Genomic DNA, 55,693 nt, shown 5'->3' on the forward strand with positions numbered 1-55,693 from the left:
CACGGTCGGCTGCTGTGACTCCGCGGGTCGGCGTTGCTGCGTCTGCCGCGGTGGCTCCGCAGGTCGCCGTGGCTGGGCCCACCGCTGTGGGCCCGCAGGCCGCTGTGCCTCCGAACGGTGCGGTGGCCGCCGCCGCTGTGGCTCCGCAGGGCGCTGCGCCCCCGCCCGCTGCGGTCGCTCCGCCCGCCACCGCGGCGAAGCAGGGCGCGGCCCCGGCCGGCGAGCACCGGGCTCCCGGTTGCGGCGAAGGCTCCGCTGACGGCGGGCTGAGCCCCGCCACGCCGCCGCGCGGGTCCGCCGCGCACGAACTTCTGCCCGCCCTGCCGACCACCGCCCATGGCGGGGCCGGCTGCCCGGCGGCCGAAGACGCCGTCCTGGACCTCGCGCCGGAGCGCGCCCCGCCTGCGCTCGCGGCACCCGGCCCGATAGACCTCTCCGTCCTGCGCGTATAGGTCGCGGCATCGCCCCGTCCTGCCCGCAACCCTGCGCCACCCGGAGAGAGAACACCGCCATGCCCGCGTCCCGCACCCCCGCCCCCAGCGGCACCCGTCCAGCCCGCTCCCTCAAGCCGTTCGGGTACGGCGCCGCCGTCGCCGCCGCCGCGGTGCTGCTCGGTTTCGTCTCGTACACGGCCACCAAGCCCGACGACTCCACGACCGGCGGGCGCTCCGTCGCCGACGTCTCCGCCGAGCCCGACGCCGGCGTCTACCCGGAGCTGGAGAAGCTCGCCCGGCGCGACGCCGCCGACCCGCTGGCGCTGGGCCGCGCCGACGCGCCCGTGGTGATGGTCGAGTACGCCGACTTCAAGTGCGGCTACTGCGGCAAGTTCGCCCGCGACACCGAGCCGGAACTGATCCGGAAGTACGTGGAGAAGGGCGTCCTGCGCATCGAATGGCGCAACTTCCCGATCTTCGGCGAGGAGTCGGAGGCCGCCGCCCGGGCCGCCTGGGCCGCCGGGCGGCAGGGCCGCTTCTGGCAGTTCCACAAGGCCGCGTACGCCGACGGCGCCAAGGAGAAGGGCTTCGGCGAGCAGCAGCTCAGGGAACTCGCCGCCGTGGCCGGAGTGAAGGACCTGGCGCGTTTCACCCGCGACGCGGACAGCGAGGAGGCGCGTCAGGCCGTGGCGAGGGACCAGGAGGAGGGGTACGGGCTGGGCGCCACGTCCACGCCGTCGTTCGTGGTCAACGGCCGTCCGATCGCGGGCGCCCAGCCGGCGGGGACCTTCGTCGACGCGATCGAGGCGGCGCGCAAGGCCGTGACCACGGAGCCGGCGGGACCGGAGTCGGCGCCGACGGCCCTGGCTCCCGGCGCGACGGCTCCGGGCACCCCGGCTCCCGGCACGACAGCTCCCGGCACGACAGCTCCCGGAACCCCGGTGCCGGGGACGGCGGGCGGCGAGTGAGCGACATCGGATACCTGGCCGCCTTCCTGGGCGGCCTGCTCGCCCTGCTCAGCCCCTGCAGCGCCCTGCTGCTGCCGGCCTTCTTCGCGTACTCGATCGACACCACGTCCCGGCTCGTCGCGCGTACCTGCGTCTTCTACGCGGGCCTGGCGACGACGCTGGTTCCGCTGGGTGCCGCGGGTTCGTTCGCCGGACGCCTCTTCTACGGCCACCGCGACCTCCTGGTGGCGGTGGGCGGCTGGCTGATCATCGCGCTCGGGGTGGCCCAGCTGGCGGGCCTCGGTTTCGCCTCCCGGCGCCTCGCCGAGGCCGGCGGGCGGATCCGCCCCACGACCGCGCTCTCGGTCTACGCCCTCGGCGCTGTCTACGGGCTCGCGGGTTTCTGCGCGGGCCCGATCCTCGGCAGCGTCCTCACGGTGGCGGCCCTGAGCGGGAGCCCCGCGTACGGAGGGCTCCTCCTCGCCGTCTACGCCCTGGGCATGGCGGTGCCGCTGTTCGTCCTGGCCCTGCTATGGGAACGCTACGACCTGTCCCGCCGCCGATGGCTGCGGGGGCGCACACTGCGCGTCGCCGGCCGTTTCGAGCTGCACTCCACCTCGGCCCTGTCCGGGCTCTTCTTCATCGTCCTCGGCGCCGTCTTCCTCGTCTTCGACGGCACGACGGCCCTCCCGGGACTGCTGTCGGTCGACGACTCCTTCGCCGTGGAGCAGTGGGCCTCCTCCGCGGGGCGCGCGGTTCCCGACTGGGTACTGCTCGCCCTGGTCGTGGCGGCCGCGGCGATCGTCCTCGCGGTACGCGGGCTGCGGGGGCGGGACCGGGCCTGACGGCGTCCCGCCCCGTCGGCGCACCGGTTGGCGTAACCGACACGAAAACACCCCCGTCGAAGATCTTCGACGGGGGTGTTCGCCCTGTGGGCTGCGGTGGCTGGGGCCGGGGTCGAACCGGCGACCTTCCGCTTTTCAGGCGGACGCTCGTACCAACTGAGCTACCCAGCCGTGCGACTCGAGGAGTCGCAGCGGTCCTGACGGGATTTGAACCCGCGGCCTCCACCTTGACAGGGTGGCGAGCACTCCAAACTGCTCCACAGGACCAGAGGTGATGCATTGCGCGAGAGCAAGTCTCGCACACGGTGATGCGTGCCCCCAACGGGATTCGAACCCGTGCTACCGCCTTGAAAGGGCGGCGTCCTGGGCCACTAGACGATGAGGGCTAAGGGCCCGCCTGGGCGCTTCGCAGCGCGTCGGGGACGTGAGAAGCATATGGGATGCGGGGACCTATCGCCAAAACGGTTTACGGGGCGGGGGGCGGCAGGCCCGTCGGGGGCGGAGTCCGGGGCGCGTCCGGACCCTGCGGCGGAGGCGCCTTGGCCAGGTGACGGCTGACCTCGGCCGTCGTGAGGCCCAGCCCGCCGAGGGTGATCTCGTCCCAGGCCTGGAGGGTCCGCGTGTCCCGGTCGAGGTAGAGCACGGAGGCGCGGACCTTCTCGGGCTCCTCGCGCTCGACCGCCCGCAGACCGCCGCCGCCCGTGGAGCCCTCGATCTTGAGACGGGTGCCGAGCGGGAGGATCTCGGTGTCCCGGCGGTGGACGTGGCCCGCCAGGGCCAGCGGCACCTCGCCGTCGGTCTCGCGCGCGGCGACGGGGTTGTGGGCGACCGCGATGTCGACCGGGGTGCCGGCCGCGCGCTGGTCGCGCAGGGCCGAGGCGAGCCGGATGCCGGCCATGCGCTCGGCGGGATCGCCCGCGGGGACCGTCGAGCGGTCCGGGGTGAACTGGGGATCGCCGGTGCCCGCCACCCGCAGGCCGCCCACGGTCACCGCGCGGCCCTCGTCGAGGACGTGGACGTTCTTCAGGCGCTGGAGATAGCTCTGGGTCACGGGCGAGTCGTGGTTGCCGCGGACCCAGACGTAGGGCGCGCCGAGGTCCGGAATCGGGTCGAGGAAGGTGTTCTCCGCCGCCGTGCCGTGGTCCATGGTGTCGCCGGAGTCGATGATCACGTCGATGTCGTACTGCTCCACGAGTGAGCCGATGATGTGCCACGAGGCCGGGTTGAGGTGGATGTCGGAGACGTGCAGCACGCGCATGGTGCTCGGGTCCTGCTGGTAGACCGGCAGCGTGGAGGTCGCCTCGTACAGCTTGGTGACGTTGGTGACGAGGCGTGCCAACTCCTTCTGGTAGACGTCGAATTCGGTGACGATCGAGCGCGCGTTGCCGACGACCGAGGGTGCGCTGCTCAGCAGGCCGGAGAACCTGGGCTCCAGTACCGACTTCGGGTTCCAGGTGGCCCATGCGCTCACCCCGGAGGCGGCCAGCAGCACGAGGGCCAGGCCGCCGGCCGCGAGGGCCCGGCGCGGGCGGCGGTAGACGACGAGGCCGAGGGCCGTGGCGCCGGAGACCACGGCGACGCAGGAGCGCAGGGCGAGCTCGCGTGTGCCGTCCGTGACGTCCTGGCCGATCTCCTCCTGGAGTCCGGCGAGACGCTCGGGGTGCTCGACGAGTGCCTGGGAGCGGACGGGGTCGAGCCGGTCGATGTCGACGTCGAGCCGGATCGGCGCGGTGTGCGAGTCGAGGTCGAGGGCGCCGAGCGGGGAGACGTTGATCTTCGTGCCGCCGGAGAGGGACGGGCTGAGCGCCATGTCCGTGTCCACGGGGCCCACCGGGGTGCGGACGGCCCCCACGACCAGCAGCCCCAGCCACGCCCCCAGCAGGACGACGGCCACGAGTCCGAAGGCGCGGCCGTACGGGTGAGGGCTGTGGACCAGGGTGCTGACGGGGTTCGTGTGGTGGGACCGGTAGTGGCGCTTGAGGCGGACGAGGCCGGCATGGAGAAGTTCGTGGACGCGGGCCATTGGACGCGTATGCCCGCGTCCGCGCCGGGCTATGCCCACCGGCGGGGGCGCGTGTGCGTGACAATGGCCGGGTGCTGGAGATGACGCGCGAGGAGTTCGAGGAACTGGTCGCCGAGGCGCTGGACAGGATCCCGCCCGAGCTGACACGTCTGATGGACAACGTCGCCGTGTTCGTCGAGGACGAACCCGACCCGTCCGACCCCGAGCTGCTCGGGCTCTACGAGGGGACTCCGCTGACGGACCGCGGGGAGTGGTACGCGGGCGTGCTGCCGGACCGGATCACGATCTACCGCGGGCCGACGCTCCGGATGTGCGAGTCGCGCGAGGACGTGGTCGAGGAGACCGAGATCACGGTCGTCCACGAGATCGCGCACCACTTCGGGATCGACGACGAGCGGCTGCACGCGCTGGGTTACGGATGAGGCCGGCAGCCGTGCCGGCGACGGGACCGGGGCGCGCAGCCGTGCCGGCTACGGCACCGGGGCCGGGGTGCCGATGAGCGAGCACCCGTATCCCCCTTCGCACGGCCTCCGTTCGGAGGCGATCGACCCGGACGTCGACCTCCATGCGCCGGCCCAGCGCATCGAGACCGAGGGGCCCCGGAAGTGGAAGGTCCTCGCGGTGGTCGCGGCCGGCGGGGCGATCGGGGCGTCGACGCGGTACGGGGTGTCCCAGCTGTGGCCCTCCGTCTGGGCGACGTTCGCCGTCAACGCGTTCGGCTGCCTGCTCATCGGGGTGCTGATGGTGCTGGTGAGCGAGCGCGGTGTGGTCACACGTCCGCTCGTGCGGCCGTTCCTCGGCGTCGGGGTGCTGGGCGGTTTCACCACCTTCTCGGCGTACGTCCTCGACTTCGCCCGGCTGTTGGAACGCCACCGGGCGGGCGCGCTGCTGTACGCCGCCGCGACGCTCGCCGCGGCCATGGGGGCGGTGTGGCTGGGGGCGTCGGCGGCGCGCCGGCTGGTGGACCGGCGGAGGTCGGCTCCGTGAACTGGGTGCTGGTCGTGGTGGGCGCGACGGTGGGCGCTCCGCTGCGCTATCTGATGGACCGTGAGATCCAGCTGCGCCACGACTCGGTCTTCCCGTGGGGCACGTTCGCGGTGAACGCCTCGGGCAGCTTCGTCCTCGGCCTGCTGGCCGGCGCCTCGATCGCGTCGGGCAGCTACGAGCTGCTCGGCACGGGGCTGTGCGGCGCCTTGACGACGTACTCCACCTTCTCGTACGAGACGCTGCGGCTGGCCGAGCGGGGCTGGCTGCTCCTGGCGCTGGCGAATGTGGCCGGGTCGGTGCTGGTGGGGCTGGGGGCGGTGATCCTCGGGGCCGATCTGGCGGGGGGCTTGGCGCGTTAGGCCCGATCCGGCGGCGGCGCCCGGCGGTCGCGCAGGGGCGTGTCCCCTGCGGGGCTCGGGGAGTTGGGCAGGGAAACCGCGTCCTGTGCCCCGGAGGTGCCACCGTGCGCCAGCTGTCCGCCCCCGGCCGTTGTGCCGTCTGGTTCGCCACCGCACTGGCCGTCGCGGCCTCCGCCGGCTGTGTGAGCGTGAGCGACGACGCCGACGATCCGGCGCCGGTGAAGACACCGCAGCGGCGCGGTGCCGCCGCCGAACCGGACGGCGGCGGGGGCGCGCCGGGCGGTTCCGGCGGTCGGAGCCGGACGGGCATGGGTGGTACGGGGCCCTCCGGTGGCGGGTCCGGGAGTGCGGGTGCGGACGAGTCGGTGAGCCCGGGAGCCTCCGCGGCGCCGCCGGCCTCGCCCTCCAGGGGTACGGGTGAGGCGAAGCCGCCGTCCCCCCAGCGGCCGACCCCGCCGCCCGGCCAGCCGACGCCGCCCGCCGAGCCGACACCTTCGGCCGAGCCGACGCCGCCCACCGAGCCGACGCCGTCGAGCCCCGATCCCGGCCCCTCCGGAGAGCCGACCGACCCGCCGACGGAGTCACCGGCCGCGGAGACCCAGCTGGGCGGGATGAGGGAGGCCGTCGACACGCAAGGGGAGGGGTTCGGCACGGAACCGGAGGCATCACCACAGATGGCACCCGTGTGACGGTGGCCGAGGCGCGGCGGGGAGGCGGTCGGAGTTCCCGGTCGCGAGGCGCCGGCAAGGTGCTCGTGCGCCGGCCGCGTACCCGGTCGTGGGACGTCGGGCCGGCGCCCGTTGACGCTCGGCGGACAGCACGGGATGTCCGGTCGGAGCAGGTGCGGGGGTGGGGCTCCTCGAGAGCGTCCCGAGAGCATCCCGGGAGTGTGACGAGCGACGCACCGAAGCGGTTTGCCTTGAGCCGGGGAGGGTGCGTATGGTGGTAGATCGTTTGATCCCATTTGCCCGGCGCCACCACCGAAGCGCGCCGCGTGTGGCGCGTACTCTCCCTTGCCGTGGCTGACCGCATCGAGGCGGTCGAATTGCGAAACACGGAGTTTGGGCGCGTGCCGAGACTCCGGAAGGTTTCGCATTTCGCATGTCCATTTCCAGTTCTGACCGTGCCGTCCTGCCCGAGAACGACGAGATCGTCGAGGCCGGGAACACCGGGAACACCGACGGCACTCTCGTCACCGACGAGGCCGCGGACACCACCGAGACGTCCGACGCGCCCGAGGTGACCTTCGGCGACCTCGGCCTCCCCGAGGGCGTTGTCCGCAAGCTCGCCCAGAACGGCGTCACCGTCCCGTTCCCGATCCAGGCCGCGACCATCCCGGACGCCCTGGCCGGCAAGGACATCCTCGGCCGCGGCCGCACCGGCTCCGGAAAGACCCTCTCCTTCGGTCTGCCGCTGCTCGCCACCCTGGCCGGCGGCCACACCGAGAAGAAGAAGCCCCGCGGCGTCATCCTCACCCCGACCCGTGAACTCGCCATGCAGGTCGCCGACGCGCTCCAGCCGTACGGCGACGTCCTCGGCCTGAAGATGAAGGTCGTCTGCGGCGGTACGTCCATGGGCAACCAGATCTACGCCCTGGAGCGGGGCGTCGACATCCTCGTCGCGACCCCGGGCCGGCTGCGGGACATCATCAACCGCGGCGCCTGCTCCCTGGAGTCCGTCCGGATCGCGGTCCTCGACGAGGCCGACCAGATGGCCGACCTGGGCTTCCTTCCCGAGGTCACCGAACTGCTCGACCAGATCCCCGAGGGCGGCCAGCGCCTGCTGTTCTCAGCGACGCTGGAGAACGAGATCGACAGCCTCGTCAAGCGCTACCTGGTCGACCCGGTGACGCACGAGGTCGACCCGTCCGCCGGTGCCGTCACGACCATGACCCACCACGTCCTGGTCGTGAAGCCCAAGGACAAGGCGCCGGTCACGGCCGCCATCGCCGCCCGAAAGGGTCGCACCATCATCTTCGTCCGCACCCAGCTGGGCGCGGACCGCGTCGCCGAGCAGCTGCGGGACGCCGGAGTGCGGGCGGACGCGCTGCACGGCGGTATGACGCAGGGCGCCCGCACGCGCACGCTCGCCGACTTCAAGGACGGCTACGTGAACGTGCTGGTCGCGACCGACGTCGCCGCCCGCGGTATCCACGTCGACGGCATCGACCTGGTCCTGAACGTGGACCCGGCCGGTGACCACAAGGACTACCTGCACCGCTCGGGCCGCACCGCCCGCGCCGGCCAGTCCGGCACCGTCGTCTCGCTGGCGCTCCCGCACCAGCGCCGCCAGATCTTCCGGCTGATGGAGGACGCGGGCGTGGACGCCTCGCGCCACATCGTCGGCGGTGCCGGCGTGTTCGACCCCGAGGTCGCCGAGATCACCGGCGCCCGTTCGCTGACCGAGGTCCAGGCGGACTCCGCGAGCAACGCCGCGAAGCAGGCCGAGCGCGAGGTCGACCAGCTCACCAAGCAGCTGGAGCGTCTGCAGCGCCGTGCCGTCGAGCTGCGCGAGGAGGCCGACCGCCTCGTCGCCCGCGCGGCGCGGGAGCGGGGCGAGGACCCGGAGGCCGCGGTCGCCGAGGCCGCGCAGGCGGCGGAGGCGGACGTCCAGGCAGTCGCCGAGGTGTCCGTACCGGAGCAGCCGGTGCGTGAGGCTCGCGAGGAGCGTCCGGTCCGCGAGCTCCGTGAGCGCCGTGACGACCGTCGTGACGAGCGGGGCAACTTCGAGCGCCGTGACCGCCGGGACAACGACCGTGGTGACCGCGGTTTCGAGCGTCGTGACGACCGTGGTGGCTTCCGTCGTGACGACCGCCGGGACAACGACCGCGGTGGCCGTTCCTTCGAGCGCCGTGACAACGACCGTCCGTTCAACCGCGACCGTCGCGACAACGACCGCGGTGGCTTCCGGCGGGACAACGACCGCGGTGGCTTCCGGCGGGACAACGACCGCGGTGGCCGTTCCTTCGAGCGCCGTGACAACGACCGTCCGTTCAACCGTGACCGCCGGGACAACGACCGTGGTGACCGCGGTTTCGAGCGTCGTGACGACCGTGGTGGCTTCCGTCGTGACGACCGTCGCGACGACCGCGGTGGCCGTTCCTTCGAGCGCCGCGACCACCGCGCCGGCAGCGACCGTCCGTTCAACCGCGACCGCCGCGACGACCGCCCCTCGGGCGGCGGCTTCCGCTCCGGCGGCCACGACCGCCCGTACGGCCGCCGTGACGACCACCGCGGCGGTTCGAGCTCCGGCTCCTTCGGAGGCGGCCGCCGTGACGACAAGCCGCGCTGGAAGCGCAACGGCTGACGCTGGGGCCAAGCCCTGACGAACGGGCCCGTACCGCACTTCGGTGCCGTACGGGCCCGTTCGCCTTGGACGGGTTCGAATCCCCTTTTCAGCGCCGGTGGGCCGGCGTTGGGGCCGACGCACTCGCACGGGGGCCGGCTGGGTGTCCCTCCCTCGCTCCCTCCCTCTCGCTGGTCGGCGTCGGCCGTCGCGGGGCCGTTCGGCCGGCGCGACGACGTGCTGGTGCGGCCGGGCTCCGAACTGCGGCCGTACCGCCCGGTTGGAGGCAAGGCGTCGACCCCGACGGCCGCGTACACGTCGTTGGGGTCGGTGAGGGCCCGGCCGGTCCAACGTGCTGACGTCGCCCGGTGATCCGAGAGGTGACGGGGCGTCCCGACCTGGTGGCGCGCCCGTGACCCACGGGCGGACGCGGTTCTTCCCCTTCGGCCGCATCGACGGCGGCCGGCCGGGGAACCGGTGTCCCGCCCGGCGCACACCGGCGTGGGGCGTACCGCACACCTGCTCGACCTGTCGTCCGAGCGGCGCGCACACGCCCGGCAGGACCACGTTTTCCACCCGTGACGTCAGCCTGCGGGGGATACCCGATCGGATGGCGGGCGTCGTACGGCTATGCTCGGGGATGACTCGCCGAGGGCCGTTAGCTCAATTGGCAGAGCAGCGGACTTTTAATCCGTTGGTTGTGGGTTCGAGTCCCACACGGCCTACCGACCGCAGGCGGGGGTTAACCCCTCCGACCTGCTACTTAGCGCCTCGACTGGTTTCAACTGGTCGGGGCGCTTCGTCGTTCGCGCGCCCATGCGGGAGCGATGCGGGAGCGGCGGTGCTGGAACTCCCGTTCGCCGCCACCGCCGGACGCGCTCTCGGGACGAGCCGAGCGGCTGCCTCTGCGGCGGCCTTGTCGACCTCGGGCAGCAGGCTCGTATATGTGTCCGAAGTCAGCGTGATGGTGGAGTGCCGCAGCGTCTCCTTGATGGTGTGGAGGTCGCCACCGCCGGCGTGGGTGAGAGTCGCCGTCCCGTGGCGCAGGTCCCGGAGGTTGATGGGCGGCAGGCCAATCTCCTCGTAGAGGCGCCGGAACTCCTTCGAGACGGTGTCCGGATGCAGCCAGGATCCGTCCTCCTTGGTGAAGACCTTCCCCGTGTTCTGCCAGCTTTTCCCCCACTTGAGGCGCTCTTTGTTCTGCCGGACCCTGTGTGCCCGCAGAACAGCCACGGTGTCGTTGTCCAGGCCGATGGCGTTCGCGCTGGAGTCCGTCTTTGGCTCCGACTCGTACGGCGTCCATCCGTCCTGCACGATCTCGCTCGCGACAGTCAGGAGCCCGGCGTCCAGGTTCACGTGTGTCCAGTCCTGGCCCACGCCTTCGCCGCGCCGCAGCCCGCGGAACGCGATCAGGTGGAAGAACGCGTAGAGCCGGTGCTCCGACGCGTGGTCCAGGAAGGCCCCGAGCTGTTCCGGCATCCACACCATGACCGGGCTGGGCTTCTCGCCCGTCTCCTGCCACCGCTCCACCCGCTCAGCCGTCCACAGCAGCGGCTTCGGGCGCTTGCCCGACTCAAGCTCCACGTGCGCGGCCGGGTTGAAGGTGACGAGCTGCCGGGCTATCGCCGCGTTCAGTGCTGCCCGCAGGGTCCGCCGGATGCTCTGGCGGGTCGCCGGCCCCGTGGGTTTCCGGAAGGGCTTCATCTCGGCGAGCTTCTCCTTCTCCACCGCCAGCTTCGCCCGCTCGGCGGCGACCGGGCGCCCGGCCTTGCTCGGTTTGCACCGAGCGATCTGATCGCGGCGCTTCTGGTTCTCGGCCGCGATCACCTCGTTCTCGTCGCCGATGGCGTCGAACATCTCGATGAGGTGCCCCACGTTGAGCCGATCCAGCCGCAGGTGCCCGATGCGCGGCTTCAGGTGGACCTTGATGTGCGAGGCGTAGCCGTTAGTCGTGGTCTTCCGGGTCTTCTTTGCCGCAAGCCAGGTGTCGAGCCACTCGCCGACCGTGATCCGGATCGTGAGGGACTGCGTAGTGTGCAGTCGGCGCCGCGTCTCTTCGAGGTCCGGCAATGGCGCCTTGTCCTGCGCCACCTTGGCCAGCATCTCGACGATGCGCTCGCGGCCCTCTTCGTCGTCCGATTCGGCCAGGGCGAGCAGTGCCCGTACGTGGTCCAGGTCGGCCTGGGCCTCCCCCTTTGACTCATAGCCACCACGAGTGAACGAGCGCCGCTTGCCCTCGCTGGTGGGCGGGAGCTCCTGCCGCAGCCTGTAGGCCCCATGGCGTTTGTTCTTGAGCTTCGGACACCTACTCCCGAGCAGCTTCCCGCTCTCTTGGTCCCGGCAGTTGCACCGCCGGTGAGTCGACCCGTTCAATCTCAGTCCCCCTCAACAGATCCCCGAGACCCCTTCGCGACGGGCCCCAACTGGCCTTGCTTACGTGCCGCCCCGACCCACTTCGCGGCAGCGGAGTGGGACACGCCGAAGTGCTCGGCGACCGCGACGGTGGGCGGCTGGCCCTGCTTATGCGCCTCGCTGTAGACCTCCGCCACGTTGGCCAGGTGGTCCGGCGTGAGGCTGCGGCGCTGTCCAGGCGTCTGGTGTGTCGGCAGGAGATCGAACAGCGGGGCCAGCAGCCGCCGTGCCTCTTCCTTCTTCCGCTCGAACGCGGAAGCCGACTGGTCGGCCTGGGGGGCAAGGATCTCCCCGAGCCATTCGGTAGCCGAGCTGTTCACCAACTGCATGAACGCGGCGTGCTTCCATGTCGCGATTCCCGCCGCTTCTAGAACCGTTTCGAGTCCGAAGTCGGCTCCCGTGTCACCGGTCATGACGGACACGAGCTGTACGCCCGACTGGGGGGCGGCGCGGAAGCACAGCGCGACCGTGGCGCGGACCTTCTTCCCTACCGCGATACCAGTGAAGTGGCTCGGCATCTTCAGGTGCCCGAGATCGACGAGGGGCGGTTCCCCACGGAACTGGTCGTAGGGCCAGCCTGGGGCGGCTACGTAGTCCCATCCATCGGGCACTCCATCATTCTGCATGCCTGAATCCTGCCTGAAGGGCAAGGAAGTGGCAAGGATGATTGGCCCTCTCGTTCTCGTGCATGCGTTCAGGCTCTCCACCCTGCTTTCCCTATCCTTTCTTGTCTGTGCTCATCAAGGCTCATTTGGTCCCGCATCTTCCCCCCTGTTCCCTGCCTAACCTTGCCTAAGGGCAAGGTTGACCCTGACCTAACGGGCGGGAAAGTCCTGTGGAGTTGGGGCAAGGTATCGGCTAGGCTCGGTCCATGATCAGAACTGATGTCCTACGTCTCGCGCAGGTGCGGGCCGACGCTGCCTCAGGGGCAGCGATGCGCACGCGTGCCGCCGCTCGGCTGTCGCTGTCGGAGATCGCGGACCTGTGCGGGGTGGACCCGTCGACGGTGTGGCGCTGGGAGCGGGGGAAGCGGACCCCAAGGGGAGAAGCGGCGCTCGCCTATGCCCGCGTCCTCGACGACTTGACCCAGCAGCGAAACCGAGAGCAGGTGGCATGAGCGGCGCCCTCACTCGAGCAGAGCTGCTCGCCCTCCCCGCGACCATCGACCTTGAGACCGCCGGCCGCGCGTTCGGGCTCAAGCGCAGTACGACGTACGCCCTGGCCAAGCGGGGGGAGCTACCAGTGCGGACTCTGCGACTCGGCCGCGCGCTGCGGGTCGTCACCGCCGAGCTGCACGAGGCACTCGGCGTCCGTCCACAGGAAGAGGCCGGGCTCCGTGCGGATGTTGACGCATCCGCCGGAGCCCTCGAACTCTCCTCCGTCCAAGCCTGAACAGACGGCGGCACGGGGTGCGAACGACCAAGCCCGCCCCGTGCCGCCGCAAGGAGACCTCTACATGCAGGAGCCTATCCAGCTCCCTCGCGCTGCCGAATTCGGCTCACACTCGAACTCCTTCCGCCCTGCTGCACCGAACCCCCTGCGCGTCGCCCTGTGGGCCGCCGCGCAGGGCTGGCATGTTCATCCGCTCACGCCGGGAACCAAGATCCCCGTACGCGGATGCGACCGGTGCTCCCCGCGCAGCAAGCAGCGCCCCAACCCGCGGTACACCGAGCACGACGGGCACGGCTGCCCCTGCATCGCCTCCGGCCGTCCCTGTCACGGGGTGCTCGCCGCTACTGATGACCCTGGCCGGATCGCCGATTGGTGGCACCGCCTGCCTTTCGCCGGCGTGGGGGTCGCCGCTGGACCCTCCGGGCTGGTGATCCTCGATGTGGACAGCCATGGGGGACAGGTCCCCGCCGACCAGTCGGCCCTCCTCCCCGGTGTCGACCTGCCCCTCGACGTTGCCCCCGGCAGCATCACGGACGGCCGTGACACGCTCGCCCTGCTTGCCGAAGTACGGCGCGCGCCGCTGCCCGGTTGTGGCCAGCAGACGCTGACCGTCCTGACGCCGTCCGGCGGAGTGCACTACTGGTTCAAGGCGCCTAGCGGCACGACGTGGCGTCCGCTTGCCGGGGCACTGGGCTGGCAGCTCGACCTGCGCGCCGGGACCTCGTACGCCGTCGCGCCCGGCACGATCACCAGGAAGGGCACGTACAAGGCGCTGGGCGACTGCCGGAGCGTCGCGGAGCTGCCTGTCTGGTTGGCCCGCGATCTCGACCGCACAGGGCACCGAGTACGACTCGAGCGGCCACGGGTCGTACCGCCGTGGCGTGGCCGCTCGCTCGGGGGAGGCTACGTCGCAGCCGCGGTACACCGCGAACTGACCGCGGTGGCCCAGGCGCCCTCTGGAACCCGCAATGGCGCCCTGAACCGCGCGGCGTTCAGCCTCGGCACGCTGCTGACTCCCGCCTCTCTCGACCGGCAGCAGGTCGCTGACGCGCTGCTCGATGCAGCTCGGCACGCTGGCCTGCCGGATCGCGAAGCCGAAGCGGCGATCCGATCGGGTCTGACCGCTGGTGAACGCCAGCCACGCACTCTCAAGGGGGCCGCATGACCACGCCACTGCCGTATGACGCGGCATCTGTGGCTCGCTCGCTCGTCGCCATACCCGGGGGTCTGAGCGGCTCCGCGTCGGATGGGGCGCAGCAGCGTCAGCACAAGGGCCCGCCGCAGACCGAGGTGCTCCGCGCGATCGGGCAGAACGAGTTCCGGTACCTGCGCAGCAACGGTGACCCCTACGCCGTGCCCTGGGACGGGGCGCCGATCGCCGTACCGCTTCGGGCCAAGGCGCACAGCTCCACTGGCAGCGTCCGGCAGCTGCTCACCGTGCGTTATCTCCAGGCGCATGACCGCACCCCGTCGCAGACAGCTCTCAGCGACGCGGTGGCCGCTCTCGACGCTCTCGCCCTGTCGGCCCCTGAGACGAACCTGTGGCTCCGTGTCGCTCCGGATGCGCACGACCCGAACGTGACATGGCTCGACCTCGGCCGGCCCGACGGCCAGTCCGTTCGTGTTGCCCCGGACGGCTGGACACTCACCTACCCCGACCCGGAAGAAGGGCCGATCTGGCGACGTACCAAGTTGATTGGTGAACTCCCACTGCCCGAGCGCCCCCAGGATGGCTGGCTGGCGGGCATCGACACCCTCGCCCAGATCCTCCCGTTCACCGCGGGGACGCTGCCCCTGGCAGTGGCTTGGTGGCTCGCCGCCCTGCGCCCGTCCCTCCCACGCCCCATCGCCTACCTCACCGGAGAGCAGGGCACAGGCAAGACCACAGCGGGACGGATGCTTGTAGGTCTCCTCGACGGCGCGGCAATCCCGCTCCGCCAGGCACCGGAGAACCTCAAAGACCTCGGAGTCACCGCCTCGGCCGGATGGACCCTTCCCTTCGACAACCTTTCGGGAATCCCGAAGTGGATGTCGGATGCCCTATGCCGCGTCGTCACCGGCGGAGCGCAGGTCAGCCGTGCCCTCTACAGCGACGACGACGTCAGCATCCTGGTCAGCCAGCGCCCCGTCCTGCTCACGGGCATCGACACCGGTGCCATGTCCAACGACCTTGCCGAACGCTGCATGGCTCTTGAACTCCAGCGCATCACCAAGCGACGCTCCCTGGCGGAGCTCTGGGGCGCATACGAGCGGGCGAGTCCCCAAATCCTGGGCGCGCTCCTGGATCTGGCTGTCATGGTGTGGGCCGACCTTCCCCACGCTGCGGCTGCCCTGGTCGACCGACCGCGCATGGCCGACTTCTCCGAACTACTGCACGCGCTGGACCGCGTAACAGGCTGGACGGCCCTGGAGACCTTCCATGGCTCGCAGGACGAGCTCGTCGAGGCTGTGCTCGACGGGAACCCGGTCACGGCGGTGCTACGGGACTGGGCGAGCTCACCCGGCTTCCCCAATGGTGGGTGGACCGGCACTATGACCGAACTCAATGCGCTGCTGTCCGCGCGTTGCAGTCCAGGGGAGAGGTGGCCCCAGACGTCCGCTGTCCTCAGCGCCCGGCTCAAGCAGTCGGCGCCAGCCCTTCGCTCCCGGGGCATCAACGTGATCGCCCCGACGAGCAACAAGAACGGCAGGAAGTACACGATCACGTTCACCCCGTAGCCCGCTCCACCGACCACAGCCGCCTCGGCCCGCGCGCACTGCGGACCGGGGCCGCTGCGTACCCGGGGACGGTGGGGGACGCCCTCGGCAGCCGAGGGGACGCACTGGGGACGACCCCGAACGACCCCAGATCGCCCCGCTCATCGGTCAGGCACAGGCAAGAGCCGGTTTCGGGTACGAGGGGGACGCTGCTGCACCCTCTCTTCTCTGTCCCCCAGGTGAGGAGGAAAGAGAGGCAGAGAGGACACCGGAAGCATCGTCCCCCGCGTACCCCTGGCCGGTGCCGCGACCGGTCGCGCCTCGCGCGCGCGTGCGCGCGAACTAGTGCCGCGGCAGGCAACGTTCGCCCGTCGAGGAGCGGCGTCCGGTGCGGGCTCTCGGCGTGCCGGCCGGAAGCCCTCGTACTGGACGTACTCGGGATTTCGGCCGGTGCGGCGAGAGGGCGTGCCGGGCGTCGCGACGGGGCGAACGTTGCCTGATGCGGCACTAGTTGACGTTTCCTCTGGCCCATTCTGAGCCCGTTGCGGCCGGTCCAGAGACGTGCTCCGCTGGCTGCAGCCGATACGGCCCGAACAGGAAACGGCCCCCCGCTGTTGCCGCCGAGGTGGAGCTGCGCACCGGTGCGGCTCCGCTTGCCTTGCTCGAACGGATGCTGACCATCGGCTGGGAAGTTGATCTGCTCTGCCGGCCCCGCCGCTCATGGAGGCGGGATGGTGTCGCATTGCGGTTCGTGACAGGGTCGCGCTCATGCGGATTTTGGTGATGGGCGGCACCTGGTTCCTAGGTCGGGCAATCGTTGACGATGCCCTTCGACGCGGGTGGGTGGTAACGACGTTCAACCGGGGACGCTCCGGTGTGGTCGAGGGCGCCGACACGGTCCGGGGCGACCGGACCAACCCCGACGACTTGAAGCGGCTAGCCTCACAGGGACCGTGGGATGCCGTAATCGACACATCCAGTAGCGAGTTCCCACCCCGTGACGTGCTTCTCGCCGCCGACCTCCTGCGCCCGGCCGCCGCCCGGTGGGTGCACGTCTCCACGGTGTCCGTGTATCAGGGGTGGCCCCACCACCCGCTCACCGAGGACTCCCCGCTGTTGGAGTGCCCGCCGGACGCCGATGAGTCATTCGGGCACACCGGTGCCGACGGCAGCCCGACGAAGTATGGGTTCCAGAAGGCGGGTGGAGAGGCTGCCGTGCGCACCACTTTCGGAGACGACGTGGTGTTCCTGCGACCCGGCGTGATCCTGGGGCCTGGTGAGTACGTCGGCCGGCTCCCCTGGTGGCTCACCCGTGCCCAGCGTGGCGGCTCGATGGTCGTCCCGGCGCCGGCTACCCAGATGATCCAGCCTGTCGATGTTCGGGACGTCGCAGCCTTCGCCGTTGATCAGGCCGCTAACACCGGTGGCTCCAGCCGGGCGTTCAACATCGCCCACCCCGAGGGCATCAGCTGGGCTGACTTCATCACCACGTGCCTGGCCGTCACCGGTAGCACCGGCAACCCGGTATGGGCGGAAGCGGTGGCACTCGCCGCGCACGGGGTCAAGCAGTGGACAGAGCTTCCGCTGTGGCGCACCCACTCCGGGGTGTGGTCCGTCGATGCCTCCCGTGCCGTAGCTGCCGGGCTCCGCTGCCGTCCGCTCGCCGACACGATTGCCGACACCTGGGCGTGGATGCAGGCAGACGGCCGACCGGTCGAACACCCGAGGTGGGCCGAGCACGGAGTGGACCCGGACAAGGAAGCCCAGATCCTCGCCGCCCTCGGCTGCCAGTAGGCACGGGGCGAGTCAGGGCTCGATAGCAAGGAGCCCGATCCCTGTTCCCAGCTGCCTAGGCGCGGAGAGACGCCCGAACTCCTCGATCTGTTCGCCAAGCGTGATAGCCACCCGCGTCCCCCTGAACGCGGGGGCCGTCAGAGCCCGCCGCAAGCCGCCCGTGCGCTCCAGCAGCCCCGCCACACGCTGTTCCGCTGGGATCACCCAGACCGTCTCCAGCGTCGCCGCCGCCGCGTCCAGGTCGCCCCGAAGCACCTGCGCCGCGGCGAGGTCGGCCGCGGCCTTGCCCCGCACCGATACCAACTGCCGAGCCGGCGGCCGGGACGCAACCAGATCCAGCGCCCGCTGCGCCGCCGCCTCCGCCCCCGCTCCGTCGCCGACGAGCAGGGCGGTAGTGCCGTTCGACATCAGCAGCCGCTCCTCGTTGAAGGCGAACTCACCGCCGACGTCGTCGTGCAGGGCGTCCCGCTCGCCTCTGTCCTGACGCGTGGACGCGACGAGCGCCCGGCTGGCCCGCTCCCGATCCCTGAGGTGCCCGTGAGCACGGGCCTCGATGGACAACAGTCGCCGCTTGGCCGTGTCGCCCAGACCGGCGTAGGCCAGCGCGGTCCGCGCATGCCGCACGGCCTCCGAAGGACGGCCCGTGAAGTACGCGCAGATTGCCAAGGACCCGGTGGCGTAGGCCCGTAGCGGATCGAACCGCGCCATCTCCCCGTACAGGGCCGCCGAGCGGGCGAGGCGTGCCGAGTCGTCCAGGGCGCCGAGGTCGAACGCGGCGGTCGACAGCAGCGCGCACGCCTGCCCCGCCACGATCAGCAGATCCTGCTGCTGCACGGGCACCTTGGTGCGACCACGTTGGTGCTCCGCCTCCGATCGCAGGACCTTCGCCCGCCGGAACGCATCGAAGGCGCTTACGGCGCTGTACGAGCGGGCGAGGGACAGGGCGTCGTCACGGAGCTGGTCGATGGTCGTGTCGGATACGGACTGCGCGGCGGCAGCACCCGCCTCATCAGCGGCGTCACGTGCGGTCATGGCGATTTCACTTTCGAGGTTGTACGCAGTGGGAGTCACCGATGCCGACGTCGACAGCGCGGGCGGCGGCCCGAACAGTGCTGCGGCATCCACGTCGAAGAGCTGCTCCAGTACCCGGCGCGCGTCCGGCACCGGCATGGTTCTGATCCGGCCCGACGTCCACCGCCGGAACTGTGCCTCCGAGACCGACAAGCCCTGCACGCCTGCCTGTGAGGCCGCGCGCTCGAACGCCGTGACGAAGTCCCGGTAACACCAATGCCGTTGCTGGACTAACACGCGCAGCAGCGTGGCCGGATCGCCCATCGGTCGCTCCCTCAAGGTCAGGAGACGGGCCACATCGCCCCGCTCCACTTCGTGCCTACTGGCCAACACCCCTGCTGCGCAATGAAATCCGTGCAGATGACATCACGGTGCCACCTCCATGACATCCCGGTCGTCTGGCGAGCGCCAGATGACACCAGCCGCGTTGTGGTCGTGACACCCCTGTCAGGGGGACTCTTGCGCCACCTCGACGACCTCAGCGAAAGGGAGTGGACCGTGAGCAGCCCCCGGCTTCCCCGACGAACCCCCGGCGCGACCAGCACGCGCTACGAGGCCGTCGTGGCCCCCTACGTGGAGACGGCCGCCGGCACCCCGCCGGAGCGCCGCGGTCTCCCCCGGGCCGCCGAGGCGTTCCGTAACCGGCACGGCGACCCCTCCACGTGGAGCTCCGCCCAGTTCGACGCCTTCCTTGGCCTGGGCGGAGCCCAGTGAGCGCGACCGCGGAGGCGAACGTCTGGGTCACGGAGGACACCGGGCACCGGCTCCTCGGCCAGGGCGTCGCACATCCCGCCAGCGGACGTCGCGGAACTGTGGGCGCGGTCTTGATCTACATATCGAAGCTCACCGGCAGGCCGGTCAGGAAGGTGGCGCACATGCGTCCGATGGACCACTCGGGTCGGGAATGGACCGCCGACCCGGACACCCTCCAGCCCCTACGGCAGATTTCCCCGTCGGCACCGGACAGCGGCAAGCGCAGCTGAACAGGCTTCCCGCCCGTTGCCGACCAATCGGGCGACAGCGGGTGGGGAACGGCGTCCCAGGGCGCCACGCACCAAACCGGCGAGGTGCCTACGGCACCGGACCGGCGGCTAGCAGAGCGGATCAGAACGGCCCACCCCGGGCAGTCACCCTTCCATCAAGGAGATCAGCCATGCCGAAACCCAGGCGAGAGAAGCAGAACCACCTGATATACGCGGACGTCGTGGACTCCAAGTCCAAGGCGGGCGTGTGGATGGGGGAGCGTGCCTCCTTCCGCGAGAAGCAGGGCCGCATCCTCGAGGCGCTGAAGGACCGCACGGACTGGGTCAACCTGGAAGGCGCCGTCATGGTCATCAGCACCGAGCCGGCCGGTCTCACGGTCATCGCGCCGAACCCGACGCTTCCCGGAGTGATCGTCCTCGCCGACGGTGGTTCCCCTGCGGCCTCCGCCCGGCTCCAGGCCGACGCCGAGGAGCAGGTCCGCGCGGTCATGGCCGAGCTGGGCATCGCCGAAGAGGAAACGGCGGCCTGACCCAGTGGCCACTCCCCAGTTGCTGTGGGGGAAATACTTCCAGTACGACCGGGACGGGGAGGCTGTACTCCTCGACCCGGTCACGCTGGAGAGTGTGCTTCTCGACTCCGGCGAGGTCTCTGACCTCGCCGGGGTCCCCCCGACCGCGACGCACTTAGCCCTCGCCGGGCTCGGCTTCACCCAGGACGGCCCCGCGGCCGACCGCCGTGAAGCACTCCACCACCGCCTCCACACCCTGGGCATCGACCCGACCCCGCGCCGGATCAGCGGCCTCCGGGTGGTGCTCACCGACCGCTGCAACATGGCCTGCACGTACTGCTTCGTAGACACCAACAGCGGGAAGCCGGATATGACGGAGCAGGAGCTCGCTGCCGGCCTTGAGTTCCTGTTCGAGCAGAATGCGGGGCAGGAGGAGGTCTCGATCCAGTGGTTCGGCGGCGAGCCGACCATCCGCTTCGACCTCATGCAGTACGGCGACGAACTCGCCGACACCCTCGCGGCCCGCTACGGCGTGGCGCGGGTCCGACGCACGGTCGTCACGAACGGCGCTCGCCTGACGGACGAGGCCCTCGACCACTTCGTACGGCGCGAGTACGGGGTGGGCATCTCTATCGACGGGCCGCCGGGAATCAACTCGGCGAACCGGCTCCTCCTCGGCGGCCAGCCCGCAGACGATCGCATCCGCCGCAACGTCCGACGCCTGGTCGAAGCGAAGGGCCTGCACGTCGGCTGCAACCTCACCCCGACGGCATCGAACATCGGGCGTCTGGCCGAGAGCGTGCAGTGGATCATCGACGATCTCGGCCTCAAGTTCATCTATGTCAACACGCCCATCCCCACCGGGGGCGAGTGGCGGGTGAACGGGGCGGATCTGGCTCGGGAGCTCTACGAGGCCCGTCTGACTGCGTTGGGGAAGGGCGGGATGCTGTTCTCTGTCCTCGACCGGGCTTTCCAGGCCCTCGACACCCGTCGACCGATGCTCTTCGACCACATGCAGGGAGACCTCAGCCTCAACGCAGCCCTGCTGCCCGGCGACCGGGTCAGCGTGTGCGACATCAACTTCACCGAGCCTTCGTTCCTCCACACACTCGACGAGCTGCGGTCGGACCGAAGTCTCCTCACAAGGGCGACGAAGAAGGTCGCGCCGCTCCCTGAGTGCGGCGACTGCCCGGCGCTGGCCATCTGCGGCGGCCCGTCCCGCAACGAGCAGGCCCTCATCGGCGGCAGCACCCCCGACCCGCAGATGTGCGCCTTCTACACCAGCACCGTGGCCATCGCGGTCTGGGACAACACGGGGGTGCAATGAGCGCCTCTGCCCGTACGGCGCTGGTCTCGACGGCGGGGCACTGCGAGGTCGCGTGCGGTTTCTGCTTCCGGGCCGACAGAGCTCGCGGCTTCCTCACCACCGCGACGTACACGCGTGCCCTGTCGAGGCTGAAGGAGGCTGGGGTGGAGGGCGTGTGCCTGACAGGTGGTGAGCCCACCCACCACCCAGCTCTCCGGAAGCTCGTCCGCCTGGCCCTCCAGTTCGGCATGACGGTGTCCATGGTGACCTCGGCCCGCTCGGAGTCCGAGGTCTCCACCCTCGCGGAGGTCGGTCACCTTCTGACCAACGTGACCGTCTCCGCAGACTCGCAGGGCGCGATGACACTCGGCCGCACCACTCGGACCGCGGCCTCGGCCGTCGCGACGCTCGACGCCGTGGACACCCCCTCGAAAGTGCTGCACCTGACCTACTGGGACGTGGACGGCGAGGAAGCCGCCCAGGTCGCCGACCTCGTAGCGGGAACCGGGATCGACGTCCAGCTCAGCCCCGTCCTCCTCTCCGAGGGCGCCTTGCGTCGGGACAGCCGATCTATCCGGGACTCTCTGATGCAGAGGGCGCGCGATACGGCGGCGCTCGGTCAGCACTTCCGCCTGTCCAACGGATACCGGTCCTACCTGGACGACCTGCGACAGCTACAGCTGTCCGAGAAGGAGAGCCACCCCTGTCGGTCGGCCACCCTCTACGTGTCGGCTGACGGTGGGGTACGGCACTGCCCTTACGGCGCATCCGAGGTGAGTGTCCACGCCCCACGTACCGAGATCCGGGCCTTCCTCGACGGGCCGGCCACGGACCGTGTCGTACCCGATTGCGCCGCCATCTGCCGCCCTGCCTCCCGCGACTGCGCGACGGCCTGACCTTGGGGGTTCACGTGCAACCGTCGGTCTCCGTCACCGATCCCGACGACTTCGACACCCATTGGAGGAAGCCGCCCAACTTCCGCATGCAGGTCCCGTTCGACTACCTATTCCTGCCTGCGACCGACATCCTCGACCGCATTCGCCGCGACGACGAGGTGCGGTTCACGATCCTCGGAGACGACGACTGGAAGGTGCGCATGGACCGCACCGCCGCATTCCGGACGGCCCCGGTCGAGGAGATCGCCACGTGGCCATTCCGCCTGGTGCACTTCAACCTCGCCCGGTTCTACGACGAGCTGCTGAGCGGCTTTCAGGAAGAGGTCATGGTCCCCTGGCGCGTCTACCTGTCGGCGCAAGGATTCACCTGGCAGCGGTGCGCGCCCATCCTGTTCCTGTCCACCGAAGGAGCGGCCTCGACCTACCACAACGACAACTCGCACGGTCTGGTGTGGCAGATCCATGGGACCAAGACCTTCCACAGCTATCACAACCCCGACAACCACCTGTCACCCGAAGCCGCGGTCCTCGGTGAGACCACTGGAGAGGATCCTCCGTCGCACGACGAGGCGGACCGGCAGTCGGTGATGATGCGACCAGGCGACCAGCTGTGGAGCCACGCCCTTACACCGCATTGGGTCACTACCGAATCGCCGCTCGCGCTCAGCGTCACCCTCTCCCACGGTGGCCTAAGCCACCGTGGCCGGTACGCCGATCGCGAGTTGGCTCTGCGCGCCCACTGGGACAAGCACCCGGCTGAGGCGTGGACCCTCGACCTGGGCCACACCCGATACTGAGCTACCCCTGCTGCCCCACCGCCAGGTCGGCGGTGGGGCAGCAGCGCGTGTTGCACCTGGCTCAGGGGGTGAGGCGGTTCGGGCCCCGGAACAGGAACGCGGCCTCGCGGATCGAGTCCAAGCCGAGCATGACCATCAGGATCCGGCCCAGGCCGGCACCGAGGCCGCCGTGGGGCGGGCACCCGAACCGGAAGATGTTCATGTAGTCCTGCATCGGCTCGGTGTCCATGCTCTTCTCCTCGGCCTGCTTGAGCAGCACGTCGGAGCGGTGTTCACGCTGGGCGCCGGTGGTGATCTCCAGGCCCTTCCAGAGCAGGTCGAAGCTGAGTGTCAGGTCCGGCCGGTCCGCCGGACGCATGTGGTAGAAGGGCCGGATGCTGGCCGGGTAGTGCGTGATGAACACGAACTCGTGACCCGTGAGCTTCTTCATGTGAGCGGCGATAGCCCGCTCGCCTTCCGGGTCCAGGTCCTCCTTGAGCCCTTCCGGGTCCCAGCCTCCGGCCCGCAGGATCGCCTGCGCCTCGGCCATCCTGATCCTGGGGAACGGGGTCTCCGGAACGACGACCTCGACGCCGAAGATCTCCTGGATCGCGTCACCGTGTACCTCAGCGACCTTCGCCATGGCGTGGGCAAGCATTCGCTCCTCGAACGCCATAACGTCCTCGACGTCGTCGATCCACGACAGCTCCACGTCCACGCCGGTGAACTCGGTCGCGTGCCGGGAGGTGAACGACGGCTCGGCCCGGAAGACGGGACCGATCTCGAAGACCCGATCGATGCCGGCCGCCACAGCCATCTGCTTGTAGAACTGCGGCGACTGCGCGAGGTAGGCCGACCGGTCGAAGTACCCGAGCTTGAACACCTCCGCGCCGGACTCCGAGGCGGTGCCCATCAGCTTCGGCGTGTGCATCTCAGTGCACCCGTGCTGCATGGCGTACTCGCGCAGCCCCTGCTCCAGGGTGGTCTGTGCGGTGAACACCAGCTGCGCGCCATCTCGCTTGCGTACGTCGAGGAAGCGCCAGTCAAGCCGGTGCTCGAGACCGGTGTGCTCGTCGATCGGCAGGGGCGTCTCCGCCCTGTTCAGCACTTCGACCGTCTCGGGGACGAGCTCCAGGCCGCCCAGCTTGACCTGGGCCGCCTCCACGACACGTCCGGTGATCCGGACAGCGGACTCGGGCGAAAGCGACTCGAGGACGGCTTCCAGCGCGCCGCCGTCGCGCTTATGGGTCACCTGGAGCATGCCGGAGTGGTCACGCAGAATGACGAACTGCATCTTGCGTTGCAGTCGGAGCGCGTTCACCCATCCGGAGACCGTGACGGTCTGGTCGAGGTGCGCGCGTAGGCCAGAAGTCAGTACGCGGCTAGTGGTGTGGATCATCGCAGCCCTCCAAGGGCGTCGTCATGATCCCTTGGGGGCGTGGGCGAGAAGGGTACTCGCGGTGCCACCACGCCTTTGCCACCGCCAGACAGCGGCGGCCTCATTCAGCCCGATGACGGGGGCAAACCGGCGGGGCATTGGGCCCGAAGACCGTTCCTCCCCGCGCTCGGGAGGGTCTTCACCACGGGGCGCGAGTCCGCCTTCCCAGCTGTCGGCGGCTCTCTCTGCTCGCGTGATCCGTGGCTACTCGTCTCCGTCTACGCGTTATCCACGAGAGTAGGGATCTCGCAAGTCCCTCGCAACGGAATCACGGCGGCGGCGTATCACGTGGCCGAATGTGTCCCTGCTGAGGCCAGATAGGACACTCCGCCGTCCATCGCTGCCGCTCCCCAAAGCCGCCATGAGCATGTGCGGAAACTACGACTCAGAGCCGTATAGCGGCCTGCCCGCTCGCGGTCTTGGACTTCCGACCTGGAGGGGATTGCTGCACATGGGTAGGACTGACTACTGCAACGACCCTGCCGCGCCGAAGGCGAACGCTCCCTGTGGGCATGATGGCTACTTCCTGCTGCCGCTGCGATCGGTTAACCGTCGCCCCGATCGCGGTGCGGCACATCGAACGGGTGAGCGGTCATGGCGTCACCCTGTACGCCTGTCCCGACTGCGCGCCACTGCTCTCCCCCGGCCCTCTCCCGGCCAAGATCTCCTTACCGGTGGGAGGCTGACTGCCCTAGACGGACGATGCCCCTCAGGATGGCACCGGCCGGGAGGGGCATCGTCATGGTCGAGCGAGGAGGGGTCACTCGCTGGGGAGGGCGCCGTCCGATTCAAGGGAGTCCGCGGTGGGCGGTACACCTGCGGCGTGCGCTGGGCGTACCGCGTGCGTGGCCAGGTGCAGAATCACCTGCCGGCGAAGGGGGCCGGGGCCACCGGGATGCGGTGGTAGCGCGTCGCCTGCGGGTACGCCTCGGTGGACTTCATGCCACTTCGAGCGTGTCTGGTTCTTCCGTCCGTCGCCCGGCGTATTCACGCCGAAACCATGCAGGATGACGTTCCACACAGGCTGGAGCTCGGTGATCATCATGCTCTCGGCCATTGGCGTGAACAGGTCGTCCGCCGGTAGGAACCGGGTGTAGAAGTCGTCGATCTTGAGGCCATTGGCCCTCTTGATCTTGTTCTCGTGCGTCATGAGTCGAGAACGGAGGGACTTGCTCTCCTCCGGGGATTTCACATCCGACCCGGTGCGTGAGCCTTCGGGAGTCGACCTGCCAACGTATATGGGAACTTCGAACGGATGGTCCGCGAGGGGCTTGTAGAGATCGTGATCGCCGACGTAGTAAATGGCGTAGATTCCGCACCCATTGAACGACAGGTCTCGGACCGTCCCGAGCGGGATGGGCTTTGTCTCTTGGAGGGCCCATTGGACACTGCGTCCCAAGTTTTCGCGACGCAGCGGGTCATAGATGTCATCTCGATTACTCACGTGAACTTCAATTCTCCCGGTAGTAGATGCTATTCGTCGCTGGATGGCAAGGTGTCTTCCGGTTCGATTTCACCCACCGGGTCCGCCTCGGGAATAGCGTCGACATGCGAGCCGGTCCTGTAGTAGCGCCAGGCGCTCTTGTAAGTAGCGGGAGCGTCGTCGTACATGATGCCGTAACCCATCAAGGCTGTGATCTGCCAGGATTCAGGTATGGCAGCAGAGATCAGCCGAAATGCTTGGTCGGCGGTCAAACTCTCGGAGGGGACGTCGATGGTCCGGCTCTTGTGGTCAGCGGACTTCTGGTAGCGGAAGTTATACGGCAGGCCCGCCTTTACGGTCTCCAGGAACGCTTCGAGTGTCGACTCCCCTACAGTTAGGCCCTCGACGGGGCGATCCAGGTCGATCGGGAACTGAGTGTCGAAGTGGTTGCTCTTCAGGACAGTCGTGTCGCGCTGTCGACCGGGGTCCTTGTTGCCGAATCCATTGTTGTTCCAAGGAATGTTGCCAAGTTCCTTGTGGTGGCTGATGAGTAGTTGCTCTGGCGCGAGGGCCGAGAAGTCTTCGGCGACATAAAGGCACGAGAACGTCATCTCATCGAGGCTGATTCGCCTTCGCCCGGAGATCTTGCGTAGATGGTTTCGGAGCCTGGCTGGTAGCGACTTGTCGGCCTTGCCGACGTACACGAATTCGCCGTTCAAGTAGAGCTGGTAAACGCCCGGCTTCTCCTTGAGCCCCGCGATGCTGGCTTCGTTCAGCGGCGCGCGGTCCAGCCCGTCCAGCGCGACGGCGAGCTGATCGCCGAGAGCCTTCGTGATGCTAAGCGTGAAGTCCTTGTGGTAACCGTCGCCGCCGTTGGGCTCCAGCGTGGGCGTCATCCCGGCAACTCCTTACGCGTAGATGATCACCGCACGATATCGGTCGCACGTCAGCGTGGATGAGGCGTCTGGCGGAATGACCTCCTTGATCAACAACTCCGCGGTATGCTTTTGAGACTGCTGAGCTGCCCGGGGAGTCGAGAATGAAGCGCACGTCTGTCGAGCTGTTCGCCGGTGGCGGAGGGCTGGCGATGGCGGTGGAGCGGGCGGGGTTCCGCCCCCTGCTGCTGAATGAGTTCAACAAGCGGGCGTGTGAGACTCTCGCCGCCAACGGCGCGGAGGTGTGCAAGGAGGGGGAGCGCCCACGTGTTCCCCGAGGTGCGGCGCGACCGCCTCTCGTCGAGGGAGACATCCGGAAGCTCGACATGGACTACCTCAAGGGGGAGGTCGACGTGCTCGCCGGCGGCCCCCCGTGCCAGCCTTTCAGCCTGGGGGGTGTGGCGAAGGGGGATGAGGATCAGCGCAACATGTTCCCGGAGATGTTCAGGGCCGTTCGGGAGATTCAGCCGAAGGCCGTCATCTGTGAGAACGTGCGCGGCCTTCTGCGGCCTTCCTTCAAGCCGTACTTCAACTACATCTTGAGGGAGCTGGAACTCCCATTCGAGGAACGGCGAGAGGGCACCACATGGCAGGAACACGATCAAGCTCTGAGGGTTCAAGGCGAAGTACCCGCTGCTGATCTGAGTAAGCGATACAAGGCCGTCATGATCCCGGTCAACGCGGCTGACTACGGTGTCCCCCAGATCCGGAATCGGGTCATCATCGTGGCCTTCCGTGCTGATCTGAGAGTGGACATCGATGAGTTCAAGCGGCTCGTGAGTCCGACGCATTCGGAGACGGCTTTGCTCCGATCGTTCGCTGATGGCACCTACTGGAGGAACCACCCGGACGTCCCGGATCACGTCAGGGCTCGGGTGATGAGGCGCGTTCCCGCGACTCTGCCGATTGATGACGGCCTTAGGCCGTGGCGGACAATGAGGGACGCGATCCACGGAGATGGGCAGCTGAGGCTGCCGACTATCCCGCTCGATCAGCAGGACAAGAAGCGTGAGCACGGGGGGATCGCCTATCACGTCGGATGGCCGAACGCTCGTATCTATGACGGTCATACTCCCAACGAACTTGATCGGCCGGCGAAGACCGTCAAGGCGGGTGTGCACGGCGTCCCAGGTGGAGAGTCGGTGATGCTCCTGGACGACCGAGTCCCCGATGCCACGGAGCCGGACGGCTGGCGATACCTGCACCGCTACATGACCGTGCGGGAGACCGCTCGCGTTATGACGTTCCCCGATGATTGGAAGCTTGAGGGTCCTCGCGGAGAGAAGATGCGGCAGCTCGGAAACGCTGTTCCTGTTCTCCTTGGAGAGGCATTCGCTAAGGCCGTCGCCGCCGCTCTGGACGGCGCGGAGAGGGGTAGGTGAGTGAGATGGCGGCGCCAGAATCGGGCCGCTGGAAGGAGAAGCCGCCACCGACCAAGGCTTGGAAGGGAAAGCAGGGCAGGAGCCGGGCGATCCTGGCGGCCGAACAGGACCGGGCGGCTGGGGGGCGCAACCGACGCATGGTCGACCTCGGGGACGGACGCTTCGCGAGAGCCTCGATCGAGCTGAAGTTGCTTCCGAGGACGAGGCGGATCCGGGCCTACCTTCGCTGGTCTGACAAGGGTCGATCACCCGCCGAGTACGTAGGCGAGGTTACGAACGACACACGGTCCGCGAATCTCGCTCAAGCCTGGGGAATGGCGCGTGCTGCTGGCCTCATCGCGGAGCAGGAGCCGCCAGAGGATTCGTGGGCCACATCGCCGGCGGTTCGGTCGGTCATGCAGGGGAATCGCGGCAAGGACACGAAGCCTGAGGTTCGCCTTCGCTCCCTCCTGTACGCGGAGGGCCTGCGGTACAGGGTTGGGATCAGGCCCCTGTCGAACCTGCGCAGGACGGCCGATGTCGTCTTTCCCAAGGCACGTGTCGCCGTGTTCGTCGATGGTTGCTTCTGGCACGGCTGTCCTGAGCATCACCGCCCCGCCACGAAGAACAGCGAGTTCTGGCGGGAGAAGATTGAGGGCAACCGCAGGCGGGATGCGGAGACGGATAGCCTTCTACGGGATGCTGGCTGGCAGGTCATTCGGGTCTGGGAGCACGAGGACCCAGCCGAGGCAGCTGATCGGATCCGTGCCATTCTGCCCGCGCGAGGCCGAGCACCCGGTAGCGGGACCGGACTACAACCCAAGCCCACCGAGTAGGTCCTCGACCGAATCTTCGAGACGACGGAGCACGATACGCCCGTCACCGTCGCTGAACGCGAGCACAGTGGAGCCGGGTGCCAAGCCAGCTTCCGCCAGCAGTCTCATGGGGAGCTCCACGGTCTCGTTCTCTTGGACGGTATCCTCCGCTGGCTCGCGGATCGGCGACATCTTCCACCACTTCCTTAGCCACGCTACGAGCGTCGTGTGAGCTCGTCTGCCACAACGTGGAGCCAACGGGAGAGCGCCTTCACTCGACTGCCCCGCAGGAGCATGCCTGCTTCAGCGTGAACACGGGTTCCCCCGGGGGTCAGGTTCGCGGAACCGATGTACGCGAGTTGGTCGTCGGCCAGGACGACTTTGAAGTGGATGCCGACTCTGTTGCTGAATTGCCTGCAGAGGCACGGGCAGGTCGGCATGATCGTTGGTGCGGTCGTTCTGTCTGCTCCGGCCGCAGGGGGTTGGCGCGGTGTCCATGCGGCCGGGGGGATTGCCGTCCATTCCTGAACAGACGGCCAGAACGGCCCGTGCGGCCTTCCCTGGTGGGAGCCTGCCCATGCGCGTGCGTGACCACCTTGCCGAGGTTTTCGACGACGCGTTGTTCACCGATGCGTTTCCCGATCGTGGGGCTCCCGCCCAGTCTCCGGCCCTGCTCGCGCTGGTGACGGTGCTGCAGTTCACGGAGAACCTGACCGACCGGCAGGCGGCGGACGCGTCGCGGGATCGCCTGTCGTGGAAATACGCGCTGGGCGCGGAGCTCTCCGATGCAGGCTTCGACTTCTCCGCGCTGTCGAAGTTCCGTGCCCGGCTGGTCGGGCACGGCCTGGAGCGGACACTCTTCGACAGGCTCGTCGAGCACTGCCGCGAGGCCGGGCTGATCAAGGCCGGTGGCAAGCAGCGCACGGACTCCACCCATGTGATCAGCGCGGTCCGTGACCTGAACCGGACCGAGCTGGCCGGGGAGAGTGTGCGGGCCGCTCTGGAGGCGCTGGCGGTGGCGGCGCCGTCCTGGCTGGCCGGCGTGATCGACGTCGCCGAGTTCGCCGAACGCTACGGGCCGCGCGTGGATGGCTGGACGATGCCGGGCTCGAAGACCAAGCGGGACCGGCTTGCCCAGGTCTTCGGCCAGGACGCGCTGGTCCTGTGCCGGGCGGCCTGGTCCGATACCGCGCCGGTGTGGGTCCGCGAGATCGAGGCGGTGGCCCTCCTGCGGCAGGTCATGGTGCAGACCTACATCATCCGTACCGATGGCCGGGGACGGGAGGTGATCAAGAAGCGGGACGCCGACGACAGCGGGGTCCCGCCCGGCCATATCCGCCTGGCCTCCCCGTACGACCCCGACGCCCGCTGGTCGGCCAAGGGCGACGACCTGTTCTGGCTCGGATACAAGGTCCACCTCACCGAGACCTGCGACACCCTCCCCGAAGCCGAAGCCGAAGCCGAAGCCGAAGCCGAAGCCGAAGCCGAAGCCGAAGCCGTGAGGCTTCCATTACGGCTGATCACGGATGTCCACACCACCGAGGCGACCGTTCCGGACGTCAAGGCCACCGCGCCCATCCAGCAGAACCTGGCCGAGCGGCAGGTCGCACCGGGCGAGCACTACCTCGACTCCGGATACCCCTCCGTCGACCTGGTCGTGGAAGCGGCGGGCCGGGGCATCGGCATGGTCACCCCGCTCCTGGCCGACCACTCCCCGCAGGCCAAGGCCGCCGAGGGCTTCGCCAAGAGCGCCTTCCGCGTCGACTGGAAGGCCCGCCAGGTCCACTGTCCCCAGGGGGCCACCAGCGCCGGCTGGTACCCGGTCACCCAGCACCGACGAGACGCCATCGTGATCGAATTCGCCCGAGCCGACTGCCGTCCCTGTCCCTCCCGGACCAACTGCACCAGCTCGGTCCGCGGTACCCGCATGCTCACCCTGCGTCCCCGTGAACTCCACGAACGCACCACCACAGCCAGAACCGAACAGGACACCGAGTCCTGGAGGGCCAAGTACGCCCTCCGCGCCGGCATCGAGAGCACCGTCAACCAGGCCCTCGACGTCACCGGCATCCGCCAGGCCCGCTACCGCGGGCTACCGAAAGTCACCCTCCAACACGCCTTCTCCGCCACCGCCCTCAACATCGTCCGCCTCGACGCCTGGTGGACCACCAACCCACTACGCAAGCCCCGCACCAGCCGACTGCAGCGCCTCAGCCACCAACTCGCCGGCTGAAGGATTCAGCAACAGAGTCGATGCCTAGCCCGCTCTCATCCCATGAGCACACCCTCAGCCTGCCACCCGCCGCGCTGGCCGCATCCCGCAAGACCGCGACCGCTGCCACATTGGCGTTGGAGCGGTCGGGCGCGGACCGGCCCAGTGCCCTCGTGATCACTGTGCTGGTCCCGCCAGCCTCTGTGAGGGTGCTGAGGGCCGGCGCCACCGTGGCCGCGAAGGAGGGGTGCAGGTATGGTGCGGCGATCACCAGGTGCGATTGCGCGCTCTCGGCGACATGGCGAATCGTCCGGCCCGTGTCGAGTGGCAGCCCGGGACCTCCATTGTCACGCGACATCTCGTTCAACGACTCGGTAAGGAAGGCCGGGACAGTGAGCACGAGCTCCCACCCTTCTTCGAGTGACATAGCAACCATGGCGTGAGCCTGAGCGAGAAGGAGAGGCGCTGCCTGCGTGATTTCTCCGACTTCGTCCACGACGCCAGCGTGGACGAGGGCGTACGACACGAGCCGTCGATCGACTACGGCGTCCTGGATGAGCGCGGCTATCGCGGGACCCGTGCCGGCGGCGGCCGCGATGTTGGTCGCGGCCGCCGCGGTTTCCTCAGGAGCTGGTGCCTGCAGGAGCAGGGAGACCAGGGGTCTCAGCGGCTCCAGTACCCGCGCCACCGTCGTTCGCTTTCTCTTCCTGGTTGTGAGCCTTGGGTGGTGCCGGACACGAGGGGGGGAAGCGTGCCGAACAGCAGGTTCCGGTCCAGAACGGTGTTGAACCTCGCGCAGGCGACCTCGGAGATGTGGAGGCACGCGGCACACGCTCCGCCGAAATCTCGTCGGCAAGGCGGATCGAACACGCAGCGGGTCTCCGCGTCTAGTTCACACAGCGCGTCCTCCAAGTCGAATCGGTAGACGTGTTCGAGCCCACCGAGTGTGAAGTTGCTGCGGGTATTGGCATAGACGAGGAAAGCGCAATTGGCGGGGAAGAGATATTCCCCGAGTGAGTCGACGTTGAGCCCACACCGGGTGGCGAGGGCCTTCATCATGCGGTGTGCCATGGAGTGGACGAGGCCGAGGAGGGCCTTCGTGATGTCGTTGTCAGGTGCGTTGAAGGCGTCGAGAACTGGATCGCTGCACTGGAAGATCCATCGCTGGGCCTCTTCCTGGGTTTCCAGGCCGGGGTCCTCGATGACGCCGGAGCCAACGAGCCATTGCACCACGGCGAGCTTGTCCAATTCGAACAGCAGGCCCTCAGTCTCGGTTCTCACTCCGTACATGGGGAACTTACTGTCGCGTCCCGCCGGGAAGAAGCGGAACCGCTGCCTGGTCTGGGTCCCGCGGCGCGTGGTCGCCACCGCGTTGCTGCTGATCCTCGTGTAGCCCGCCACGATGTACGCGATGGGCAGTTCTCGCAGCAAGGTGATGTCGGTGAGTCCATAGCGCGAGATCAGCTTGGGGTACTGCTGGTAGTAAGCCTCCAGTTGTGTGCCCGCGTCGCCATCGAGCAGATTTTGGACCGTCAGGGGCTTGGCGTCCCAGGCGAGGCCAAGCTGTCGGCATTCTTCGCCGAATACCTCTATCGTCTCGGGATCGCGGCCCAAGGCGTCGACTCGCGTGTCCCAGGTTGGTGTCTCGCCTTCCCGCTCCTTGGCCTTCGCGATGAGTTGGCTGTACAGCGCATCCTCCGGCTTGAGGCCGAGTGCTTCCGCCGTCTCGCGAGCCTGTTCCACGGCGCCGCCCGCGACGCTGGTGCCTCCCGCGCGCCGGAGTCCCTCAGCTCCTCTGGGCAGGGCGCCCAGGCTTTGCGCCACGGCCGCCGCATACACACCCTCATAGGCGAGTGCACCGTAGTCACCTCGGGTGGGCGGGTTGATGACGGTGATCTGCTGTGGGTAGTAGGCGGCGGTTTGTGGCACCCGCATGACTTGCGGGCGGCCGTCACGACAGGTGGTACACCATCTGACGACGGGCTCTTCAGAGCGCCGCTGGCAGCGGTCGCAGGTCCAGTACCAGCGGGAGGTGTTCAGGTCGCGGATGTTGTTGAGTCGCATCGCGGCACGACAGCCGGAGCCGCATCGAGGGGGCGCGAGCTCGCTCAGGTGCCCGCACTCGTGGACCTCGCACCAGGAGAACTGCTCCATCCGCCCGTGGCTGGATGTGGGGCAGGTGGGCAGACTGTCGCTGTTGCGGATGAGCCGGAAGGCGCCACACGCACGGCAGAGGAAGGTGTTGGGGAAGCGGGCGGCGCGGAGGTCCTCCGCCTTGACCAGACTGAACTGACGTCGTTCGATCGCGGTGAGCTCGGTGCCGGATCGGGAACCGTTCTTCGACGCGCTCTCGAAGGGCAGGAGCAACCGGCGAAGCTGTGGGGCGACCCAGCCCTCGGGAACATCAAGGGGGGTTACCTGGCGGGGCGGCTCGCCGAGCACGGAGCCCTTTGGGGACCAGTTGTAGGGCTGGCCCGGCATATAGCGCCACAGTGCCTGGATGTTGCTGCGGTTGAGTTGTTCGAAGACCATGCGGAATCTCTCCGGATACGGGAGCGGGACGGCGGGGCACGAGGCGCGGGACGCGCGTGCGATTACAACTCGCCGTAGATGGTCAAGGGCTCTTCGATATCGCGGAGAGATCGCGGCACAGACGGGTGCAGCAGGTCGGGGAGGCGCTTGCCGGCTTCCGCTCGAAACGGAAGCGTGGCCAGCTGATCGTCGACCCAGACGTCGATGGCCTCACGGTGCATCCGGTGGTAGACACTCGTGTCGTCGATGCCGAATCCGTGACGAAGCAGGGAAACGAGCAGCGCGCGGTCCAACACTCCATCCCGCACGGCGTCGCGGAAGGCGGTGGAGTCGGCGAGAGAACGGCGTCGGCGGCCCCCTGTGATCCACTCGCGGTCGAGGACCTGGAGGAACCACGCCATCAATCCTCCCGGCAGGACCCGTTTGAGCACGGGCACCGATTCCCGGTTCACGGGCACCTTGTGGACCAAGCGGTCCAGGTAGCGGATCCACTCCGGGTAGTAGCGGAAGACACTCGCGTCGCGGTCTCGGCTGGGGTTGATCACGTTCACGACCAGCCCGGGAAAGCGACGCCCTACGCGGGCGGACGCCTGGATGATCTCGGATGCCTGGGTCGGTGTTCCCATGACAGCCATGACGCCAAGGCGGGCGACATCAAATCCGTGCCCGATGGCCTTGGTGGCGGCGATCAGCCTGACCCGCTCCGATTTGTGGGCCGGAGGATTCCGCAGGCGGGCGACGGCTGAGCGGATGACGTCAGGGCTGGTGTCGCCGTTGATGATCGCCAGGTTGTCCTCGCTCTCCAGCAGCTCCCGTACAGCGGGGTCCCGGACGAAGCTGGTCAGGTCCTCGTTGCGCAGGCAGTAAGTGACCAGGACCTCGAAGAGATCCTCACCCGCGCGTCGCGCCTCCTCGACGATCTCCGCATCGGTCGCGTCGAGGCCCGCTTCGGCGACGACGCTCTTAGGGTCGTCGCACAGGTCACGCACCCATTGATCGTGAACCACCGCGACCTCTCGGGTGGCGGTCACCATGGTGCTCGCCCGGGAGCGCACGCCGAGGTACCGGCGCAGGGGGTCGCCCTTACGGGTAGTCGACCAGAACGTCTCCCCCGCCTCCCGGCCATTGACGGGGAAGCGCCGAGCCTCGCGGTCGTAGAGGTGGCGCACCTGGTTCTGGTAGCCCTCGATGGTCGCGGTGGCGCCGACGATCTGGAAGGGATCGTTCTTGAGGTGCTCGCTGATCTTCTGCAGTAGCGACTCGTACATGCCGTCCAGCGCGCCGAGACTCTCGTCGAGCAGGTGCAGTTCGTCGGCGATCTCAAGCCGCACATGTCCGAAGCCCTTGGGCACCGGGCGCCGGTCTTCCTTGCATCCGAAGACGGGGCACCAGGTGGGGCTGGCGGAGTAGCCGTGCTTGGGGCACAGGGAGTGCGGGCGGCCGAGCAGGATCTGGAAGGCCTGGTTCTGGCCGAGTTGTGCGAGCTTGTCGACCGTTCCGACGAGTACAGATGGTGCCCGCCGATAGATGTCGTCGTCCACACCCCAGATAGGGAGCACGCCGGCCAGTTCGCAGGCGGAGTTCTGACAGATGTGGCGCATGGTGTGGGTCGGGTCGTCCCATTTGACGGAGAGGCCCTGCCCACAGAGTGGGCAGTTGTCCAAGACCCTGCACGCTTCGGCGGTTGCGGGGTCGGAGGGGTCCGGTCCGTTGTAGTAGTTGCTGCCGTCAGGCTTTCGGAGCCGGTTCGGAGTGTTCCCGCCGCCGACGAAGTACCCGATTCCGAAGGCCGCCGTATGGGCGATGCGGGGATCCTGTCGCCGCAGGACCTCCGCGTTCATGACCATCTTCGCGAATCGCTCGGTCTGCTGGAGGGCCAGCAGTCGCAGGGGGAAGCGCGCCCATACCTGAGTGCCTCGAGTGACGCCGGTGTACCGGCCGTAGAAGAGCGTGGCGAGCATGAGGCCGAGATAAGCCTCGGACTTACCGCCGCCCGTCTGGAACCAGACGATGTTGACCGCGGGGTGTCGCTTGGGGTCGACCATGCCGGGCAGGCACCCAACGATCCAGGCGACCTGGAACGGGTGCCAACTGACGTAGTCGTCCGCAGCGGCCTGGACCACCTTGTTCGCCGCTACGAAGGCGTCCCGCACGTTCGGGTCCGTGTGCAGAAGATCCAAGCCGGCGCGCACCCATGCCGCCTCCGCGCGCGCGGCCGTCGCGTCCTTCTCGGCCTCCGCGCGCGCCTTGTCGTTCCATCCGCGTTCCGCGTGAAGTGCGTCCAGGGCCGTTGTCCCCCACTTGTCGTCCACCCAGACGTCCAAAAGGTCTACGAGTGTGGAGACGGTGCCGACCGGGTCGGCGATCAAGGAGGCGAAGGAAGTGGCGATCGGGACCTGTCGGCCGACGGCGTCGGAGGATTCCCTTCGGGGATACCCGCGCCAAGTCGGTTCCGTGGCGGCGAACTCGGTCCGGAGGGTGGTTTGTCCGTCGGCTTCCTTGTGTGAGACGGGCGAGGCGTGCCCGAACGCGGGCACAGACCGCTCATACCGATGCGACTGCGCGACCTGCTCCAGCTCGTACGGCTCGACGGGCACATCGAGCGTCGCCGTCAGGACGACCTGGTATAGGCGGGTGTCGAGGTACGCCTCCTCATAGGGGCGAACCCCATCGATCAACTGGTCCTGGGGCGCTGGCGTGGTGTTCACCACCGCGATGAAGACCTCGAAGAGCCCGTCGACCGGAGTGATCTCGATCTCGACGGCGGCACGATGTTCGGGCGGCAGCACATGTGTCGCCGGGACCAGGTTGCGGGCACCGTACGCGGCCCACGTCTGCTCATCGGCCAAGTCATGTTCGAGCGGGAGGGAGCCGTTCGCCGGGGCGCCTAGGCGATGACGGAAGAGCTGGTGCTCGTGGCGGACCGCGGCGGAGCGGAGTGCTGTGGCGATCTCGCCCTCCCCCACACGCATCGATAGGGCTCCTGCGGGAGGCAGACGGACGGAGATCCGCACAGGATCCATCGCGGCCTTCGTCCAGATCTGCGCGAGTGGGTACTTCGTCCTCCCACCGGTTCCCGAGGCCACCGCACGAGCATGAGGTGAGCCGCCAGCCGTGGGCCAGGTGGACGCCCGAACGGTCGTACCCGCCCGTGCCGCCCCGCCACGCGTGTCGGAAGGAGGCGCGTCGCGTGGGGTGAGCGCGGTGTCGCGCTGCTCCTCCGCAGTCGGATGGAGTGCCAGGAACGTTGACGCCGCGACTTCGACGGTGAGGGCTGTTGGCAGCGTTCGGATGCGGAAGGAGAAACCCTGGGCGGGTGGAGTGATCTGAAGCCCGCGGAAGCCGGCGTTGGTCTCGTTGACCAACTTCGTCTCGCTGGCGAGCATGCCAAGCCACAAGTGCTTCTGCGGCTGGTCAAGAAGTCGAGTTCCAGAGGGAATGAACGTACCGGCCGCTCGACTGACGATGCGACGCGAGAGGCAGCCCAGAAGAGCGTCATATCTCTGGGCGGGGGTTTCAGCCATCGCGATGGCACGGCCATGATGAAACACGGACATGGCAAAGCTCCTGTGTCAAGGGACGTGGGCAGGAAGCCATGGGCACGTCCGGGTGACCCCTCGCGTGACCTGCATGTGGTGTGAGATAGGAGAGCTACGTGCGTACTGCGCTTCTGGCCGCACAGCGTAGCAAGAGCGAAAGTGCCCGCGTACGCCGATCAATCCAACTCGGCTTTTGTAGTGGATATTTGACGATCCAACAGCCACGCTCCGCGCCGGGTCGTCAGATGTCCGCCCAATCTGAGTGCCGCGACGATGCAAACGGTGCGACTCGTTCCGCATGCGCGGTGACGGTGTCTGGCAGGTCCGGCCCCCAGACTGACGTCGATCGCTTAGTCCCCGGGCGGGCGCCCACTTCCACATGATCGACAGGGACACTCACATGGTCGGATGTCTACTCCAGGCGACCGCAGCGGCTGCGGAAAGGCCCGACCAACTGGAAGCGGGGAGCGTAACCACGCGCGGGAACAGGTCCGAGCCCGTGTTGAGCACGCCTCGCCCGCATGAAGACCTGGAAGGATCTCCGGGAGACGGTGTCCACGACGTCATGCGCGGTATCGCCCGACTGCACAACCTCGTTCTAGGTGGTTGAAGGCGCGGTCCGCCGCCTGACCAGTTCAGATGTGCCTGAAATGCGGGAGCATTGCGGGAGCGGACGCCCCTGGATGGGGTGCTCGTGGACTCCCTGATGCTGTCCGAGCTGGACGGGGCGTAGTCCCTGACCTGCACGGGAGCCCGCGAGCTGGATCATGACTCGCCCAGTTGGTGGAACACCGTTCGACTTTTAATCCGTTGGTTGTGGGTTCGAGTCCCACACGGCCTACCACCCGCGTCACCCTCGGAACCCTCGTTGACCTGCGTCAACGGGGGTTCTTCTGCTTCCGGGGCATGCTCGGCAGTGGAATCCGTCGGCGAGGTGGTCACCGAGTGGTCACACTCGTCGTCGGCAGGCGCAGGCTGGGCGGTCTGCCTGGCGCGCGGAACGAGGGCCGAGGCGCGGTCCGCAGCGTCCCGCCCGACGCCTCCCAGCAGATGCGAGTAGGTGTCCGACGTGATCGTGATCGTGGAGTGGCCGAGTCGCTTGGACACGATCGCCATGTCCACGCTGGCCGCGACCATGAGGGATGCCTGACCGTGGCGCAGGTCGTGCAGCCGCACCCGGCGCAGGCCCGCAGCTCGACCAGGGCGACGAATAGCTTCGTGACGTCGTCCGGGCGCAGCGGGTTCCCGTCCTCGCGAGCGAACAGCAGCCCGTGAGCCTGGTAAGCCACGCCCCAGGCCCTGCGCTCGTCGTCCTGGCGCAGCTTGTGCGAGAGCAGCGCGCCCACGTTGACCTCGTCCAGGTCGATGACGCGGTCCTCGCCGGACGCGGTCTTGGGCTTGCCGAACGACATCCCGAGGTGGCCGGCCTCGCAGTATGGGCACGCCGCGGGGGCCTGCTTGTTCTTCTTCCGCCCCGACTCCTGCACGACCTGCTGCCGTACGACGATGACCCGCCGGGCGAGGTCGACGTCATCCCAGCGCAGGCCGACCGCCTCGCCCCGGCGCAGGCCCGTACCGGCGATGACCTCGAAGAGGGCGCCGAGCCGGTGCGTGCCGATGGAGTCGAGGAACTGGCCCAGCTCCTCGGGCTCCCACGGCTTCACCTTGGGCCGCTGCGCCGTCGGGAGGTCGACGTCCTTGGCCGCGTTGAAGGTGACCAGGCGCCGCCGTACGGCCGTTGAGAGCGCGCTGCGCAGCGTCGCGTGGATGCGGCGGGTCGTGGCTGCCTTCCGCTTCCCGTTGTCGAGTGTGGTCAGCAGTTGGTCGACGTGCTGCGGGCGCAGGTCCCGCAAGCGCAGGCGGCCGAGCTGCGGCACGAGGTACTCATCGATGTGGCTGCGGTAGGCGCGCAGGGTCGACGGGCGCAGGCCCGCACGCTCCTTCAGCTCCAGCCACGTTCCGAGCCATGTGGCAATGGTCTGACCCTCGTCGTGGGTGTAGCTGCCGTTGTTGACGCGGCCGAGCAGCTCGGCGAGCTCCTTCTCGGCGTCGTCCGCCGTGCGGAATCCGCCCTTGCGGACCTGCTTGCGCTTCCCGTCGGGGCCGAAGCCGACGTCCGCGACGTAGTACCAAGCGCCGTGGTCCTTACGGCAGTTCTTCCGCCGGCCCTTGTCGTCGTACGTGGCCGGGCACTTGCAGCGCTTGTAGGTCGAACCCGTCACTCTTCGCCCCCTCCTCGGACGATCTGCCCGTCCGGCGTGAGCACGGGCAGGGCCTCGGGACGGTCGAGGACACCAAGGGCCTTCAGCTCCTCGGCCCAGTCGGGCGTGAAGGCCGGCACGCGGATGCCCGCGCGCATCATGCCGTTGAGCACCTCTGCGAGCTTTCGCAAGGCGTCAAGGCGCCTCGCGTTGGCCGCCTGGTACTCCTCGCTGTCCTCGCCGTAGCCGCGCCGCGCAAAGTTCAGCTCACGCTTCGCCTCGCGCAGGGCGTCGGCGGCAGCCTGCTCCTGTTGGTATATCTGCAACGGGTAGGAAGCCGCTCGCCAGGCGTCGGTGACGTCGTCGTACTTGCCGATCGACCCGCCAGCCTCGGCGATACGCCCATCTGCACAGAGGACGCCAGGCGACTCGAAGCCAGCGGCCCACTTCCACCCCCAGTGGGGGGCATCTGGTTGGCCTTCGGCGGCAGCGGATATCAGATCCGTAGGACTGGCGATCTTTCGACGCGCCCGCCAGCCGTTATCGCCGCCGGCGGGGTGTTTCTGCCCGCAGAGGTCTGCCACCCCCTGTGGCTGGCTCTGCGCGCCCAACTCGCCCGGCACCGCGCGGACGGCGGACAAGTCCGGCCCGGAGTCGCCGCCGCGCTTGACGCGTTGCGCGCCGCCACCCTGGACCACCTGTCCGCGAACGGACAGCATGAACGGACACCAGCGGACATCAGCGCACCCTCGACACGTCGCCTGGTCACCACCGAGGAACTATCCGGCCGCCTCGGGGTGACCGGGCGGCACGTCCGACGCCTGGCTGCGCAGCACGGCGTCACAGCCGCCGCACGCGGCCTGTGGCACCCGGACGACGCCGAGCACCTCGCCCGCCTACGGAAGGACCGCTGATGGCCCCCGAGCCGATGCCCATGCAGGACCAGGACCCCGACGTCACTGCCGCCCGCGAGGCGCACGCCGAGTACCTCACGGCAGCGCAGGAAGCCCGGTCGTCGTACCGCCTCTCCGACCCCGCGAGGGCCGAGGCTGTCGATGCCGCGTACACCGCGTACCTGGAAGCCCTTCAGGGTGCGTGGGACCGGCTCCAAGCCCGTCGCCGTAAGCGTCTCGAATGGCTGGAGACCCAGGTACCCACCGGGCCCGGCATCCCCGCCTACACATCCCCGGCCGACCGCGCGGTCCTCATGGCTGCCTTCCGGGCCGCGTACGACAAGGCCACGGACACCGACCGCATGGGCCGCATCCGTCTGCTCCAGGAAGCAGAGCGGTTCGACGACGACGCCGCCCGCCGCGGCGCGCTGACCGCGATCGTCGACTTCTCCGAGATGCACACGATCCGCGACTGGGTGAACGAGCACCTGACCACCGCCCGGTACCTCGACGAGGTGGCGAGCCTGCGCGAAGCGATCGCCGGCCGGTCGACGAGGCCGGATCACCGGCTCGCGGTGCAGGCGATGCGCCCTGTACGCGCCCCGGACGAAGTCCGGCAGCCGCCGCAGCTCCAGCGCCTGCGGGAAGCGGCAGAGGCGCAGCGCCAGGCCCTGTCGCAGTCACGCGCGCGTTCCCGCTTCTGACCCTCGGTCTGTTGACTGAGGAGGAGAAGACCGCAGCGGCCGGCCCCTCGCTGGAGAGACTGCGCGGCAGACACAGCAGCGCCCGGCGCCCTCCCGAGGGTCCGGGCGCAGTGCTGTGCGCCGTGGCTCTACTGTCCGGCCATGAGCGACAGACCCGCACGGACCACCCTGATAGCTGGCCTCGCTGGGGGCCTGTTGGGATCGGCCCTCACTATGCCGGTGCCTTCTTCCTGCTCCCCGCAGACGGCGAGCGCGGCCCGGCAGGACCCCGCGGAGAAGTAGGACCCGCCGGGCCCCCCTGGAGTGGCTGCACAGACGCTCACAGAGGACGACGTACGCGCTCTCGTCCCCGACCTGGGCGGGACATACGTCATACAGGGCTCGCTCCGATGCCCGCAGGGCAGTCTGCCCAGCCGCACACTGAAGATCCCCGATGGAGAATTCACCATTGGAGAGACATTGACGCTGTGCTACTACCGTCCGACCTGGCCGTGAGACTCCTGAGGACACAGCCTCGCTGACGGGCCTCAGCGCAGGTCCAGCACCATCGCGTCGTACACAGGGGCCTCCTCCCACGGATGGGACTGTCCTACCTGCCGGTACCCCCACGACGCGTACGCCGATTGCGCCGGCGCCGCCTCCGGCTCCGGCCGCATCGTCAGCGTCACCCGCTCCACCGCCAGACCATCGAGAAGCCGCTCATGCAGCCCGGCCGCGATGCCTCGACGGCGCCAAGGCTTGCGAACAGCCAGCTCGATGATGACGAACGTCCGCTCCCCACTCTCGCGCGTGAACTCGTCCGGCATCGGCTCCAGCAGGTTGTCCCACCACCCCGTGTCCTCGGGCAGGCGGTAGCCGAAGGTGAACCCGACCACCTCGCCGCCGTCACGGGCGAGCACCAGGCGGAAGCCAGGGCGCTGCGTCTGGAGCTGGTAGCGGTCGATGAACTCGGCGACGTCCCGCGGGCCCTCGCAGTACGGAGGCTCGACGTACACCTCCTCATACGTGGGGAGGAACGCGTCGAGCTGCTCGGCCGCCTCCGGCCCCTCGTACCGCTCGTACGTCACCTCGGCCATCAGCCGTCTCCCTTCTGCTGGGCGTACTCCGTCAGTTCCTCGCCCGCCTGGCGAGCGCTCGCCGCGTCCGCCGAGGCGAGTAGGTCGCGTACCTCGGCCAGGCGGCGCGTGACGCGCCCGGACTCGACCTCTTCAAGGTGCTCCAGGCTGCCGACAGCCTCGGCCGCGCTCTCGTCGACCTCCCCGGCCTGCACCAGGCCACGAGCCAGCGTGAGCCGGTACAGGGCCCGGTTGCGGCCGTACGTACGGTCCTGGTGGGCGAGAGCCGCGCGCAGGAATGGCACCGCGGCCGTGTGGTGGCCCGCCTCGGTATAGAGCAAGCCCTGCGCATAGTCGAGCTCAGCGTGCCCGTGGAATGCGGCCCACTCTGGTGCCGGGCGCCCGCGATCCCCGCGGTCGACCATGCGCATCGAGTCCGCGAGCCGCTTCCGTGCGCTGCTTTGGTCGCGCATCAGCGTCAGCGCCCGCGCCTCGCGCGAGGCGATCAGCGAGAGCAGCACGGGCGAGCCGAGGCTTACGGCGCGCTGGTGGGCAGCGCGGGCGAGGTCGTAGCCGTCGCGCGGCCGACCCTCGTAGCTGGCCTGCATGCTGAGGCTGGCGAGCACCAGGATTTCGAGGCCCGCGTCCCGCAGCATCGTCGCGGTGGTCAGCGCCTCGCCCCAGTAGCGGCGCGCGGTGTCCTGGTCGTCGGCGTCGTAGTACAGCCATGCGCATTGCTCGGCCGTCTCCCCGGCGAGCAGCTGGAGTTGGCGGCCGATGGTGTCCGGGTAGCTGCCGGTGTTGATGACGCGGCGGACGCGGCGCAGGTGTCGTACGGCGAGTGAGCGGACGTCACCGCCGCCGTAGGCGTCATCGAGGGTGTAGAGGGAACGCAGGCCCTCGCTTAGCTCAAGGATGTGGGCGGTGCCGACTGCATCGGATGAGCCCACGGCCAGACTCGCGGCAGCGCCGAGGGAGTCGGCGACGAACGCGCGGCGGTCCACGTTCACCTCCTCCATGGTGCTGGGTGACGCCTCCACCGTCGCACTCGGCTCCGGCCCGGGAAAGCCCAGATCGAGGGGGCTCACGCCGAACATCGCATGCAGCACACGCCAGGCACGCGGGCGCGGCCGGGGTGGACCAGCCTGCCGCCAACGCCGGAACTGGCGGTCCGTAACGGCCACCTCTTCCCCGACGAGCACGGCCGTCGACTCGAAGGCACGCAGGAACGCGGCCGGATGATCCCAGCCCCGTGCCGCGCACTCGCGCGCGAACGGTGTTGGTGTCTCGTCCACTTCGCACCCCCGGTGTGCCCGCTCGTACTGACCGTAGCGGGCGCGCCGGGAGCGAAAGTCCGCGTGGGGTCGGAAAGTCCGCCGGAACGTCCGCGGGGAGGTCCGGTCAGCGGTACCGCGCGGGGGTTGGCTCAGGGGGTGAGCAGGAGAGCCGAGGGGAGCCGAACGTGAGCACCGTACGGAAAACGACGATGGACCCGCCGATTCACCTCCCTTTGCCGGGGGCGGACCCCAAGCCCGCGGCCGGGTGTGGGGTGTGCGCAGCGCTGGAGCGGCAGCGCAGCGAGGCCCGCCGGGCCCGGAACTACTCGCTCGCCACGGACTACAACGTAGAAATCCGCAACCACCCCCACGCCCGCGGCGGCCGGGCATGAGCAGCACCAGAGGGCAGACGACGCGGCCCGTCGACACGGAGGCGATGCGCGCCGACGCGCGGCGCCTCCTCGGGCCGGACGCGCAGCTGCCCACCCACGACGAGGTGCACGACGTCACCCTTCAGCTGCGCGGGCACGTCATGCTGCTCATCCCCGAGGTGCTCCGCTGCGCGGACCGTCTGCCGAGCGATGACGTTCCGCGAGCCTGCGCGCTCGCAGGCATCAACGAGGCGCGGCGGCGCCTGAATGCGTCGCCAGGCATGGGCCTGCCTGCGGCCATCGCGCATGCCCAGCGGCTCGCCCGCTCCGTCAACGCGCTGCTGGACCACCTGGCGAACCTGAAGCGACAAGATCTCCTCATGGACCCAGCAATCACAGCCGCACTTGTCACCACCCCCACCGCCGCAGCCGCATACGCCGCCGGGCGCGCCCAAGCACGAGCCGTGCGCCGTGGGCCAGTTGACGCGATTCGCCGGCAGCACCAGCGCGACGCGTACGCCGCGCTCACCCGAGCGGCATGGACCTACCTCGGTGACGCTGGCAGTGTGACGCACCTGGTGCAGGTGGTACACAGAGCCCGCCTCAAAGACCACGAACTGAGCCCGGCCACCCGATACCGGCTGGGGGATCTCTGCCTCAGTTCGAACCCCATAACCAAGGACGACCTCGCCGACGCTTTGGCCCCCGCCGCCCTTCCGCCGGCCATCGACCACGCCTTGAAGTGGCTCGAAGAAGCCTCCCCGACCTGGCAGCAGGACATCCGCGACGCTGGCCGCCTCGATGATCTGGCGCGCGCTGAATCCGTGGTCGCGCTCGAAGGACCTGATCATCTCGCGGAACTCGCCGAGCAGCTCAGGCGCCGAGCTGTCGCCGTCCAACACCGCTGGGCCAAGACGGCGATCGGCCCCTTCCAGCCGCCCCGGCTCAACGAGACGGATCAGGAGGTTCCCTCAGATGAGCTCATCGCGCGGCTGAAGGAGGCTATCCAGGGGTTCACCCGCGCCGCCCGCGTCTACCTCAACAGCCACTAGCGAGCGGCCCCATGCCTTCGAGGTAGCGGGCTGAGACGCTTGTCGGGCCTCCTTGTTCAGTCCGCAACCAAATGGAGAGGGCGAGCTGGGCTGGCCGTTTTCAGGGATCCAGGTCGCTCCCGCGCTGCGTGCCCGCGGCATCCATGTGGCCCGTACGTCTAGCAGTAACAAGAACGGCAAGGTATGGGCCGTCACCTACTCCCCGATGACATGACCGGTCTCCGGACGTCAGAGGTCAGGTCTCGAAGACGTTCGCTGCCAGGGCATCGCCGTCACCCGCCGGGGTCCTGAGTTCCTCTCATGCCCCCGGTCCGCTTCTGAGGGGCGGTAGAGGCGATGGGCCACATCGCGGAGGCGGCGGGGAAGGTGCAGGTGGCTTTCCGCCGGAGCCAGGCACCCCGTTCAGTGCGGTGGCGGTGCCGGGTCCAGGGCGTTGCCGACGGTACAGCCACCCTCTCCGGGCATCCGCTGGATCCGGGGCGGCACCCACACCTCGGTGGCGCCGGGGACCACGCGGGCAAGAAGGCAGTCCTGCGGGTCGAAGCCATTGCCCTTTACCGACAGGAGAACGCCGACCCGGCCGCCGTCCGCCTTCACCTCGGTACGGATCGCCGGATCCAGGTCCAGGACGGCGAGCGTACGGCGCACCGCGGCCTCGTCCACCCGGCCGCCCTCCGGCACCCGGGGAAGTCTCGCGCGGAGCTCCTTGTACGGCAGCCGGGGCGGCTCTGGTGGCGGGGCGAAGGTCAGCGGAGGGCCGTCCGGGCAGTCCACGTCACGGGGATCCTCACGCCACTCCGACTCGGGCGACACCCGCACCGCGAAACAGCGCCGCACGACGACCTCCTCAGCATCGCGCCATCTGTTGTACGCCGAGCCGGACGTGCGGACGACCACGTCGACGCCGTCCCCGTCGTGTGTCGACGTACCGGTCACCCGCAGTACCTCCACCCCGTCGATGCCGGAAGCGGAGCGCCCGACCTCCTCCGCCGTGCGCGGACGCTGGCCGTAGAGCCGCTCGCCCGCCTTTCTGGCCACCTCCCGTGCGACGTCCGTCGCCTCGTCCTCGGAGGACTGCACCACCGCGCAGCCAGCGGTGAACAGCAACAGCGGGGCGAGCAGCAGCAGTCGGCGCATGCGTCCACCTTTCCGGCGCCGCGCGCGGCGGGCAGCCGCTCGCGTACTCAGACCGGCGTAGGTGATCGTACTCAGCCGGTGCGGCGACCAGACACGGGCGCACCCCGTGAGGTTCCGGCGGCGGGCGTGTACGGCTCGATCTCGATCCTCATCCGCGGGTCGGCGAGGCCGCAGACCATCATCCCGGCAGGTGACGATGCCCAGCGGTATGGCCGCGAGCTGATCGGCCTGTACAACGTGCTGGAGAACTACACTGCGCTGTCGCGCATGGGCTGACCCCGATCATGGAGGTGAATACTGGGCACATGCGGAAGTGGTCGTTGATCGCCGTGGGTGTGAACCTACTGATGGGAATCCCGGGAGTCATTCCGGTGTGGCTGCTGTGGTACTTCGCCGCCAACTGGCCGCTCGCGGAGATTGGCTGGACTCAGCGGAGTCCGACGGAGAACGACGGCATGCTCCCCTGGATGTTGATCGCAGTACCGGTGCTGGGTCTGTTCGCTCTGCTCTGGTGGCTTGCCAACCAGGCCATGCGGCGAAGGACAACGCTGAACCCTCGACTGTACTGGCCGATAAGTCTCCTGGTGCCCCTGGTGCCCTCGTTCACGCTCGTGATCGTTCTATGAGAAAGGCCCTGCGGTGTCTGGGGGACGCGCGGGGGACGACAGGGGACGCGCCCCGCATCGCGATGCGTCCCCCGTACAGCCGTGAGCTTTCCCGCGAGAACGGCACACCACCCGTCGAGGAGGACGCTGGGGACGATCCCGGCCCCCTTCCTCTCTGTTCAGCTCAGGAGAGAAGGAAGAGAGGGAGAGAGGAAGGCGGAAGCAGCGTCCCCCACGTCCCCGCCGTCCTCGGGACAGGTGGTCAGCTCATGGCCTTCTCGATCGCCTCGAAGCTGTCGGCGTCGGTCTCCTGTTGCCAGGACGGCAGTTCGGGCCAGTCGGCCACGTAGCCGGGCTTGGGGTCCTCGAAGTGCTTGTACATCTGGGCTGTCCAGCATGTGGCGACGAAGCGGCTCTTCTGCTCTCGGGACAGCCGACCGGTGTTGCCGCCGCTGATCTCGATGAACTGGCGGACCTGCTCGTAGACGGCGCCCGCGGCCTCGCGCTCCCACTGCGGTGTGTCGTCCCACGGGGTGACGTAGCCGGCCTTCGGCTCGCCGGGGAAGTGCTGGTGCACTCCCCCGATCCAGGTTTCGCGGAACAGTCGTGCGCCCTCGGTCTGCGACATGCCTACCCCTCTCGTCACGGCATGGTCAGCGTGGAGATCTCCGCCCCCAGCTCCGCCACGCGGTGGTCCCGGCAACGGCTACCTCGCTCTGGGGGGATCGCGGCGCTGATCTGGCTGGCTCTGCTGGACTCGGATGCCGACATCTCGTCTTACCTTCTGATAGCCGCACTGGCTATTGCTCTGGTCCCCCTGCTGTGCGAGGTGAGCGTTGTCCTGTTCAATGCTCCAAAGCTTGTCGTGCCGCCCCACATGCGGTCCGACCTTGGCGTGATCACCGCACGCCGCGCGCGTCGGTCGGCTGGGCGGCAGGAGCGGCCGCGTCGCTGATGCCGGGCACCGGTCAAGCGGCGGGTTCTGCCGCGCATGCATGATGGTGCCTGTCGGCAGAAACGGGGGTGTTCAGTGGAAGCAACCACGGCCCGTGGTTTGGCCCGTGCACGTGTGGGATCGGGCTTGGCGGTGACGGTTCTTCTGCTACCGTTCGGCGGCTACGGACTGGCGCGGGCGGGGGCGGTCTCCGAAGGCACACCGCTCGTGCTCGGCTTGCTATCCGGAATCGTCGGATTCGTCCTTCTCCCCGCACTGTGCGAGGAGAAGGCCCCGTTCCGGCGCTCGTCGTCGTGTCTGACCGCGCACACCCTGACCGGGGAACGGTCTGTCGACCTGAACCGGATCACCACGGTCCGGTTGCTGACGACCTTCTCGTACGGTCGCCCATACCGGACCCTGGTGGTGCGCGACGCTTGTGGTGTGCGCCTGGGCATCGCAACCGAGAGAAGTCGCCGGAAATTGCGCCGAGCGATCGAGAAGGCGGACGCGAACGCGGCGCGGGGTGTCCCCGGGCCCCGGGTGAGCCGTGCGGCCCGGGTAGAGTTGGGCCTTGACCCGGGGCGTGGGCTCGCCGTCCACACTGTTCTCTGCTTTCTGCTCTTGGCGGTGTCCGTGAGCCTGTACGTGATTGTTGTGCTCCGACTCGGCGGGCAGTGAGCCCTTCCCGGTAATGCCTCACGATGTTGCGTGTGACCGCCAACGAGATCCGTCGCCTGCTCGACGCAGTCGTCCTGAACCTCCAGCCCGTTGACGTCCTGGACTGGCTCCTCTGGCGTCGACACCGCCAAGGGTAACCGGCAAGATGTTATCGGTAACAGCTCAACAGGTGATCGCGAAGTGCGGCTGGGGTATCAACGGCCCCAAGAGAAAACAGCCTGAACGCGCAGGTCAGCGGACCTCCATGTGAGCCCGATGTGAGCCCGGACGCCCTCGGGCCAGTTGGTACTGCCCGACACCCGGGATGTGCGGCACCGCCTCTGGCCTGCTCGAACGGCACAGCCCGGCATGGTCCGTCGATCGCCGTCACTCGTTGTCCTCGACTTTTAATCCGTTGGTTGTGGGTTCGAGTCCCACACGGCCTACTCGCTCAGCACCTGGTCAGGCACTGTCCGGCCGGGTGCTGATCTCGTTTGGGGTCGGGCATACCGGGCGCGTGCTCAACCGATGCTCAACCGAAGCGCTGACGATCAAGTCCATTCGCCCCTGGCCCAGACATGAAGAAGCCCCGGCCTGCCGACGGGGACGGCGGGCCGGGGCGGTCCGAGAAGGTGTTACGCGAGGGTGAGGGGCCCGAGTTGGCGTGGGCGATGCCGATCGCCACGCAGTTGCTGTGGTTGTGGCCGCAGTAGTCGCACCGGTTCATCGCTTTGCCTCTCGGTCGATTTCGCCCCACACGCTGTCGCCGGCCTCGGTGCGGCTGTGCCCGTAGCGGCCGGCGCCGCCGAGGGCGGTGAGGATGGTCGAGCGGGTGACGGGGCTGAGCTCGTCGGGGAGGTCGACCTCGATGCGGACGCCGGCCTGTGTCTCCGTGATGCGCGGCTCGCTGCTGGTCGCGGCCGCGAGCATGCCCGAGAGGGCGACGGCATGCGGAGGCACAGTGGGCACAGCTCTCCCCTGGTGATCAGTCCATCACGTTTCGTGATGCTGAGTATTCAGCTTCAACCTGATGGGTTAGCTTTGTCAATGTCGACGTACAACCCCCGGAGCTGCGCATATGCCACGCGAAACGCCTTACCTACAGGTGGCCGACGCTCTGCGTGACCGCATCAAGTCCGGTGAGTGGTCCGTCGGCGAGAAGCTCCCGAGCCGAGCGCGCTTCGCCGAGGAGTACGGAGTCGGACAGTCCGTGGCGCAGCGGGCCATGGAGCGGCTCATCATCGAAGGCCTACTCGAAGGCCGCGCCGGATCCGGCACCTACGTCCGTCGGCCGCGCGAGCGTCTGCGCATGGTGCGTTCACGCCACCGTGAGCGGCGCGGCGGCAGCCCCTTCCGCGCGGACATGAGGGAGCAGGGCAGGGCTGGGAGTTGGGAGTCGCGGAGTGAGGCGCGCACTCCAGCGCCAGAGCGCATCGCGGAGCGGCTGGCGATCACGCCAGGCGACCCGTGCGTCCGCACCGCCTACGAGTTCCTTGCCGATGGCCAGCCGGTCCAACTGTCGGAGTCATGGGAGCCGATGGCGATTACGGACGGCACGCCGATCGTGCTTCCGGAGATGGGCCCGCACGCGGGCGCTGGTGTGGTCGAGCGGATGCGGTCCATCGGCGTCATCATCGAGACCGCCGTCGAGGTCCCGCGCCCGGCGCGCGCCACGCAGGAGCAGGCGAACCTCCTGGGCATCTCTGTCGGCGACTTGATCACCGAGATTGAGCGGACGTACTACGACACCGAGGGGCGGCCGGTGGAAACCGCAGACATCACCGTCGCCGATGTTCGGTGGGAGATCGCCTACGAGATCGGCATCGAGCGGCCAGGCGCCTGACCCCGGACGCGCGAAACCGGCCACTCGCTCGACCGTGATGGTCGGGCGAGGGGGCGCGTCGTGCTCAGGGGTACTGGCGGTGCTGGGGAACGAGGCCCGCGGACAGTAGCCCGCGACGCTCGGTTGGTTCGGGGGCGGGTGTGCCGTCGCGGCGGCAGACGAGCGCGTCGGGGTCGCTGGACGGGGGTCGGATGCCGTCCCCGTCGGGGCACTGGCCGTCACGGCCGGTCTTTTCCGGCGGGGTCCCGCGTCGCGTCGTGGTCCGGCGGGTCCTGGCTCTTCTCGGAGCCCGGGCGGCGGTCCGTGAGGTCCGGACCCGATCTGGGCTGCGGGCGCGGCCGACGCGCAGTGGCAGTGTTGGGTGGTCTGCCCTCGTCGGCGTTCCAGGGCAATGCCCCTACGCTTCTGCAGGCGATACGACAAGAGTCAGGGCAACCAGGGGGACGGGGCGGCATGAGCACCGACAAGCAAGGGCCGTACGGGTCGCCGCCGAGCTCAACCGCCTCTGCAGCGCTCGGCCCCGGTTCGGAGCCCTCCCCACCTGCATGCCCCACACCCAATGGGCCGACCGGTTCGGCTGCGGGCCGTCGCCGCCGTCTGCTGGGCGCTGTTGCTCTGGTGGCCGCCGGGACGCTCCTCGGCGCGGGTGTCGTCGCCTGGCAGACGGATGCGCTTCCCCTTGTCGGCTCCCCCTGCTGGGACTCCGTGACGGACCAGGACCTCGACGAACTCCTCGGCGGCTGGGAGACCGAGGACGCGGAGATACGGCCGGCGTGGTCCCGCACGTCGGATGTGCCGCTGCACGGCAGCTGCCGCATCACGAGCGACGACGGAGGCACCCCGGGCCGCCAGATCGATGTCCGGGTCCACAGACTCGACGGCTTGGAGAAGGGCAACATCCCCTGGGCCGAGGAGTTCCTGTCGTCCCGGCTGACTCCTATGGGCGACGGGCTGCTGGGTATGGCCTCGGACACCCGCGCCTGGGTGGCGGTCCCGGACAACTGCTCCAAGTCCGGGATGTTCTCGGGCCCGGCGGTCGTGGATGTCGCCATGGGCGACGACGAGATCCGGAACACCCAGGACGCAGACAGAAACGCCACGTTCCACAAGGCCCTCGCCCGGACCGCCGTCCATGTCGCGAACGCCACCATGGCGGAACTCGGGTGCTCAGGCTCACTCCCCGAGCCTGGCACGTTGACCGCCGTACCGGACTTCCAGGCGATGCGCGCCGATGGCGAGCTGTGCGGGCTCGAGGGACTGCGTCTGCCCGAACCGTACACGGAGTCGGACGTCCGCATACGGACCTCGGCCGGAGAGAACAGCCCCGTCCGCACCTGCGACATCGTTGCGGGGGACACCGTTCGCCCGCAGCTGCGGCTCCAGACGATTCAGGAGCAAGTTCTCACCGGCGCTGTGGAAACGGCCGCCATCCACAGCGGCCCGTCCATGAGGACCGGCGCATCCGAACGAGCAGGCTCCTACTCCCCGACCGTCGCCGCGCTGCGGGCCGAGTGCCCGAAGGGCGATGTCGTCTTCATCGCGCAGGAGCGAAGGGCTTTCCGCGACTACACCTTCATCCGCGAAGTCTTCCCCGCGTATGTGGCCGCGGAGGCGAAGCGACTCGGCTGCGGCCCGCTGGAGATCCAGATCCCGGAGTGACCTCCGCGCCCCCGGCCGAGGCGGCCGGATCCCGGCGTACCTCCGGCGAAGGGCGGTGCGCCGGGTACAGCCCCGGCCCCCTGTCAAGCCGCAGCCGCCGACTCATCGGCGAACCCGCCCCGGCCGAGATCAGCTGCTCCACTCCGTGGGACGCCGTCCACGTGGAGACTCCGATGAGCGCTCCGTTTGGCCAGGCGTTTCCGGACCGGTGGGCTGTCCGGCGGAGGTCCCGGCAGGACCCTGCCGGGACGTTCTGAGTTTGTTGGTCGTGGGTTCGAGTCCGACAGGGACGTCTCCATGCGCCCGGCCGGATCCCGGGTCCGCTGAGTCCCGCTCCCGGGGGACGCCCGTGAGCGCCCCCGCCGGCTCGCCCGCGTCCCGTCGGTGTCCGTCGGCGGGACACCTGGACGAGGTGATCGGCGCCGCGGGCGTGCGGGGTGGTCCGGGGAGGGGGAAAACTGGAGGTATGGCTAGCAAGGCACGCCTCGAGGGCGGGCCGGACGATCTGCGGGGGCAGGTCGTGCCGATCACCCCTCCGGGGCAGGAGCTGAAGATCCCGCATCGCGGCGGCTACGAGCATTTCAAGGCCACGACCCGCCACGAGGACGCCCCCGAGGGGCGGCTGACCGTCTACGAGTGGTGGGAACGCACCGAGGTCGCGGAGTAACCGCAGGTCGGCGGGCTGGAAAGAACCGGGGCGGACGGGTCTGCCGCCCCGGAAAGGGGGCCCTGTATGCGTGGTTGCTCACGGTTTCGCCACACGTTCGGCGGCCGTGCCTGCGGGAAATGGAGTTGATCTTGTTCCGTATGGCGTAAGGTGGTGTTCACCGACGCGGGGTGGAGCAGCTCGGTAGCTCGCTGGGCTCATAACCCAGAGGTCGCAGGTTCAAATCCTGTCCCCGCTACTGAAGGCCGAGGGCCCGGAACCACATGGTTCCGGGCCCTCGGTGCGTCTCCCTTCCGGGTACGCCGATGCCCGTTCCCCGGCCCGGTCCTCTTCGGCTTGACCTTTACGCAACGTCAAGATCTAGCGTTTCGGGCATGGAGTGGTCCATCCAGGAAATCGCCAGGAAGGCCGGCACGACGAGCCGCACGCTTCGTCACTACGGGGAGCTCGGCCTCCTCGTACCGAGCCGGATCGGCAGCAACGGCTACCGCTACTACGACCAGGAAGCCCTGGTCCGGTTGCAGCGCATCCTGCTGCTGCGGGAGCTGGGCCTCGGCCTGCCCGCCATCGCGCAGGCCCTGGAAGGCCAGCGGGACACGGCCACCGCACTGCGCACGCACCTTCGGCTGCTGGAGCAGGAGCGGGAGCGCATCGGGCGGCAGATCGCCTCGGTGCGGACCACTCTCGACCGGACCGAGAAAGGGGAGGAACTGATGGCGGAAGAGGTCTTCGACGGCTTCGACCACACCCGCTACGAGGAGGAGGTGACCGCACGCTGGGGCCGCGAGGCGTACCAGAAGGGCGACCGCTGGTGGCGCTCGCTGAGCGCGCAGGAGAAGCGGGACTTCCAGGACCGCCAGGTCGCGATCGCACGTGACTTCGGGCAGGCTCTGAGGGACGGGCTCGCGCCGGACAGCGACCAGGTCCAGGACATCGCCCGGCGGCACTGCGAGTGGCTGTCGGTGACGGCCACCCCCACCAGGTCGTACGTGAACGGGCTGGGCGAGATGTACGTCGCCGACCCGCGCTTCACGGCCAACTACGACCGGCACGGTCAGGGCACCGCGGTCTTCGTCCGGGACGCCCTGAAGGTCTACGCGGAGCGCCGTCTCGGCGACGACCGGTAACCGAGTCGGCGGTCACCCGGCCGGGCGACCGGTCGCCCGGTGCGGCGCGGCCATCAGGAGGGCCCCTGGTGACCGTCGCGCGCGACGCCGCGGGGCTCTCGGCCGGTTGGCCGATGGCGACTCGTGGTGCGGCGCGGCGGCCGCCAGCCTGGATGGGGCGCGGTACCGTCCGCGACCCCGGGACGGACGCGGCGGGAGACCACTGGTGCGGCATCGACAACGCGGCGAGGGGCAGCGGGGGAACGGTGGCCGTCGCTTCGTCGCGGTACTCCCGTGGCTGCTGATCGTGGGCGGGGTCTTCTACGACCTGGGAACGCCGGACACCTTCACCGCGGCCCCTCTCTTCACGGCCGCGCCGCTGATCGCCGCACCCTTCTTCTCGATGCTCTACACACTGGCCACCGGGGTGGCGGCCTGCGCGGCGGTGACCGGCATGCACGTCTACAGCGAGAGGCTCCAGGGGATCCCTGCCGTCACCGAGTCGCTGACCGTGTTCACGGTCTCCGTACTGGCCCTCTTCATCAACCGGATCGTGCGGCGCAGCGGTGAGCGCCTGGCGTCGGCCCGCGTCGTCGCGGAGGCCGCGCAGCGGGCCGTGCTGCCCACGCCGGACGAGCGGATCGACGGCCTTCAGATCGCCGCCCGGTACGAGGCGGCCGAGCAGGACGCGTTCATCGGCGGGGACCTGTACGCCGCGCAGAAGACCCCGTACGGGGTGCGGCTGATCGTGGGCGACGTGCAGGGGAAGGGTCTGGGCGTGGTCGGGACGGTCGCCTTGGTGCTGGGCGCCTTCCGGGAGGCCGCCGAGCAGGAGGACTCGCTGGCGGGGGTGGCGCAGCGGCTGGAGCGGGCGCTCGCACGGGAGGGCGCGTGGGAATCCGGGTTCGGCGCCGTCGAGGGCTTCACCACCGCCGTGCTCGCCGAGATCCCGCGTGACGGCGATCGGATCAGGATCGTCAACCGGGGGCACCCTCCGCCGCTGCTGCTCGGGGCGGACGGCGCGCTGGTCGTGCTGGATCCGCCCGAGCGGGCGCTGCCCCTGGGGATCGGCCTCGGGGCCTGGCCGGACCGGACGTCCGAGACCCCCTATCCGCCCGGTGGCACGCTCCTCCTCTACACCGACGGCCTGTCCGAGGCACGGGACGCGCACGGCGTCATGTACGACCCGCGCCGGCGGCTGGGCGGCCGGGCCTTCTCCGGCCCGGAGGAACTGCTGGACGCGGTCGTCGCCGATGTGCGAAGGCACACGGGAGGGGCGGCGACGGACGACATGGCGCTGCTCGCGGTCACCCGGGGGGAGGGGCGGAGGCCGCCACGGCGCGGGATGGCGCCGGTCCCGCCGTGAGGGGCGGGGCGCCTCGCCACTTGGCGGTTCGGTGCCGGTGAGGCATGTGGGGCGTGAGGGCTGCCTGAGAAGCGCAATGCCACGGAACGTGATCGGAGGGGAGCCCTCCGCATAACAACTGACGAACCATCAGAAGCTTTGGGTCGAATGAAGGTCCATCAACTTGTCCGTTTCGGGGATGTTGTTGCAGGTAAGTCCCGGCCAACATCCTTAATGATCAGTCGGAACGCCTTGGAATCCGGGCTCGGTCTCTATTAACGTTCGATAACGCAGCGCGGTCGTCCCAGTCGTCGCCAGAGACGGCACCGTGCGCACGCGCCGAATCCCGCAAGGGAACCGGGGAACCAACTATTGGGGTGAATCGGGCACTTCGCGGTGCCCGTAGGAGACCTTCCTGCTCCGAACCCGTCAGCTAACCCGGTAGGCGAGAAGGAAGGAAAGGAGAACGCCTCCGTGGCGTCCAACGAGCCTGCCCTCCAGGAGCCCCCCACTGCGCAGTGGGTCCCCAGCGACCAGTGGGCTCCCGCCCCCGGGGCGGAGGAGTGGAACCCGACCGAGGAATCGGTCCGTCCCGTCCGTGGCAGGCACCGCGTCGTCAAGCAACGCAACGCGCTCGCACGGAGCTCCACCGTCCTCGGTGTCGGTGTCATCGCCGCGGTCGGTGCGGGTGGTATGGCCACCGCCCAGGACAAGCCCGCGGTCTCCATTTCCCTGCCCGACGTCATCGCGGACAAACTCCCCGACGCCGAATCGCTGCCCGGTGTCGGCTCCTTGATGTCGGACGACTCCGGCGACGAGGCAGTCGCGGACGGACCGCTCACCACGGCCGACATCACCGTCCAGGGTGGTGACGCGGGCGAGGCCCTGCGCGCCCGGATCCTCCAGCAGGCCGAGCAGCAGCAGGCCAAGGCCGAGGCTGAGGCCCGGGCGGCTGCCGAGCAGGCCGCCGTGGAGCAGGCCGCCGCCGAGGCGAAGCGGCAGGCGACCGAGGCCGCCGAAGCGGCCGCCGAGGCCGAGCGCAAGGCCGCGGAGGCCGAGCGCAAGGCCGCGGAGGAGGCCGCCCGCAAGGCGGAGGCCGAGCGCCTCGCCAAGCTCGCCGCGAGTTATTCGCTGCCGACCTCGTCGTACACGCTGACCTCCACCTACGGGCAGGCCGGATCCATGTGGTCCTCCGGCTACCACACGGGTCTCG

53 protein-coding genes, 5 tRNA genes, 1 pseudogene and 1 riboswitch (2 of these 60 only partly in view) are annotated in these 55,693 nt (G+C 69.0%); of the genes and pseudogenes, 36 read left to right on the forward strand and 23 right to left on the reverse strand.

The window, feature by feature from the left end:
• The 3 genes in view from FEF34_RS41340 to FEF34_RS19985 are tightly spaced (at most 59 nt apart) and all read left to right on the forward strand, a layout consistent with a single transcriptional unit that may run on beyond the window.
• Positions 1-452 carry the 3' portion of a hypothetical protein gene (locus FEF34_RS41340; RefSeq protein WP_171053018.1) on the forward strand. It extends 169 nt beyond the left edge of the window, so the window shows 452 of its 621 coding nt (coding positions 170-621); its start codon lies beyond the left edge, outside the window; its stop codon occupies positions 450-452.
• Between the two features lie 59 nt (positions 453-511).
• Positions 512-1,402, forward strand: a complete 891-nt coding sequence (locus tag FEF34_RS19980; protein WP_138054388.1) for a DsbA family protein — start codon at positions 512-514, stop codon at positions 1,400-1,402.
• The gene (locus tag FEF34_RS19985; RefSeq protein ID WP_138054389.1) at positions 1,399-2,226 is read left to right on the forward strand and encodes a cytochrome c biogenesis CcdA family protein; all 828 of its coding nucleotides are present in this window, start codon (positions 1,399-1,401) and stop codon (positions 2,224-2,226) included. The genes FEF34_RS19980 and FEF34_RS19985 overlap by 4 nt, the downstream gene beginning before the upstream one ends.
• A 97-nt stretch (positions 2,227-2,323) precedes the next feature.
• Here the strand turns inward: FEF34_RS19985 and FEF34_RS19990 are convergent.
• The 4 genes from FEF34_RS19990 to FEF34_RS20005 all read right to left on the reverse strand — a co-directional run bounded on the left by FEF34_RS19990 (position 2,324) and on the right by FEF34_RS20005 (position 4,249).
• Positions 2,324-2,397, reverse strand: a tRNA-Phe gene (locus tag FEF34_RS19990).
• Between the two features lie 21 nt (positions 2,398-2,418).
• A tRNA-Asp gene (locus FEF34_RS19995) sits at positions 2,419-2,493 on the reverse strand.
• A gap of 46 nt (positions 2,494-2,539) precedes the next feature.
• Positions 2,540-2,612: transfer RNA gene (locus FEF34_RS20000), tRNA-Glu, on the reverse strand.
• Between the two features lie 80 nt (positions 2,613-2,692).
• Positions 2,693-4,249 (reverse strand): metallophosphoesterase family protein, encoded by a 1,557-nt coding sequence (locus FEF34_RS20005; RefSeq protein ID WP_138054390.1) that lies wholly within the window; start codon positions 4,247-4,249, stop codon positions 2,693-2,695.
• Positions 4,250-4,320: 71 nt separating this feature from the next.
• Between FEF34_RS20005 and FEF34_RS20010 the strand changes: the two genes are divergently transcribed.
• The 6 genes from FEF34_RS20010 (at position 4,321) to FEF34_RS20035 (ending at position 9,605) form a co-directional block, all read left to right on the forward strand.
• Positions 4,321-4,671, forward strand: a complete 351-nt coding sequence (locus FEF34_RS20010) for a metallopeptidase family protein (RefSeq protein WP_199800681.1) — start codon at positions 4,321-4,323, stop codon at positions 4,669-4,671.
• A 73-nt stretch (positions 4,672-4,744) separates the two neighbouring features.
• On the forward strand, positions 4,745-5,236 hold the full coding sequence (locus FEF34_RS20015; protein ID WP_138054391.1) for a fluoride efflux transporter FluC: 492 nt from the start codon (positions 4,745-4,747) through the stop codon (positions 5,234-5,236).
• Positions 5,233-5,595 (forward strand): fluoride efflux transporter CrcB, encoded by a 363-nt coding sequence (gene crcB, locus FEF34_RS20020; protein ID WP_138054392.1) that lies wholly within the window; start codon positions 5,233-5,235, stop codon positions 5,593-5,595. The genes FEF34_RS20015 and crcB overlap by 4 nt, the downstream gene beginning before the upstream one ends.
• 104 nt (positions 5,596-5,699) lie before the next feature.
• Positions 5,700-6,284 carry a hypothetical protein gene (locus FEF34_RS20025; RefSeq protein WP_234042468.1) on the forward strand — a complete coding sequence of 195 codons (585 nt, stop codon included), beginning with the start codon at positions 5,700-5,702 and terminating at the stop codon, positions 6,282-6,284.
• 412 nt (positions 6,285-6,696) lie between these two features.
• A complete protein-coding gene (locus FEF34_RS20030; protein WP_138054393.1) occupies positions 6,697-8,901 on the forward strand; it encodes a DEAD/DEAH box helicase in 2,205 nt (734 codons plus the stop codon).
• Positions 8,902-9,532: 631 nt separating this feature from the next.
• Positions 9,533-9,605, forward strand: a tRNA-Lys gene (locus tag FEF34_RS20035).
• Positions 9,606-9,639: 34 nt separating this feature from the next.
• Here the strand turns inward: FEF34_RS20035 and FEF34_RS20040 are convergent.
• Positions 9,640-11,253 (reverse strand): site-specific integrase, encoded by a 1,614-nt coding sequence (locus FEF34_RS20040; RefSeq protein WP_138054394.1) that lies wholly within the window; start codon positions 11,251-11,253, stop codon positions 9,640-9,642.
• A 2-nt stretch (positions 11,254-11,255) separates the two neighbouring features.
• The gene (locus FEF34_RS20045) at positions 11,256-11,918 is read right to left on the reverse strand and encodes a hypothetical protein (RefSeq protein WP_138054395.1); all 663 of its coding nucleotides are present in this window, start codon (positions 11,916-11,918) and stop codon (positions 11,256-11,258) included.
• 245 nt (positions 11,919-12,163) lie between these two features.
• On the opposite strand from FEF34_RS20045, the gene FEF34_RS20050 reads away from it, so the two are divergent.
• From FEF34_RS20050 to FEF34_RS20075, 5 genes are all read left to right on the forward strand, one after another.
• Positions 12,164-12,409: a helix-turn-helix domain-containing protein gene (locus FEF34_RS20050; protein ID WP_138054396.1), complete on the forward strand. Its 246-nt coding sequence runs from the start codon at positions 12,164-12,166 to the stop codon at positions 12,407-12,409.
• Positions 12,406-12,684 (forward strand): integrase, encoded by a 279-nt coding sequence (locus FEF34_RS20055; RefSeq protein WP_171053020.1) that lies wholly within the window; start codon positions 12,406-12,408, stop codon positions 12,682-12,684. The genes FEF34_RS20050 and FEF34_RS20055 overlap by 4 nt, the downstream gene beginning before the upstream one ends.
• Before the next feature lie 64 nt (positions 12,685-12,748).
• Positions 12,749-13,849 (forward strand): bifunctional DNA primase/polymerase, encoded by a 1,101-nt coding sequence (locus FEF34_RS20060; protein WP_138054398.1) that lies wholly within the window; start codon positions 12,749-12,751, stop codon positions 13,847-13,849.
• Entirely contained in the window at positions 13,846-15,402 is a 1,557-nt protein-coding gene (locus tag FEF34_RS20065) for a hypothetical protein (protein WP_138054399.1), read from the forward strand. The genes FEF34_RS20060 and FEF34_RS20065 overlap by 4 nt, the downstream gene beginning before the upstream one ends.
• Before the next feature lie 762 nt (positions 15,403-16,164).
• Positions 16,165-17,175 carry an NAD-dependent epimerase/dehydratase family protein gene (locus tag FEF34_RS20075; protein WP_199800682.1) on the forward strand — a complete coding sequence of 337 codons (1,011 nt, stop codon included), beginning with the start codon at positions 16,165-16,167 and terminating at the stop codon, positions 17,173-17,175.
• A 12-nt stretch (positions 17,176-17,187) separates the two neighbouring features.
• Here FEF34_RS20075 and FEF34_RS20080 read toward each other — a convergent pair whose 3' ends face one another.
• The gene (locus tag FEF34_RS20080) at positions 17,188-18,510 is read right to left on the reverse strand and encodes a DNA-binding protein (protein ID WP_138054401.1); all 1,323 of its coding nucleotides are present in this window, start codon (positions 18,508-18,510) and stop codon (positions 17,188-17,190) included.
• 234 nt (positions 18,511-18,744) lie between these two features.
• On the opposite strand from FEF34_RS20080, the gene FEF34_RS20085 reads away from it, so the two are divergent.
• The 6 genes from FEF34_RS20085 (at position 18,745) to FEF34_RS41345 (ending at position 22,737) form a co-directional block, all read left to right on the forward strand.
• Positions 18,745-18,960 carry a hypothetical protein gene (locus FEF34_RS20085; RefSeq protein ID WP_138054402.1) on the forward strand — a complete coding sequence of 72 codons (216 nt, stop codon included), beginning with the start codon at positions 18,745-18,747 and terminating at the stop codon, positions 18,958-18,960.
• The gene (locus tag FEF34_RS20090) at positions 18,957-19,229 is read left to right on the forward strand and encodes a hypothetical protein (RefSeq protein ID WP_138054403.1); all 273 of its coding nucleotides are present in this window, start codon (positions 18,957-18,959) and stop codon (positions 19,227-19,229) included. Before FEF34_RS20085 ends, FEF34_RS20090 begins: the two co-directional genes overlap by 4 nt.
• A gap of 170 nt (positions 19,230-19,399) precedes the next feature.
• Positions 19,400-19,759 (forward strand): hypothetical protein, encoded by a 360-nt coding sequence (locus tag FEF34_RS20095; RefSeq protein WP_138054404.1) that lies wholly within the window; start codon positions 19,400-19,402, stop codon positions 19,757-19,759.
• Positions 19,760-19,763: 4 nt separating this feature from the next.
• Entirely contained in the window at positions 19,764-21,065 is a 1,302-nt protein-coding gene (locus tag FEF34_RS20100; RefSeq protein ID WP_234042469.1) for a radical SAM protein, read from the forward strand.
• Positions 21,062-21,940, forward strand: coding sequence for a radical SAM protein (locus FEF34_RS20105; protein WP_138054405.1), 879 nt, complete (start codon positions 21,062-21,064; stop codon positions 21,938-21,940). Before FEF34_RS20100 ends, FEF34_RS20105 begins: the two co-directional genes overlap by 4 nt.
• A gap of 14 nt (positions 21,941-21,954) precedes the next feature.
• Positions 21,955-22,737 (forward strand): hypothetical protein, encoded by a 783-nt coding sequence (locus FEF34_RS41345; protein ID WP_171053021.1) that lies wholly within the window; start codon positions 21,955-21,957, stop codon positions 22,735-22,737.
• Positions 22,738-22,798: 61 nt separating this feature from the next.
• Here FEF34_RS41345 and aspS read toward each other — a convergent pair whose 3' ends face one another.
• From aspS to FEF34_RS20125, 3 genes are all read right to left on the reverse strand, one after another.
• The gene (gene aspS, locus FEF34_RS20115; protein ID WP_138054406.1) at positions 22,799-24,115 is read right to left on the reverse strand and encodes an aspartate--tRNA(Asn) ligase; all 1,317 of its coding nucleotides are present in this window, start codon (positions 24,113-24,115) and stop codon (positions 22,799-22,801) included.
• A gap of 799 nt (positions 24,116-24,914) precedes the next feature.
• Positions 24,915-25,598 (reverse strand): Eco29kI family restriction endonuclease, encoded by a 684-nt coding sequence (locus FEF34_RS20120; protein ID WP_171053022.1) that lies wholly within the window; start codon positions 25,596-25,598, stop codon positions 24,915-24,917.
• Positions 25,599-25,627: 29 nt separating this feature from the next.
• Positions 25,628-26,473 (reverse strand): GIY-YIG nuclease family protein, encoded by an 846-nt coding sequence (locus FEF34_RS20125; RefSeq protein ID WP_138054408.1) that lies wholly within the window; start codon positions 26,471-26,473, stop codon positions 25,628-25,630.
• A gap of 143 nt (positions 26,474-26,616) precedes the next feature.
• Between FEF34_RS20125 and FEF34_RS20130 the strand changes: the two genes are divergently transcribed.
• Both FEF34_RS20130 and FEF34_RS20135 read left to right on the forward strand, forming a co-directional pair.
• A complete protein-coding gene (locus FEF34_RS20130) occupies positions 26,617-27,894 on the forward strand; it encodes a DNA cytosine methyltransferase (protein ID WP_138054409.1) in 1,278 nt (425 codons plus the stop codon).
• 5 nt (positions 27,895-27,899) lie between these two features.
• Positions 27,900-28,709 carry a very short patch repair endonuclease gene (locus FEF34_RS20135; protein ID WP_138057605.1) on the forward strand — a complete coding sequence of 270 codons (810 nt, stop codon included), beginning with the start codon at positions 27,900-27,902 and terminating at the stop codon, positions 28,707-28,709.
• A gap of 194 nt (positions 28,710-28,903) precedes the next feature.
• On the opposite strand, the gene FEF34_RS44260 is transcribed toward FEF34_RS20135, so the two are convergent.
• On the reverse strand, positions 28,904-29,128 hold the full coding sequence (locus tag FEF34_RS44260; RefSeq protein WP_407698288.1) for a phospholipase D-like domain-containing protein: 225 nt from the start codon (positions 29,126-29,128) through the stop codon (positions 28,904-28,906).
• A 56-nt stretch (positions 29,129-29,184) separates the two neighbouring features.
• Between FEF34_RS44260 and FEF34_RS20145 the strand changes: the two genes are divergently transcribed.
• Positions 29,185-30,921 (forward strand): IS1182 family transposase, encoded by a 1,737-nt coding sequence (locus FEF34_RS20145; RefSeq protein ID WP_138057341.1) that lies wholly within the window; start codon positions 29,185-29,187, stop codon positions 30,919-30,921.
• On the opposite strand, the gene FEF34_RS20150 is transcribed toward FEF34_RS20145, so the two are convergent.
• The 6 genes and pseudogenes from FEF34_RS20150 to FEF34_RS20175 all read right to left on the reverse strand — a co-directional run bounded on the left by FEF34_RS20150 (position 30,899) and on the right by FEF34_RS20175 (position 39,891).
• Positions 30,899-31,588: a hypothetical protein gene (locus FEF34_RS20150; RefSeq protein WP_138054411.1), complete on the reverse strand. Its 690-nt coding sequence runs from the start codon at positions 31,586-31,588 to the stop codon at positions 30,899-30,901. The two genes, FEF34_RS20145 and FEF34_RS20150, sit on opposite strands and share 23 nt — an antisense overlap.
• Entirely contained in the window at positions 31,564-33,432 is a 1,869-nt protein-coding gene (locus FEF34_RS20155; protein ID WP_138054412.1) for a hypothetical protein, read from the reverse strand. The genes FEF34_RS20150 and FEF34_RS20155 overlap by 25 nt, the downstream gene beginning before the upstream one ends.
• Before the next feature lie 62 nt (positions 33,433-33,494).
• A complete protein-coding gene (locus tag FEF34_RS20160; RefSeq protein WP_138054413.1) occupies positions 33,495-36,404 on the reverse strand; it encodes a helicase-related protein in 2,910 nt (969 codons plus the stop codon).
• A 1,332-nt stretch (positions 36,405-37,736) separates the two neighbouring features.
• Entirely contained in the window at positions 37,737-38,414 is a 678-nt protein-coding gene (locus tag FEF34_RS44265) for a tyrosine-type recombinase/integrase (protein ID WP_407698352.1), read from the reverse strand.
• 44 nt (positions 38,415-38,458) lie between these two features.
• A pseudogene (locus FEF34_RS44270) lies at positions 38,459-39,193 on the reverse strand (site-specific integrase); the annotation flags it as partial.
• Positions 39,190-39,891: a hypothetical protein gene (locus tag FEF34_RS20175; protein WP_138054414.1), complete on the reverse strand. Its 702-nt coding sequence runs from the start codon at positions 39,889-39,891 to the stop codon at positions 39,190-39,192. The gene FEF34_RS20175 and the pseudogene FEF34_RS44270, both read right to left, overlap by 4 nt.
• A 194-nt stretch (positions 39,892-40,085) precedes the next feature.
• Between FEF34_RS20175 and FEF34_RS20180 the strand changes: the two genes are divergently transcribed.
• Entirely contained in the window at positions 40,086-40,769 is a 684-nt protein-coding gene (locus FEF34_RS20180) for a hypothetical protein (protein WP_138054415.1), read from the forward strand.
• A 527-nt stretch (positions 40,770-41,296) separates the two neighbouring features.
• Here FEF34_RS20180 and FEF34_RS20185 read toward each other — a convergent pair.
• Together FEF34_RS20185 and FEF34_RS20190 are read right to left on the reverse strand one after the other, a co-directional pair.
• Entirely contained in the window at positions 41,297-41,845 is a 549-nt protein-coding gene (locus FEF34_RS20185; protein ID WP_138054416.1) for a GNAT family N-acetyltransferase, read from the reverse strand.
• Positions 41,845-42,921, reverse strand: coding sequence for a hypothetical protein (locus FEF34_RS20190; protein ID WP_234043111.1), 1,077 nt, complete (start codon positions 42,919-42,921; stop codon positions 41,845-41,847). Before FEF34_RS20190 ends, FEF34_RS20185 begins: the two co-directional genes overlap by 1 nt.
• 365 nt (positions 42,922-43,286) lie before the next feature.
• Between FEF34_RS20190 and FEF34_RS20195 the strand changes: the two genes are divergently transcribed.
• On the forward strand, positions 43,287-43,493 hold the full coding sequence (locus FEF34_RS20195; RefSeq protein ID WP_234042470.1) for a hypothetical protein: 207 nt from the start codon (positions 43,287-43,289) through the stop codon (positions 43,491-43,493).
• Complete coding sequence (locus FEF34_RS42075; RefSeq protein WP_199800684.1) at positions 43,490-44,524, forward strand: DUF6415 family natural product biosynthesis protein; 1,035 nt, start codon at positions 43,490-43,492, stop codon at positions 44,522-44,524. The genes FEF34_RS20195 and FEF34_RS42075 overlap by 4 nt, the downstream gene beginning before the upstream one ends.
• A 402-nt stretch (positions 44,525-44,926) precedes the next feature.
• Here FEF34_RS42075 and FEF34_RS20205 read toward each other — a convergent pair whose 3' ends face one another.
• On the reverse strand, positions 44,927-45,661 hold the full coding sequence (locus FEF34_RS20205; RefSeq protein ID WP_138054418.1) for a translation initiation factor IF-2: 735 nt from the start codon (positions 45,659-45,661) through the stop codon (positions 44,927-44,929).
• A gap of 126 nt (positions 45,662-45,787) precedes the next feature.
• Here FEF34_RS20205 and FEF34_RS41350 point away from each other — a divergent pair, with 126 nt between their 5' ends.
• Positions 45,788-45,937: a hypothetical protein gene (locus FEF34_RS41350; RefSeq protein ID WP_171053023.1), complete on the forward strand. Its 150-nt coding sequence runs from the start codon at positions 45,788-45,790 to the stop codon at positions 45,935-45,937.
• 8 nt (positions 45,938-45,945) lie between these two features.
• Positions 45,946-46,287: a hypothetical protein gene (locus tag FEF34_RS20210; protein WP_138054419.1), complete on the forward strand. Its 342-nt coding sequence runs from the start codon at positions 45,946-45,948 to the stop codon at positions 46,285-46,287.
• 241 nt (positions 46,288-46,528) lie between these two features.
• Here the strand turns inward: FEF34_RS20210 and FEF34_RS20215 are convergent, their stop codons facing one another.
• Both FEF34_RS20215 and FEF34_RS43710 read right to left on the reverse strand, forming a co-directional pair.
• Complete coding sequence (locus FEF34_RS20215) at positions 46,529-46,894, reverse strand: hypothetical protein (protein ID WP_138054420.1); 366 nt, start codon at positions 46,892-46,894, stop codon at positions 46,529-46,531.
• Between the two features lie 14 nt (positions 46,895-46,908).
• Positions 46,909-47,037: a hypothetical protein gene (locus FEF34_RS43710; RefSeq protein ID WP_267905241.1), complete on the reverse strand. Its 129-nt coding sequence runs from the start codon at positions 47,035-47,037 to the stop codon at positions 46,909-46,911.
• A gap of 316 nt (positions 47,038-47,353) precedes the next feature.
• Here FEF34_RS43710 and FEF34_RS20220 point away from each other — a divergent pair, with 316 nt between their 5' ends.
• Positions 47,354-47,881 carry an HAD family hydrolase gene (locus FEF34_RS20220; protein ID WP_234043114.1) on the forward strand — a complete coding sequence of 176 codons (528 nt, stop codon included), beginning with the start codon at positions 47,354-47,356 and terminating at the stop codon, positions 47,879-47,881.
• A 702-nt stretch (positions 47,882-48,583) separates the two neighbouring features.
• Here the strand turns inward: FEF34_RS20220 and FEF34_RS20225 are convergent.
• Positions 48,584-48,829, reverse strand: a complete 246-nt coding sequence (locus tag FEF34_RS20225) for a hypothetical protein (RefSeq protein ID WP_138054422.1) — start codon at positions 48,827-48,829, stop codon at positions 48,584-48,586.
• A gap of 109 nt (positions 48,830-48,938) precedes the next feature.
• On the opposite strand from FEF34_RS20225, the gene FEF34_RS20230 reads away from it, so the two are divergent.
• From FEF34_RS20230 to FEF34_RS20265, 7 genes are all read left to right on the forward strand, one after another.
• Positions 48,939-49,703, forward strand: coding sequence for a GntR family transcriptional regulator (locus FEF34_RS20230; RefSeq protein ID WP_138054423.1), 765 nt, complete (start codon positions 48,939-48,941; stop codon positions 49,701-49,703).
• Between the two features lie 618 nt (positions 49,704-50,321).
• Positions 50,322-51,362, forward strand: a complete 1,041-nt coding sequence (locus tag FEF34_RS20240; RefSeq protein WP_138054424.1) for a hypothetical protein — start codon at positions 50,322-50,324, stop codon at positions 51,360-51,362.
• A gap of 466 nt (positions 51,363-51,828) precedes the next feature.
• Positions 51,829-52,029 carry a DUF5988 family protein gene (locus FEF34_RS20245; protein WP_138054425.1) on the forward strand — a complete coding sequence of 67 codons (201 nt, stop codon included), beginning with the start codon at positions 51,829-51,831 and terminating at the stop codon, positions 52,027-52,029.
• A gap of 164 nt (positions 52,030-52,193) precedes the next feature.
• Positions 52,194-52,267, forward strand: a tRNA-Met gene (locus FEF34_RS20250).
• Between the two features lie 136 nt (positions 52,268-52,403).
• Positions 52,404-53,156, forward strand: a complete 753-nt coding sequence (locus FEF34_RS20255) for a MerR family transcriptional regulator (RefSeq protein ID WP_138054426.1) — start codon at positions 52,404-52,406, stop codon at positions 53,154-53,156.
• A gap of 205 nt (positions 53,157-53,361) precedes the next feature.
• The gene (locus FEF34_RS20260) at positions 53,362-54,501 is read left to right on the forward strand and encodes a PP2C family protein-serine/threonine phosphatase (RefSeq protein ID WP_138054427.1); all 1,140 of its coding nucleotides are present in this window, start codon (positions 53,362-53,364) and stop codon (positions 54,499-54,501) included.
• Between the two features lie 306 nt (positions 54,502-54,807).
• A riboswitch (cyclic di-AMP (ydaO/yuaA leader) is annotated at positions 54,808-54,943 on the forward strand.
• A gap of 11 nt (positions 54,944-54,954) precedes the next feature.
• Positions 54,955-55,693, forward strand: the 5' portion of a protein-coding gene (locus FEF34_RS20265; RefSeq protein ID WP_138054428.1) for a M23 family metallopeptidase. The gene runs 308 nt beyond the window's last position; the window shows 739 of its 1,047 coding nt (coding positions 1-739); it begins with the start codon at positions 54,955-54,957; its stop codon lies off the right edge, out of view.

Origin of the sequence: Streptomyces marianii (assembly GCF_005795905.1) — a bacterium.
GTDB lineage: Bacteria > Actinomycetota > Actinomycetes > Streptomycetales > Streptomycetaceae > Streptomyces > Streptomyces marianii.

What these genes read in the sequence shown, in the direction of transcription:
- FEF34_RS20105 (WP_138054405.1), top strand. Translation starts at nt 21,062, where the DNA reads ATGAGCGCCTCTGCCCGTACGGCGCTGGTCTCGACGGCGGGGCACTGC.
- FEF34_RS20095 (WP_138054404.1), top strand. Translation starts at nt 19,400, where the DNA reads ATGCCGAAACCCAGGCGAGAGAAGCAGAACCACCTGATATACGCGGAC.
- FEF34_RS20080 (WP_138054401.1), bottom strand. Translation starts at nt 18,510, where the DNA reads ATGGGCGATCCGGCCACGCTGCTGCGCGTGTTAGTCCAGCAACGGCAT.
- FEF34_RS20015 (WP_138054391.1), top strand. Translation starts at nt 4,745, where the DNA reads ATGAGCGAGCACCCGTATCCCCCTTCGCACGGCCTCCGTTCGGAGGCG.
- FEF34_RS20255 (WP_138054426.1), top strand. Translation starts at nt 52,404, where the DNA reads ATGGAGTGGTCCATCCAGGAAATCGCCAGGAAGGCCGGCACGACGAGC.
- FEF34_RS20190 (WP_234043111.1), bottom strand. Translation starts at nt 42,921, where the DNA reads ATGTTCGGCGTGAGCCCCCTCGATCTGGGCTTTCCCGGGCCGGAGCCG.
- FEF34_RS20060 (WP_138054398.1), top strand. Translation starts at nt 12,749, where the DNA reads ATGCAGGAGCCTATCCAGCTCCCTCGCGCTGCCGAATTCGGCTCACAC.
- FEF34_RS20030 (WP_138054393.1), top strand. Translation starts at nt 6,697, where the DNA reads ATGTCCATTTCCAGTTCTGACCGTGCCGTCCTGCCCGAGAACGACGAG.
- FEF34_RS44260 (WP_407698288.1), bottom strand. Translation starts at nt 29,128, where the DNA reads ATGCCGACCTGCCCGTGCCTCTGCAGGCAATTCAGCAACAGAGTCGGC.
- FEF34_RS20180 (WP_138054415.1), top strand. Translation starts at nt 40,086, where the DNA reads ATGGCCCCCGAGCCGATGCCCATGCAGGACCAGGACCCCGACGTCACT.
- FEF34_RS20135 (WP_138057605.1), top strand. Translation starts at nt 27,900, where the DNA reads ATGGCGGCGCCAGAATCGGGCCGCTGGAAGGAGAAGCCGCCACCGACC.
- FEF34_RS20205 (WP_138054418.1), bottom strand. Translation starts at nt 45,661, where the DNA reads ATGCGCCGACTGCTGCTGCTCGCCCCGCTGTTGCTGTTCACCGCTGGC.
- FEF34_RS20125 (WP_138054408.1), bottom strand. Translation starts at nt 26,473, where the DNA reads ATGACGCCCACGCTGGAGCCCAACGGCGGCGACGGTTACCACAAGGAC.
- FEF34_RS20065 (WP_138054399.1), top strand. Translation starts at nt 13,846, where the DNA reads ATGACCACGCCACTGCCGTATGACGCGGCATCTGTGGCTCGCTCGCTC.
- aspS (WP_138054406.1), bottom strand. Translation starts at nt 24,115, where the DNA reads ATGATCCACACCACTAGCCGCGTACTGACTTCTGGCCTACGCGCGCAC.
- FEF34_RS20175 (WP_138054414.1), bottom strand. Translation starts at nt 39,891, where the DNA reads ATGCTGTCCGTTCGCGGACAGGTGGTCCAGGGTGGCGGCGCGCAACGC.
- FEF34_RS20155 (WP_138054412.1), bottom strand. Translation starts at nt 33,432, where the DNA reads ATGGTCTTCGAACAACTCAACCGCAGCAACATCCAGGCACTGTGGCGC.
- FEF34_RS20075 (WP_199800682.1), top strand. Translation starts at nt 16,165, where the DNA reads ATGGGCGGCACCTGGTTCCTAGGTCGGGCAATCGTTGACGATGCCCTT.
- FEF34_RS20055 (WP_171053020.1), top strand. Translation starts at nt 12,406, where the DNA reads ATGAGCGGCGCCCTCACTCGAGCAGAGCTGCTCGCCCTCCCCGCGACC.
- FEF34_RS20160 (WP_138054413.1), bottom strand. Translation starts at nt 36,404, where the DNA reads ATGCGTGTGGGGGAGGGCGAGATCGCCACAGCACTCCGCTCCGCCGCG.
- FEF34_RS43710 (WP_267905241.1), bottom strand. Translation starts at nt 47,037, where the DNA reads ATGTCGGCATCCGAGTCCAGCAGAGCCAGCCAGATCAGCGCCGCGATC.
- FEF34_RS20130 (WP_138054409.1), top strand. Translation starts at nt 26,617, where the DNA reads ATGAAGCGCACGTCTGTCGAGCTGTTCGCCGGTGGCGGAGGGCTGGCG.
- FEF34_RS20245 (WP_138054425.1), top strand. Translation starts at nt 51,829, where the DNA reads ATGGCTAGCAAGGCACGCCTCGAGGGCGGGCCGGACGATCTGCGGGGG.
- FEF34_RS20185 (WP_138054416.1), bottom strand. Translation starts at nt 41,845, where the DNA reads ATGGCCGAGGTGACGTACGAGCGGTACGAGGGGCCGGAGGCGGCCGAG.
- FEF34_RS42075 (WP_199800684.1), top strand. Translation starts at nt 43,490, where the DNA reads ATGAGCAGCACCAGAGGGCAGACGACGCGGCCCGTCGACACGGAGGCG.
- FEF34_RS20230 (WP_138054423.1), top strand. Translation starts at nt 48,939, where the DNA reads ATGCCACGCGAAACGCCTTACCTACAGGTGGCCGACGCTCTGCGTGAC.
- FEF34_RS20045 (WP_138054395.1), bottom strand. Translation starts at nt 11,918, where the DNA reads ATGCAGAATGATGGAGTGCCCGATGGATGGGACTACGTAGCCGCCCCA.
- FEF34_RS19980 (WP_138054388.1), top strand. Translation starts at nt 512, where the DNA reads ATGCCCGCGTCCCGCACCCCCGCCCCCAGCGGCACCCGTCCAGCCCGC.
- FEF34_RS20210 (WP_138054419.1), top strand. Translation starts at nt 45,946, where the DNA reads ATGGAGGTGAATACTGGGCACATGCGGAAGTGGTCGTTGATCGCCGTG.
- FEF34_RS20005 (WP_138054390.1), bottom strand. Translation starts at nt 4,249, where the DNA reads ATGGCCCGCGTCCACGAACTTCTCCATGCCGGCCTCGTCCGCCTCAAG.
- FEF34_RS20215 (WP_138054420.1), bottom strand. Translation starts at nt 46,894, where the DNA reads ATGTCGCAGACCGAGGGCGCACGACTGTTCCGCGAAACCTGGATCGGG.
- FEF34_RS20145 (WP_138057341.1), top strand. Translation starts at nt 29,185, where the DNA reads ATGCGGCCGGGGGGATTGCCGTCCATTCCTGAACAGACGGCCAGAACG.
- FEF34_RS20050 (WP_138054396.1), top strand. Translation starts at nt 12,164, where the DNA reads ATGATCAGAACTGATGTCCTACGTCTCGCGCAGGTGCGGGCCGACGCT.